Below are 46,196 nucleotides of genomic sequence, written 5' to 3' on the forward strand. Positions count from 1 at the left end.
ACAGGTGATTTGTAAGCATATGGTCGCTTTATACTTTTTCCATTTTCCTCAACAAGCAGAAGCTGTTCTTGCAGAGTGGGTAGAGGAGGAGCGGGAAAAAGAAGAACGCTATCGGGAATGGGAAGCCGACTATTCTGCGTTCCGACAAAAAAAGTTGGAAGAAGTTACAGCTTATGTCTGGAGCTTGAGTGATGACCAAATCAGGGAAGAATTAATAAAGGCTCTTATGAAAGAATTTGATAGCGCCTATTCAGATGATGAGTATTATGACGATGAAGATTATTATTTTTGATTGCCAGTAAAAGAAGAAAGGCTGTAACTGAAAGCAGAAAACTGTTAAGGTTACAGCTTTTTGGGTGTTTCTGTACTAGATACGACGAAATAAAAAATGATATGCTAACAAATATTGGATTTGTTAGCATATTATTTTGTTTATCGTTGATTATTTTAAAACAATATGCTAACATTGTTATAAAGTGTTAGCATATTGTTTAGGAGGTGGCGATATGGATTTGTTAGAGAAACCTGTCTATCATTATATTAAGAAAAATCATGGAGTCATAACTTTCCGTGATATGGAAGAGCTTAACTTTTCTTACCAGCAACTAAATCAATTAGTTGCAGAAGGTAAACTGGAAACAATTGAAAGAGGTATCTATCATCTGCCCGATACCTATATCGATGATTATTTTAGTTTACAATATCGTTTTCCAAAAGGAATTTATTCCTTAGAAACAGCGCTCTGGTTACATGGTCTTTCACTTAGTGTTCCATTTGAACCTGTGATGACTTTTCCTTTTGGGACAAACACGACACTGATGAAAGAAGCAGGTGTTAAACCGATTGTTGCTAGAAATTATCATGAAATTGGTATTATAAAACTGGAGCGGCAGGCTGGGCAGTTTATCTCAGTATATGATATGGAACGAACCTTGGTCGAGTGCTTACGAACAACTTATCGTGTTGATATTCAAGTTATTGCTCCCGCGTTTCAAGCTTACTTCAAAAAAGGAGCTGTAGATTACGCCAAGTTGTATCACTATGCCCAACTATTTAAAGTAACTGAAAAGCTGCAATCTTATGTGGAGGTCTTGTCGTGAAATTTTCAAATGCCAATAGTTTCAAAGCCAAAATCAAGAATATTGCAAGAGAAAAAGGGATACCTGCTCAACAAGTTCAGCAAAACTATTTGATTGAGCAAGTCTTAAAACTCATCTCTGAGAGCAGGTATAAAGATTCGTTCATTGTGAAAGGTGGTTTTCTTATAGGCCAGATGATTGGTTTGGATAAACGGACAACTATGGATTTGGATGTTACCTTGAAAGGTCAACCTCTTAGCGAAGAAAATATTCAAACTATCTTCACAGAAATAGTCAGTCAACCTTCTGAAAGTTTCCAATTTGAAATTGATAGGCTAGAGCCAATTCGACAAGATGACGAATATGGTGGCTTTTCCCTCAAACTAAATGCGAGATTTGACACCTTACGTGAAGTTGTCATTATTGATATAACAACAGGTGACCAGATTACGCCACGAGAAATTTCTTATCAAATGCAGTCCGTTTTCTCAGAGAATAAGCTAGAAGTTTGGACTTATAATTTAGAAACCGTTCTTGCTGAAAAGTTAGAAACGATTATTCGTCGAGGAGCTGCTTCAACTAGGCCTCGTGACCGCTATGATCTCTATACATTGTACCACCTTCGAAAAGATGAGATTGATGTGCCTGTATTAAAAAGTGCTGTGCACAATACTGCTAAGAAAAGAGAAAGTTTAGATATTTTGATAAATTGGGAAGAGCAACTAGAGACATTACGTAGCTCTGACTACCAGAATCAGCTTTGGTCTCGTTATCAAAAATCATTCAGATATGCCAGTGAAATTAGTTTTGAGGAGTCGGTGGAAGTGGTGGCAATTATTTTAAAAAATTTGGAGGCTTAGTATTGTATGTTGACAGGAACTTTACAGATGATGGGCGACCATTATCATCACATGTGGAGATTGTAATTCTACTTGAAAATCGCAAGAAATCATTCTTCATAACACATATTTCATAAAAAGGAGTCATGCCATGCACTATCTGTATTTGATGTCAAATAAGGAAGAATTAACGGAACAACTTGTTAAGGACCATGTTGAGCATTTGAAGGCTTTGGATGCGGACGGTAGGCTTGTTCTGTGTGGGCCATTTTCTGATTATCCAGGCGGTATGGTGGTTTTTAAGGCGGACAGTTATGACCAAGCTATTTTGGTTGCTGAAAGTGATCCCTTTATCGCGTCTGGGCATAAGATTTATTAATTGAGAACCTTGGAAGTTGCTAACAAAGACAATAATTATCTACTCTGATGGAGTATGGATCATTAGATATGAGCAAAAAACCAATCCCAGCAATAAAGTCTTGGGATTGGTTTTCTTATTATGACTTCGAGCCAGCCATTTTCAGTGGTGGTTAGGACTTATTTTTGAGTTCCACTTAGATCTGTGTTATACTGGTCGAAAAATGGTGGAGGTTAGTGATTATGGGTGTCATTGAGTTAGCCAGTCAGAAAAGCTTTTGGCGAGGGATCGATTACTATGAACAGAAAAAGGTCTTAGATTGGGATAAAAAACCAGATAACACTTATTCGGCTCAGGTAAAGGGGAGCGATTCAGTCCTCTATCAGGTTCATTTGGATTTGCCCCACCCCAAAAGGTCGACCTGTACCTGCCCCTTTGCTGCTGGTAGGAGGGTCATCTGCAAGCATATGGTTGCCCTTTATTTTACTGTGCAACCCTTGGCATATGAGGAGATTCTACGACAGATGGAGGATTGGGAAAAGGAAGAAGAGAGGCAAAGAGAAAAAGAGCTGGCTGAGCTTCGCCACTATGTCCAATCATTGACTAAGAAGGAGTTGCAGGAACGATTATTGGATGCCTTACTTGAGATAGAAGAGTTAAGATAGGACACTTGGTCTAGGTAGCCCCCCTTTCCGATGTGACAGCTATTTTGAGGAGACACTGGAATCTTATCTCAAAAATGATATAATGAAATAGTAAGAAGTAGCTGGATGCTGACTTCTGCTAGATTGGAGATATAAAAATGGAAGAAAAGAAAGTAGACATTAGCAAGCAGGTCTATCTGATCTTTGGCTTGGTTCTCTTTGCCTTTGTCAATGTTTTTCTATTTGACAACAAGACAGGCGTTGGATTTTCGGTTTTCTCAACCATTGCCCTTTTGACCATCGGCCTTTTATCCAAACGGACCATTTTGCGGGTTCTTGGGATTGTATCCTATCTGGTCAATGTCATCGTAGCCATCTTTGGTTTCAATTATCTGGGTTGGCTAACAGGAGTTCAGGCTATTGAACTCATCTTTATCGTCTGGTATCTGTATCCAAAAGATACTTTCTTAAAAACTGACACCACTGATAAGTACACCTATCGTTTCCGCTGGCAACAATTTCTTTTGACTGCAGCCATTTCATTTGGTATTTATGCTCTCTTTCATATTGCCAATTCCCTCTGGGAAGGTTCTTTCCTGGAGTATGGGGGCAATACCGCACTGATTTTTGGAATCCAGTATTTCCTCTATACCAGCCTTGAGCGTTCCAGAGCCCATGAGGAAAACTTTGTCAGCACCCTGGAGCTGGCAGCCAAAAATTTAGAACAATACAAAAATCAGGCCAGCCTCAATCCCCTCACTCCAGTTAAGAAATCGAAGTTGCCTAGCCTGGCAACCGATAATTTTGTCAAAATGGCGGCTATCTGGTTGGTGGTCATGGACCTGTCCATCTTAAGCTATATCATCAGACCCAATGACATCGGCTTTGGCATTGGAGCCTTCTTTGTTCTGCTGAGCATCGTCGTTTCTCTCTTTGTCAAAACTGTTGAAAACAAGGAAGATGTCTTTTCCGTCATCTACCATAAGATTCGTCCAATTCAGCCTGTCTTCTTTATCATCCTCTTGATTGCCAATGCCCACAAGTTCAGCTATGGCGCAGCCTATGCCCTGCTTTTTGCAATCGTTTATTTCATCTGGGCTATCAATAAAATCAATATGAAAACTCTCTTGACAGTGACCATTTTGATTTATTTCCTGCCAGTTTTTGGCTACATTTCCAACCCTTTCCGTCTGGGTGCTAAAGATTTGCCAGCAGTCTTCAAGATGATTGTCGATAAGGGATCTGTTGACTATTTTGATTTTGGTTCCTGGCTTGGTTTTCCATATAATAGTTTGGATGATGATTACGAAGAGGAAGATTACTATTCGACTCCAACCTTGGAAGAAAATGTTAGGGATTTTAGTGAAGAACTTTATCTGTATGACAATATGGATACTTTCTCTGGTATCTGGAATGGGGATGACTATGATTTATCCATTACTAGGGATTTGGACGGTATTGTTACAATCGAAGCCTATGGTACCTATGAGGAATTGGCTCTTCAAGATTTATCCAGCACCTTTGCCAGCATGAAGGACCTGACCCCAGGTGACAGCGAGAAGCGGATTGATGATTTTTATCTGGTAGGAGAGATTACCTCACTCTATGGAACCTATTCCGTTTACCTAGAAATGGATGAAGATTGGATTAAGGCCTATGAGGCAGACCCTTCCAGCGTGACTTATCATCTTTACATTGCCGGGTCAGATGCGGACCTAGATGAAATCTCAGCTATCAATATTTAAACCAACTTTTGAAGCCGAAAGGCTTCTTTTTTCTGTGCAAAAATGAGGCTTTGTCCAATTTTATCAGATTTTTTCCTAAAAAAAGAGTATAATAGAGGTAAATGAAAACGTTTTTGTGGTTAGTTATCCAGTTCCGAAATAGCTAGCTGCTTATCCAAGTTTTTCGGAAAAAGGAGTATCAAATGGGATTAATTAAAGCAGCTGCAGGAGCAGTGGGTGGAGTCTTGGCGGATCAATGGAAGGAGTTTTTTTCCTGTGATGCCCTCTCAAACGATGTCCTAGTTGCCAAGGGAAATAAGACGGTCTCAGGCCGTTCATCCAACACCAAGGGCAGTGACAATGTCATCAGCAATGGTTCGGGTATTGTCGTGGCTGATGGTCAATGTATGATGATTGTGGAGCAGGGCAAGGTGGTGGAAGTCTGTGCCGAACCGGGCCAGTTTACCTATGACAATTCTATTGCACCAAGTATCTTTTCAGGCAATTTAGGCGAAACAATCATAGAAACCTTCAAGGAAATCGGCAAGCGGTTTACCTATGGTGGTGAGGCGGTGACAGACCAGCGGGTCTACTATTTCAACACCAAGGAGCTGATGGACAACAAGTTTGGAACACCGAGTCCTATCCTCTTTCGGGTAGTGGACCACAATATCAAGCTAGACTTGGATGTCAGCCTGCGCTGCTCTGGTCTCTATTCTTATCGGATTACAGACCCTCTGCTTTTCTACACCAATGTCTGTGGCAATGTGGAGCGGGAATACCTGCGTGAGGAAATCGACAGCCAGCTCAAAACAGAATTTATCAGCGCCCTCCAGCCGGCCTTGGCTAAAATTTCTGAATTGCAGATACGGCCGAGTGCCCTACCAGCCCATGCTGAAGAGCTTTCAGCAGCCATGAACCAGGTCTTGACCCAAAAGTGGGCTGAGAAACGGGGAATTTCTGTCGTTTCTGTAGCCATGAACCCGATTACTCTGACCGAAGAATACGAAGACATGATTCGTCAGGCTCAGGGTGCGGCTATTTACCGTGATGCCAGCATGGCCGGTGCAGCCATGACCGCGGCCACTGCCGATGCCATGCGGTCTGCTGCTGAAAATCCAAATGGAGCCTTCATGGGCTATATGGGCATGGGTATGGCCCAGCAGGCTGGCGGTGTTGATACTCAGGCCCTCTATGAAATGGGACAAAAACAGAGCCAGCAAGCGGAGCAAAATCAGTCTGATCAGGCAACAACTGGAAGCTGGACTTGCCCAGATTGTCAGACTGCCAACACTGGGAAATTCTGCAGTAACTGTGGCAAGGGAAAACCAGCAACTAGCGCTGCCAAGTTCTGTACCAACTGTGGTTGGAAAGTCACTGACTTGCTTCAGGCACCAAAATTCTGCCCTGAATGTGGAACAGCATTCTAAGAGTATTTGGATTCTAGCCAAAGGGGGGTGAAGCCATGGCAGAAATCATTGAATACAAATGCCCAAATTGTTCGGGAGCCATCAGCTTTGATTCCAGCATTCAGAAGATGAAATGCCCTTACTGCGAATCAGAGTTGGAAATGGACAGTCTCAAGAAACTGGATCAAGCCTTAACAGAGCTACAAGCTTCGGAGGATTTAAGTTGGGAAAAGGGAGCCAGTGACCAGTGGCAGCAAGAAGAAGCAGAGGAGATGCGGGTCTATGCCTGCCAATCCTGCGGCGGTCAGTTGATGACGGATGCAACCACAGCAGCGACTTCCTGTCCCTATTGTGACAATCCAGTTGTCTTAAAGGAGCGGCTCGCGGGTGACTTAAAACCCCATGCGGTTATTCCCTTCAAGCTGGATAAAGAGGCTGCCAAGGCTGCCCTCAATAACCACTTATTGGGGAAACGGCTCTTGCCCAAGGTCTTTAAGGACCAAAATCACATTGATGAAGTAAAGGGAATTTATGTCCCTTTCTGGCTTTTTGATGCAGATGTTGCGGCAGATGGAAAGTATGCGGCGACCATGGTCCGGACCTGGAGCGATGCTAACTATCACTATACCGAAACCAATCATTATTCCCTCTTGCGTTCAGCGACCATGGCCTATGAACGGGTTCCAGTTGATGGTTCCAGCAAGTTAGATGATCGACTCATGCAATCACTTGAACCCTTTGATTATAAGGAGGCAGTGGACTTCCAAACGGCTTATTTGGCTGGTTATCTCGCCGACAGGTATGATCAGTCTGCGGACATCAGTTTGGAGCAAGCCAATCAACGGATTCGTCAGTCAACAGAAAAACGGCTAGCCAACACGGTGCAAGGCTATGGCAGTGTACAGCGGCAGGATGCCAGTATTCGCTTGAAAAACGGCCAGCCAACCTATGTCCTCTATCCCGTCTGGCTACTCAATACCAGCTGGAATGGGAGAAAATACACCTTTGCCATGAATGGTCAAACGGGCAAGTTTGTGGGGGATTTACCTCTGGATAGAAGGGCCTATTGGACCTACTTTCTGTCCATCGCCCTTGCAACAAGCCTTCTTGTCTATGGCCTAGTTTGGCTCGTCTATTGGCTCTAGGAGGTTTGTGATGAAAAAAATCAGTTTACTAATCCTGACCTTCATGTGTAGCTTGTTGATGACTGTGCCGGTCTGGGCTGACGATACGGGTTTTATCCGAGATACGATTGGTTATTTGGAGGCCTATGAGGAAGAAATGTTGGAAGCAGAAGCAGCCAGCATTGCTGAAGCCTATGATTATCAAACCTACTTTGCCATCGTGGACAGCGACCTGGAAAATCTAGACAGTCATGCCCAAAGTCTCTACCAGTCAGTGGCTGGCGATGCAAATGGTGTCCTTCTGATGGTCGATGCCTTTCGGAACCAATGGTCTATCTATTATGGTGGAAGTCAAGGGGAAAGCTTGATGAGGTTTGATAAGGAAGACTTCCTTTGGACTTCCTTTTTCAAAGAGTTGGACTGGTATGCAGGAATCAAATCCTATCTCACCACTGTCAAAACCAAATTTGAAAAACCAGCCCTTGTCGTAGATGAGGCTGGCCTCCTCAATTCCCAAGAAGAAGCGGACCTTTTAGCCAAGCTCAACGAGATAAGCGAGCGTCAGGGGCTGGATGTTGTTGTATTGACAGTTTCTAGTATCTATGGCAATACTCTTCAGGAGTATGCTGATAACTATTTTGATTACAATGGGTATGGACAAGGCTCTAACTATGACGGTGTCCTCCTCCTAATCAATATGGGAGAGCGAGACTGGTATGTTTCGACTACGGGTTATGGTATTTATGCCATTACGGATGCGGGTCTGGACTACATGTCAAATAAGTTTCTGGAACCGCTCAGCGCTGGCGATTATGCCTTAGCCTTTAACACCTACGCAGACTTGGTGGATGAATTTGTAACCCAAGCCAAGACTGACAAGCCTTATGATAGCGATAATTTGCCCAAGGATCCGCCAAGTCTCTTGTGGATTCTGGCTTCAGGGCTGCTTGGACTGGTTCTGGCCTGGCTAGTCACGGCCTATCTAAGGGGCCAATTAACCTCGGTCCAATCACGCTCTGATGCCAAAGAATATATGAAGAGCGGCAGTTTCAAACTGACCAACGCCCAAGACCTCTTCCTTTTCCGCAATGTCAGCAAAGTGCCAAGACCCAAGTCTACCAGCAGTTCCAGTGGATTCAGGGGAGGCGGAGGCTCCAGCAGCCACCGTTCCTTCTCGGGTCGCAGCCATGGTGGCGGCGGTGGAAAATTTTAAAGATGACGACCATGAAAGTGGTCGTTTTTTGGGGCAAAAAACTCCTCCTAGTGGATTAGGAGGAGCTGGTCTTTTACCTAGTAAAATAGAGCAGGGCCAGGAAGAAGAGGTGGATGCCCATGCGGGTGAGATGGTGCTTGAGTTGGGGTGTCTGGCCCATATACTGGGCATTGCGGAGGGCGACAGAGGAGTAGCCAAAGAGACCGGCTGCCACACCAGCAAGAGCGTAGAGGTTGTCCTTGGTGACAAAGACCAGGCCAAAAATGATAATGAAACTAGTCCACACAAGGGTCCAGGCCAAATTTCGGCCACTGATATGTCTGGTCGTATAGCCTAGGATAGCAGCAAAGACTACGAGACTTACATACAGTCCCAATAAAATAAGAGCAACAATCTGCATTTTTTCTTCCCTTTTCTATAAGATAATTCTATTATATGCCTCTAAGCATTCAAATGCAAGAAAATAATATATTAATTTCTTGAAAATAAGGGGAGAGATGGTGAGCCAGCTAGCGCCTGATAATAGCCATGTTGGGTAAATTCTGATATAATACCGTTATGATCTTATTCTTAAAATTTGTCAGTCACCTTCTTTTTATCTATATGGCCCACCAGCTATTGACAAAGGTCGTTGACTGGAATAAGTTCCTCAAAGGAACAGCAGAAAATCAGCGGAAAATCCAATTACTGGTGCTTTTTATCGCCATCGCACTAGGTTATCTGGTTTCTATTTTCTTCTTGGATTTGATGACCATTGGACGCAGTTTTTCTGATTTACTAACCCAATAAGAAACAAAAAGGACAAACAATGGATACAATTATTGTAAGAGGTGGTCAGACTCGCCTGACAGGTGAAGTGACCATCGAAGGAGCAAAAAATGCTGTCTTGCCACTCTTGGCAGCAACTATTTTAGCCAGCGAAGGGCAGACGGTTTTGTACAATGTGCCGATTCTTTCAGATGTGTTTACCATGAACAATGTGGTGCGGGGTCTGGATATTGATGTGGCCTTTGACAAGGTTCAAAAGAAAATCACAGTCGATGCCAGCCATCCGATTGGTAGCAAGGCTCCTTATCGCTATGTCAATAAAATGCGGGCTTCTATTGTGGTTTTAGGTCCTATTTTGGCTCGAAATGGCTATGCCCGAGTTTCCATGCCAGGTGGGTGTACGATCGGTAGCCGGCCTATTGATTTACATCTTCGGGGCTTGGAAGCCATGGGGGCTAAGATTAGCCAGCGGGCTGGTTACATCGAAGCTAGAGCGGAGCGCCTGAAAGGGGCTCATATCTACCTAGATTTTCCAAGCGTTGGTGCAACACAAAACCTGATGATGGCAGCGTCCCTAGCCGACGGTACTACTGTTATTGAAAATGCCGCCCGTGAACCAGAGATTGTTGATTTGGCCATCCTGTTGAACAAGATGGGCGCCAACATCAAGGGAGCTGGTACAGATACCTTGACCATCAAGGGTGTGGAGAAACTGCACGGGGCCAAGCACCAAGTGGTGCAAGACCGGATTGAAGCAGGGACCTTCATGGTGGCTGCGGCTATGACAGGCGGCGATGTCTTAATCAAGGATGCCATCTGGGAGCACAACCGTCCCCTTATTTCCAAGATGATGGAGATGGGAGTAGAAGTGACAGAGGAAGATCGTGGTATCCGCGTGCGTGCTGAAGTGGAAAAACTGAAGCCTGTCATGGTGAAAACCATGCCCCATCCAGGTTTCCCAACGGATATGCAAGCGCAATTTACAGCCTTGATGGCAGTTGCAAAGGGAGAATCCACCATGATTGAAACGGTGTTTGAGAATCGTTTCCAGCACTTAGAAGAATTGCGACGGATGGACCTGCATTCGGAAATTCTACGGGATACGGCCATCATTTCTGGCGGAAATCCACTCCAGGGTGCAGAGGTCCTATCGACCGATCTGCGGGCTAGTGCAGCTCTGATTTTGACAGGTCTCGTGGCAGAAGGAGAGACGGCAGTCGGCAAATTGACCCATTTGGACCGTGGTTACTACCGTTTCCATGAAAAGTTAGCTGCCCTTGGTGCAGATATTGAGCGTGTGAATAGTGAGGATGACGATGAATAGAGATACAATGCTATATGTTGGACGCCAGCTCCTCTTTGTCTTTCTAATGCTAATCCTAGCCCTAGTCATTTTTGCCATTGGTCTAATGGTGGGCTACAGCGTGATTGGGGAAGGAGAGAAGGCAACATCTATCCTGTCCCTCGATAAATGGCAGGAGATTATTAGTAAATTTACTGGAAAGTAGGCTAGACCTACTTTTTTTGGAGAATCATGTCTACAAAGAAAATCAAAAAACAAAGTACAGGTCTCATCAGTCTATTAGTCGCAGGTCTGATGATTGCTGGAAGTTATTATTTCCCTCAACTGACTCAGGAGGGGGGGCAGTCTGGTCAACCTTCCTATTATGTCAATGATTCGAGGATAGACCAAGAAACACCCAGTCAGGAATTGGCGTCCAGTGTTCTGACAGAAGAAGTCCTCTCCCAACTGGGCCAGAACATCGAGTGGAATGAGGCAGGTTCTTTTATCATCAATGGCAACAAGACCAAGCTCAAGGCAGATGTAGCCAGCGCGCCCTATGCCACTAATCAAACCAAGATGGTGAATGGACAAATCGTTCCAATGAGGGCAAATGCCCTGCTGGCTAAATCCACCCGCCAATATCGGGACCGCAATGAAACAGGTCAGGGAAGAACAGATTGGACACCTGCGGGCTGGCATCAGGTCCACAATTTGCCGGGTCCGTATGATCATGCAGTGGACCGGGGCCATCTCTTGGGCTATGCCATCACGGGTGGTTTGTCAGGATTTGATGCCTCGACCAGCAACCCTGAAAATATCGCCGTTCAAACAGCCTGGTCCAATCAGGCAGATGACCAGTGGTCAACAGGACAAAATTTCTACGAAGGTCAAATCAGGAGAGCTTTAGATAGGAACAAACGAGTCCGCTATCGGGTGACCCTCATCTATGCTCATGAAGAGGATTTGATAGCGGTTGGCAGCCATTTGGAGGCCAAATCGGCAGATGGAAGTCTAGAGTTCAATGTTTTTATTCCCAATGTCCAGTCGGGTCTCTCCATCAATTACCGGACTGGGGAGATTCAGGTCAATGAGTAGAAGAAGCGTGGCAGTATATCACTTGTCAGCTTAGCCAAAATCTGTTACAATAAATCTAATTGAATAGAAGTCTGTGAGACTAGTAAACAGATGGAAACTGTCCAGGGAGTTGAGCCGTGACTGCAAGCTCAATCAGTGAAAGTTTGTCGAATTCACTCACATGAAGACAAGGAAAGTAAGGTCTGGCTGGTCCAGATGAAAACGGATGGTACCGCGTGTCAACGCTCCGATTAGAAGATTGGAGTCGTGCATGCGGTTTTTCTTTTACCAGCTATTCAACTAGAAGATAAAAAAGAAAGGAATGTTTGGTTTCAGTCGTGTCCGACTGTGATTAAACAGGAGCCAAAGAGAGCAGGAGATGGTCGTATATCCTCTCTGCCTTTCTCAAGGCTCCTTGTAGCTTACTATGGATTTACAACAACAATTAGAAGACTTGAAGGTCTCCACCCAGGAAAAATTGAAGGAAATGAAGGGGGACCATCAGAAAGAATTGCAGGACTTGCGGGTGGCGGTTCTGGGGAAAAAGGGTTCCTTGACCGAACTGCTGAAAGGTCTGAAAGATTTGTCCAATGACCTTCGTCCTGTTGTCGGCAAACAGGTCAATGAAGTTCGGGATGTCCTGACCAAGGCTTTTGAAGAGCAGGCTGAAATCGTGGAGGCTGCAGTGATTCGGGCCAAACTGGAATCCGAAAGCCTGGATGTGACCCTGCCAGGTCGCAAGGTTTCTTTGGGCAATCGCCATGTCCTGACCCAAACCTCTGAGGAAATTGAAGATATTTTCCTAGGCATGGGCTTTCAGATTGTCGATGGATATGAGGTGGAAAAGGACTACTATAACTTTGAGCGGATGAATCTGCCAAAAGACCACCCTGCGCGTGACATGCAGGACACCTTCTACATCACAGAAGAAATTCTGCTCAGAACCCACACGTCACCAGTCCAGGCCAGAACCCTGGACCAGCATGATTTTTCAAAAGGACCACTCAAGATGATTTCACCGGGCCGGGTCTTCCGTCGGGATACGGACGATGCTACCCACTCTCATCAATTCCATCAGATTGAGGGACTGGTTGTCGGAGAGAACATTTCCATGGCGAACCTCAAGGGAACTCTGGAGATGATTAGCCAGAAGATGTTCGGGGCAGAGCGCAAGATTCGCCTGCGTCCGTCTTACTTCCCATTCACAGAGCCTTCTGTTGAGGTCGATGTTTCCTGCTTCAAGTGTGGCGGTGACGGTTGTAATGTCTGCAAGAAGACGGGCTGGATTGAAATCCTGGGTGCCGGTATGGTTCACCCGAGCGTCCTAGAAATGTCTGGCGTTGATTCGGAAAAATACTCTGGCTTTGCCTTCGGCCTTGGCCAGGAACGGATTGCCATGCTGCGCTATGGTATCAATGACATCCGCGGTTTCTACCAAGGAGATGTCCGTTTTACGGAGCAATTCAAGTAAGGGTTTGTCCAAAAAGAGAAAGCTAGAAAGAGAAAAAATATGCTTGTATCCTATAAATGGTTAAAAGAGTTGGTCGATGTGGATGTGACCACAGCCGAGCTCTCTGAAAAAATGTCAACGACAGGTATCGAAGTGGAAGGAGTTGCCTCACCAGCACAAGGCCTGTCCAATCTAGTGGTGGGCCATGTCCTCTCCTGCGAAGATGTGCTAGATACCCACCTCCACCTCTGTCAGGTGGACACTGGAGATGAGGAGCCTCGTCAGATTGTCTGTGGTGCCCCAAATGTCAAAGCTGGTATCAAGGTTATCGTGGCCCTGCCAGGTGCCCGTATTGCGGATAACTACAAGATTAAAAAAGGGAAAATCCGTGGCATGGAGTCCCTGGGCATGATTTGCTCCTTGCAGGAATTGGGCTTGCCAGACAGCATTATTCCAAAGGAATTTGCGGATGGTATCCAGATTTTGCCTGAGGATGCGGTGCCAGGGGAACCTATCTTCCCTTACTTGGACCTGGATGATGAAATCATCGAGCTCTCCATCACTCCGAACAGAGCGGATGCCCTATCTATGCGGGGTGTGGCCCATGAAGTGGCGGCGATTTATGGCAAAGAAGTCCATTTCTCAGTGAAAAACCTGGCTGAGTCTGACAAGGCTGCTTCAGATGTCATTCAAGTTGCCATTGAGTCTGACAAGGTCTTGACCTACAAGGCCCGTGTGGTTGAAAATGTGACGGTCCAACCAAGTCCGCAGTGGCTACAGAACCGCCTCATGAATGCGGGCATTCGTCCGATAAATAATATTGTCGATATCACCAACTTTGTCCTCCTCCTCTTTGGCCAACCCATGCATGCCTTTGACTTGGACAAGTTTGAAGGGCAGAAGATTGTAGCCCGCCAGGCTCGTGAGGGAGAAAAATTGGTGACGCTTGATGCGGTCGAGCGCGACTTGACATCAGAAGACATCGTCATCACAGTGGCTGACAAGCCAGTTGCTCTCGGTGGAGTCATGGGTGGACAAGATACTGAAATTGATTCCTCTTCTAAGAATGTGGTTCTGGAAGCAGCCGTCTTTGATGGCAAGTCCATTCGCAAAACATCAGGCCGCCTCAACCTTCGCTCCGAGTCGTCAGCCCGTTTTGAAAAAGGAATCAACTACGATACCGTGTCAGAAGCCTTGGATTTTGCGGCCAGCATGCTGCAGGAACTAGGAAAGGGAACCGTCTTGGCTGGTCAAGTTTCTGCAGGTGAATTGCCAACTGAGCCAGTTCAAGTGACCACCACACTGGACTATGTCAATGTCCGTTTGGGAACAGAGTTGACCTTTGCGGATGTTGAGGAAGTCTTTGCCAAACTTGGCTTTGGACTGGAAGGAAATGCTGAAAGTTTCACCGTTTCGGTACCTCGTCGCCGTTGGGATATTCATATTCAGGCCGATTTGGTGGAAGAAATTGCCCGCATCTATGGCTATGATAAACTGCCAACGACTCTGCCAGAAGCAGGAGCAACTGCTGGCGAATTGACCAGTAGCCAGGCCCTGCGCCGTAAGGTTCGCACTTTGGCAGAAGGGTCAGGCCTGTCCGAAATCATTTCTTATGCCCTGACCACTCCAGAAAAAGCCCTTGAGTTTACCATGGAGCCAACCAAGCTGACCGAGCTCATGTGGCCTATGACAGTGGAGCGTTCAGCCCTGCGTCAGAATATCATCTCCGGTATGCTAGACACAGTCGCCTACAATGTCAACCGCAAAAATAGCAATCTGGCCATCTATGAAATCGGAAAAATCTTCCACCAAACAGGGGATGTCCAGACGGATTTGCCTCAGGAAGTAGAAACCTTTGCCTTTGCCCTTTCAGGTCTGGTGGCGGAAAAAGATTTCCAGACCAAGGCAGTCCCAGTTGATTTCTTCTATGCAAAAGGCATTGTGGAAGCTCTAGCGGACAAATTGAATCTCAGCTTTGACTTTGTGGCGGAGAAGGACTTGGACAGCATGCACCCTGGCCGGACGGCAGCCATTCTTCTCGATGGTGAGGTTGTCGGTTTTGTGGGACAGCTCCATCCCCAGACCGCTAAGGACTATGGCATTCCAGAAACCTATGTGGCTGAACTCAATCTGACAGCAGTCGAAGCAGGACTCAAGCCAAACCCAAGCTTCCAGGAAATTACCAAGTTCCCTGCCGTTTCACGGGATATGGCCCTCCTCCTACCAGCTGAAACAAGCCACAAAGAAGTGGTAGCAGCCATCGAATCTGCCGGTGTCAAACGCCTGACCAGCATCAAACTCTTTGATGTCTATGCAGGGGCCAACATTGAAGCAGGCAAGAAATCCATGGCTTATAGCCTGACCTTCCAAAATCCAGAAGCCAGTCTGACGGATGAAGAAGTAGCCAAATTCATGGAAAAAATTAGCAAGGCCTTAGCAGAACAAGTTTCTGCGGAAGTACGTTAAATTTGAACTTTAATCAAGACTACAAATTTAAACCGCATTGGAAACTAAAAATCATCCTAGTTTACTAGGATGATTTTCTATAAAAGGAGCAATCAAAATGTCAAATGGAACGATTAAATCAAATACTATTACTGCAGAAGCAGCCATTAGTAAGTTAATTGGTATTGATACCTCAAATTATCAAAATTATCAAGTTGATTTTTCTTATACAAGCGGCATTGCTGGAATGGAGTCTGCTCGTCAAACAACTAATCAAATGTTAACTGCAATTAGTGATTTTAGTGCAGTAGTCCTGATTCAAGCTGATAAGTTTCCTGAAATTGCACAAAAAATTGAAAAGAGGGATATTGAAGAGGCTGGTAGATGGAGGAATTAGGATGGGAGATAGTAAATATTCTGAAAATAAATTGACTGATTTAAACCATGCAATACGGCAGGTTGAAAGAATAGAGGATGAATTTTCCAATTTAAAACATCAATTTGAGGCTTCTTTAGGTCAGTTTCACTCAAATTTTCGCAGATTATCAGTGCGAAATAAGGAACTTATTGGACTTTCAAGAGGTCAGAACCAGTGGACTGTACATCAGGAGCTCGAGGAACAGTATGTGCTTGATAAACAAGTTGATTAATATGTAAATGATGGTTTTGAACAACTTTCTCAGCTAAGTAATCGAGTAAGAAAAACTATGGATGAGGAAAGAGAGTATCTGATACGAGAAAGGAATAGAATGTTTTGGGAATAAAGTTTAGTAGTTCTGATTCAGAAGCGCTAATTCAGGCTATGAAAAACAATGTTGTTATTGCCAATCAAATTACGGATAGATTATCTAGTGGTTGCGAACATTTAATTGCTAGTCTTGATTCTGGAGAACTTAGTGGTGCAGCTTATACCGCCGGCCGAGGTTTGTTTTCTGATATTATCATTCCTTCTATCAATAAACTGCAATCTGCAGTAGATGATATTGAAGCTGAGTTAGTTTCTTATCAATATGCTCATTCTACGATTGCTGAATTTGGTACTTTGGATATGGACCAATTAAAAGAGCAATTGGACATAAAATATGAGATGTTGGATCAAGTTGAAGAACAAATTCGGATAAACAATGCATTTCTTGCTCAAGCAACTGCTCTTTTGACAGGCAATACCTTCAAACTCTGGGAGAATAACAATGCACTAGATAGATTGAAATCTCACTTGGAAATTGGGATAAGAGAAATTGAAGAAAAAATTGAAAAACTGGACTGGTTTGTATCCGATGTATCAAGGTATTTTTCAGATAGTTTAAATGTACTTAATTTAGCTATGGAGGGTGCTAAATCCCTAAGTCAAATTTTGGTTGATGGAAATGGTAACTATTATACAATCGGGTTAAACATGGGGTGGTTAGCTCAACTAAAAGGAAGTAAGATTTCCACATTTGGTAGAGGAGAAGATATCAAATCTTCTTTGATTCAGCAGAATGCCCAAAATTTTATGCTGTCAGACGAAGGATTTTCTTACTATCGAAATCAGGTGATTGCAATACTAAAAGATAAGCCTCAAGATGAGTGGCCAAGTATTATCCAAGCATACAATAAATCACTACTCTTTGATGAGGATGGGAACATTCTTCATATCTCGGAATTGCAAACTCCGGAAGGCGGGCTCTGGGTAGTGTTAAAAAATGGAAAAGTGGATAATCCGTACACCCAACGTCTCAATCAGGAAATAAACGGCCAATTCTGGGCTAGTTTAGGTGATAACGGACTCAAAATATTGGGTGGAATTGCAAGTATATTAGGTGGTACCACAGTATTTGGAGGGAGTTCGGCCTTATCTGCAGCAGGCTTGGTCTTGTCATTACCAAGTGGTGGTACCGTCACTATCCCTGCAGCTGCACTAGCAAGTTTAGGTTTCGCACTTTCCGGATCGATGGTAACTGGTGGTACCTTGGCTGTATCTGATGGTATTTCAAATATTGCCGCCGCTAATGCTAAATTGACGGTGAGTTTTGCGAAAGGACCTGATGAAAGGGCGCAGAGTTCTAATAATAATTTATCAAATACAAATTATAATATTGAGAATCCAGAGTCATTTAATAACGCAAAAATAACTGATGTTGAACAATTTTTGGATCAATATCTTAAAGGATTTAAAAAATCACCTTTAAAAAGAGGGGATGGAGTTCGCTATTATGATGGACGTGGAAATTCGTGGCAACTCAATAATGGATATTCTAATGCTAGTGACACATTACATGGTGGCCCATATTTAAAAACAACATATAATGGTAAAGTTATAAGAATACCTTTAAGCAAATAGAAAGGAAAATGAATGCAATGAAAGAAGAAGATTTAATCGAATTACTAACCTCCATTTTAGAAGAAGATGCGATTGTATCCCGTTTATATACATATTTTTATAAACACTTGAACTATCCTTTAGAACTGTTGAATTCTATCATCAATTTTGGATTGGAGGAAGGATTTTTTCAAGTTGTCGATACTGAAGACAATGATAAAATCTTTGAAAGTATCAATTGGCAAGCAGAAAACATTGATCAAGAAATTTTGATGTGTGATGAAAATCAATTTATGAATAACTTATTCAACAATAAACCATCAGTTCCAGAAGAGTTTCAACAGTTTATTTTAGATTCTGATTGATGCTAAATTAAGAAGTAAGAATGCTATGACTGCCAAATCTTTGGCAGATCATGTTTCTGCTGAAGTGCGATAAAATAGATGAGAATCATCCTAATTATTATTGGGGTGATTTTCTTTTAAGAAGAAATGGTATGATTGTATTGTCATACTATCAATGCCGTAACCGAAAATAGATTTGCTTTTTCATGATTCAAATACTTAACCCTAAAAACCTTGCTAGGAATATCATCCTAGTAAGGTTTTAGCATGATTTCATAGGCTTATGAGCGAGAACTTCAGTCTTATGTCTGTCATCCCGGTTTTGTTCAGAAAAAGTATGGAAAAATCTTGACAAATTGATTATTTTTGCCAAACTATTAACTGGTTAATTAACTAGTTAATTATATAAACCAGAAAATAAGGAGTAAACATGAAGAAAAAAATTGTTCTTGCTTCTGCGGCAACGATAACTTGTATCGGCTTAGCCAGTGCTTACGTGCTGAGTCAACACAGCAAAACTCAAGAAGCTAAGAAAGACAATCGTATCTCTTATGTAGAGGGTTATAAAAAATCTGCCAAAGACAATAGCAGTGTCAAAAAAGAGGAGCTGACACCAGATCAGGTATCAAAAAAAGAAGGGATTTCGGCAGAGCAGATTGTCATTAAAATTACGGATGATGGCTATGTGACCTTACATGGTGACCACTATCATTACTACAATGGAAGAGTGCCCTTTGATGCGATTATCAGCGAGGAACTCTTGATGAAAGATGCTAGCTATGTTTTCAAGCAAGAAGATGTCGTTAATGAAGTGAAAGATGGCTATATTATCAAAGTGAATGGTCAATACTTTCTGTACTTGAAAGATCCGCAGAAACAAAGCAATGTTAGAAGCAGCTCAATAGTAGCGAAACAACAGCAGGCGGCAGCAAGTCATCATGGTTCCAATGGACATTACCGTACAGATGATGGTTATGTGTTCAATGCTGCGGATATAGTGGATGATACAGGTGATGCTTACATCGTGAAACACAATGGGCATTATCACTATATTCCAAAGACAGCCTTGCCACCACACGATTTGCAGGCAGCTCAAGCCTATTGGAGTAGTTTAACAGCTGGGCAAAGAAAGAGAAAGTCTCAAATTTTGAAACAAGCTCCAGCAGAACCAAAGAAACCAAAAGTACAGGGTATTGGGCATACATCGGACGAAGAAACTCTGGAACAGCTTTTTAAACAACTCTATGCACTTCCTAAAAGTCAGCGTTACCATGAAGGAGATGGGTTGGTCTTTGATCCAAAACAAATTACCAAGATAACGGATTACGGTGTCGTAGTTCCACATGGAGACCATGAACATTTTATTCCTTTTTCTAAGCTTTCACCACTTGAAATCAAAATTTCAAAACTCTGGATGGCGACAAGGAATAAAAATGCTGATCCAAAGAAGCCTGCTGAGCCGAAGAAACCAGCTATACCCAAGGAAAAAAAACCAGAACCAGCACCAAAAGAAGAGCAGCCAAGTCCTGCGTTACAACAACTGATTGATCAACGAGTTGCCCAAATTATGGCACAATATCAGATTCCACGTGAGAAGATTATTGTTGACTGGAAGAATAACATGATTATCTATCCGCATGGGGACCACTATCATACTGAGCCTATTGACACTGGGAAACCCATTGGTGATCCGAAGAAGCAAGATGATGAAGAGGTAAAGACAAAGAAAGCCTACCTGGCAGCACAACTTGGAATTGACGAGACCAGTATTCAAGTCGTGGATACACCATACGGAAAAGCTTTAGTGTATCCACACGGAGACCATCAGCATTCTATTCTGCTTAAGGATATTGATACCTCTAAGCCATTTGACCCACATGGTCCTCAAGGAGATCCTCATGCCCATCAGAAATCTGGTATGGAGACCTTGAAAAAATTAGGGTTCGATGATGATATTATTCAGGATATTTTGCATGCTGTGGCTGATCAAGAATTTCCGGGAAATGAAACAGATCCTGAGAAGATGAAAGCTTGGCTTTTGACTGTGAAGAAGTTAAATATTGGACAAAATCCAGATCCTCTGACACGAAAAGGTCTGGATCTGATGCCAAATATTGAAATTTTGGGAATCGGTTTTACCCCCATTAAGGACCCAACACCCGTTTTGCAATTCAAAAAATTAAAGCAGTTGTGGATGACTAAAACCGGCATCACCAACTATGATTTCTTAAAAGATTTGCCCGAACTGGAAGGAATTGATATCTCACAAAATAATGTTTCTGACCTTTCTTTCTTAAAAGAATTTCCTAAGCTCAAGAGCCTTGCGGCAGCAGGAAATCAGCTGACGGATATTTCTGTCTTGAAAAGTTTACCGCAGTTGGAATCGCTCAATTTGGAACAAAACAATATCACTGATATTTCAGCGCTAAAAGAGTTGCAGCACTTGACTGCTGTCAGTTTGGAACAAAACCAGATAGAAGATGTATCGGCGCTTGCGAACAAACCGCAGTTGACGACTCTCTTCTTGTCAGGCAATCCAACCTTGAATGTTCATACCTTGAAAACAGAAAATGTTCGAGAATTGTACTTGAATAGCAACAATATTAAGAGCCTATCCTTCTTGAAAGATAATCTGGCCCTGACCAATCTGCAAATGGATCATAATCAGCTGACTTCTTTAGCTGGTTTGGAGGCCCTCCCGCAAATTGATAGCTTTTCTGCTAATAGCAATCAGATTTCCAGCTTGACCATTTCAGGAATACAAGGAACTTTGCAAACACTCAAACTGTCAGAAAATGGTCTCAAGAACTTGGAGGGAATCAATGCTTTTAGCAACTTGCAGACCTTGGAAGCAGCTTCTAATCAGTTGACAACTTTGGTCATTAAAGAAAAGAATCATACCCTGAAATACGTGGATGTTCGATATAACTTCCTTCCGCAGCATGAGTTGGAGTTGAATGACAAAGGTGTTCCAAAAGTATTGGCACAATTTTATCCAACTGTTGGAGGTGGGCAACTTGGCGGCCAGAAAACACCGAAAGTAAAGCCTGAAAAGGAACAGCTTACAGAAACTACTACAGTCACTGGGTCAAGTACGACAACTCGTGATATTACAACGATCACTGAGTCAAGGACAAGCACCACAAACTCAATAGGAAGTAGTACAACTACTGTTACTGAACCTGCGACAAGTATGCCTGCCACAACAACCATACCAAGGCTAGTAGAAGTACCAACTACTACGACAACAGTAAGGGAAGCAGGAGAAGCCGAGTCATCAGATAATAGAAGAGACTAGGGAACGGGTTCGCTGAAAAGTTTCCACTAAAGCTAGCTTATTCAAAAAACCAGGGATTTCTCTTAATTAGAAGCAGATTCCTGGTTTTTTATGTTTTTATTTTAAGTAAAAGGTTCCGATGTGAACCTGATCATATTTGTCGCTAACCGCTTCTGCGATATCCTTAAAAAGGCTGTGCAGCAGTTCAACTTTTTCTGGGGTTTCACGGCCGATATAGTCCAGGCTTCCTTCAATTTCCACAAAGAGACTGTGAAAGAGGTCGTTCATTTCTGTCAGCCTTTGGACCAATTCGGCATCATCTGCGAGAAAGTCTGGGACAGCCTGCAAATCAGCGCCATCATCAGAAATCAGGCTAATGGGAAAGGTTCCATATTCCAAACACAATTCATACATAGGATGTGCCCGCTTTCTTTTTTTCTTCATTCTATCATATTTCCCAAGGCCTGAAAAGACAGGCTTTAAGTTTTCTTTAACATTTCTTTCAGCTTCATTTAATTTTTCATAGCTATACTTTGTTTTGTAAATAAGACAAATCCAATCGGATGGGGGAAAACACAATGAAGACACAGAAGATTCAAAAACAGTTCAAGCGCAGAGAAGTCAAATTTATCATTGATAAAGAGACCTTTGCCCTATTTGAACAGGAATTGAGCCAGTATATGGTGGAAGACCAATTTGCCAAATCTACCATCAGTAATGTCTATTTTGATAATGACGATTTTGACATGATTCAGGACGCAATAGCTAAAAAGAATGGCCGCGAGAAGGTTCGGATGCGGGTCTATGATCAGCAGCCTTCCTTCCAAAGTCAGGCCTTCTTGGAAATCAAGAAAAAGATAGGGGGTGTGGGCTACAAGTACAGACTGACTTCGACACCTATTGCCATCGCCAACTATATCGAGCATTTTTCAGATCATTCCAATGTTCTGGATGCTCAGGTCTCAGCTGAACTTCAGTCTTTGATCAAGCGCTACTGCAAACTGAGTCCCAAGATGTACATCTATTATGATCGTTCCTCTTATCGGGGGCGGGATGATAGAAAACTTCGTTTGACCATTGACCAAAATCTCGTCTACCGAGATGTGGAAGTTCCTCTTCTGCACCAGAAATACGGATTCCCCCTCCTGCCCCATCATCTGATGATTATGGAAATCAAGATTCAGGATGCTATGCCCCACTGGTTGCAGGATTTGCTGGATAAATACCATTTGGAGCAGCAATCCTTCTCTAAATACGGTACTGCCTACCGATTGAACCAAGAAATGATGAAAGGAGTAGCCTTTGCAGACAGACTTATTCTCTAGTATTTTAACAACTACAACCAGCAGTATGACAGTCAGTCAAATTGGCTTGATCCTTGCGACCAGTCTGGTCCTTGGAGTAGTCCTGGCCATGGTCTACAAGTACCAAACCTTGCATACAAAGGAATTTGTCATCACCTTGACCCTGATGCCTGCTCTTATTGCCATCATTATTCTGCTGGTAAATGGCAATCTGGGAACCAGTGTGGCCGTTGCAGGAGCCTTTAGTCTCATTCGTTTTCGGTCAGCTGCGGGCAGTTCAAAGGAACTCCTAGCCGTCTTTCTGGCCACAGCCATCGGCTTGGCGACTGGGATGGGGTACTTGCTGCTTGCGGTAGCCTTTACCCTCATCCTGTCCCTCTTGATTTTCCTGCTGGAGCAGTCTCCCTTTGCCAAACCAAGTTCCAAGTACCGCTACTTGATTCTGACAGTTCCCAAGGAATTTGATGTGGACTATTTTTTCCAGACAAAAGGAAAGAATCTCTGTCAAAAGCATGAACTGGTCTCTCTTCAGTACAAAAAGAAAAAAGATGTCTTAGTTCTGGAATCCATCTTGGAAATGAATGACCAGACTTCAGACAAGGAACTGATGGACAAATTGCTCTTGGCAGGACCCATCGATGCCATTATCCACCAACAAATCCCTAAGAAAAAACGCCTATAAAAATGAGAGCGGGACAGAAATCGGTAATTTCGAAGAAATTCGATTTCGTCAACAAGTCTTTATTTCCAGTTGTTGAGCTGAAACAGTCTATCCCAAGACCTTGAACGATGGGAGCTGACTACCGTCAGCTGATATCTCCCACTTCAAAAGGTCTCCCAGACCTTTTGAACTCCCACCTCCGCATATCTCAAACTGTCTGGGAGACAGTTTGAGGTTGGAGATAAAGCGAACAAAGTTCGCATCAATCGTATAGGGCTGTAAAGGCTGATTTATCAGCGCATTTTGACACAAACTCCGTTTGTTATATCTCCAACCTTTAACAGTCCCCCAGACTGTTAAAGCCCACTCAACGACTGCGCTATAAGTATCAAAAACGAAAAAATAGAGTTTGGAACTACTTTTATCCCAACCTCTATTATTTTTTTATTCAGCAAAGAATTTTTCAGCGATTTCTTGGCCTTGTTTGATTTTGGCCCATTGTTGTGGGATGGCCAGCTCATTTCCTGAGTCACAAGAGGCAAAGCCACATTGGTGGGAGAGGAAGAGTCGCTCTTTTGGAATGATCTTGCTGGCTTCCTCCAAGAGTTTGTAGACCCGTTCTTCATCATCAAGGTCCGTTGTTTTTGAAGACAGGAGTCCCAAGACAACTTCTACATCCTTATCCTTGAGCGCTTCAAGAGCTACCAAGTCACCTGCACGCTCATCATCCCATTCCAGGAAGAAGCGGTCGTAGCGTTGGTCTGCCAAGAATTTCTTGGCGATAGCTTCGTAGGTTCCGCCTGCTGCGTGACGGCTTTCGTAGTTGCCGCGGCAGTTGTGGGTCCAAACGGTCAGTCCGATTTCATGGGCATAATCGGCCACTTCATTATTGATGGCAATAAATTCATCTGCCAGTTCAGCAAGTCCTGCATTGCCCTCTGGGAAGAAAGAGTTAGGATTGGTTTCGTCAAAGAGTTCCCAGAGGCAATCATCAAACTGGATAATCTTTCCACCAGCTTCCTTGTACTCATCCAAAAATTCCTTATAGGCCTGGATCAAGCCAGCTTTCAGTTCTTCTCTGGTCTTGTAAACTTGGTCTTCACCAGCAAGACCATTAAAAACAGTTAATTCTGTGTAAGCATGAGCTGGTCCATAAATGGTTTGCTTGGTGTCTTCACCGCCAGCTTCAGCTTTGACCAACTTATAGATATCTAGGAAGTGATGATTTTTACCTGAAAGGGGTTCTGTAATGCGGATACCGATATCCTTACGGGTTTCGTAGGTGCCGCCATCATGGTCTTTAAAGGTGTAACCGTGGTCAGCAATATAGCGCTCGATTCCTTTGAGACCCCAAAGGAAATCAAGATGCCACATGGAGCGACCAAATTCACCATCGGTCAGAATATCGATGCCCTTTTCTTTTTGCTCGGCTACAATCTGCTTGATATCAGCGGTCTCTGTTTCTTGATAGCCTGGAAGAGCATCATAGAAAGGATACTGAATATCATCACGGCTTTCAATTTCATCCTTGAATTTCCGTAGGTCCGCTGGACGTAGGAGTGAGCCAACTAATTGGAATTTTGATTTTGTCATCTGTCATACCTCTTTTTTTTGATGTCCCCATTGTAACCCAGATTTTTCCTTTTGAAAAATAGTTATTTTTAGGGGAAGGGTATAGACGAAAACTATAACAAGGATGTCGGGGGACTATGGAAACACTTTCTTTCCCTGGTAGTTTTTGATACAATAGTAAAAAAGTAATAGTTTGCTAGGAGAGAGACGATGAAAAAAGATACCCTGTTCTATTATTTTAAAAAATACCAATTCATTTTGTTTTTAATCAGCCTGGGGCTTAGTTTATATGGTAGTTATTTGGTTTACCATGGTAAGTATCCGCATCCCCTAAAGGAAGTGATGGTTATCCTCTATTCAACCTTTAAACTCTTCACCTTTTCACCGACCCAGTCTATCACGAGTCAATCTCCTTTGGTCTATGAATTGGCCATTTGGTTAGCACCGACATCGACAGTAATTGGTTTCTTTGCCATGTTTCAAAAGATCTATCTGTCCCTTAAGAATAACCTTTACCACCTCAAAAAATCAGAGATGATCATCATGGGGGACCGGGCCAGCAGCTTTGCCTTTATCAAAAATGTCTATAAGGAAAATCCTAAAATCCGGATTTCCTATCTGGTTGACAGGGCAGAAGAAGTAGATGAAGAGCCGTTTCATGATCTAAAGGTGGAAATTGTTAAACTGGACTTTAATCAGCCAGGTCAAAAAGTGAATGCTGTCACCTTTCGTGACAAGGGTCTGTATCGGGCCACTAAGCTGATCTCCTTTGAGAATGAGCCTAGCAATTATGGACGTTTGTTGGCGTTACATAGTATGTTGAAAAACCAGAAGATTAGCCAAAAGATTCAGGTATATTTGCAGGTCGAGGATCTTCGGATGCGAGAAATGGTTGAGCCAAAGCTGGATCAATTAGAATGCTTCGATATTCATTATTTTAAGATTGAGGATTTGTTGGTCAAATCTCTATTGGAACATTCCGGATTCAATATGGTGCCTCCTCAAACAATAAGGGAAAGCTGGGCTGGTAAGACCTTTAAATCCGCAGAAGAAATCGGTCAGGCAGTTGGGGCTTACCGGTTACTCATTGTAGGGTTCTCCAGTGTCAGCGAGAGCTTTATCGGTCAAGTGACAAATCTATTAACCCTCAATCCTTTTCAGCCATTACAAGTAACGATTGTGGATGAAAAAGTAGCGAAAAAGGTGGCTGATTTTATCGATTACCGGCGTGAAATCGCCAAGGTCGTGGAGCTAAAACTCCTTGAGTTACCAAATGGGTCAAGCCTACTGCAAGCAGAAGTAGCGAAAGAACACAGTCAACATCCCTATTCGGCTGTCCTTTTTGCCCATGAAGATAGCAAGAAGAATATCTTTAATCTAGATCGCCTAGCGGATATCTTAGTTGATGTTCCCTTTGCAGTATACGCTAAGGAAACTTTGGAAATTGTTCCGGTTATTGAGAGCTTATCTATCCGACATTCCAGTATCACCGTTTTTGGAGATAAAGACCGACTCTTGACCAAGGAAATCATCTTGGAAGAAAGTCTTTTGACAAATGCTAAGCGTTTCAACGCTAAGTATAATGCCACCATGTCTGAACTGATGACTTATCCAGCAGATGAACGGAGTCAGTCAGCTCAGTGGGAAAGTCTGTCCAGTGTAAAAAAGGATTCCAGCGCCTACCAGACTGCACATCGACCAACAAAAAAGATGATTTTGGAAAAATTTCTGGAAGTCTTGCCGGAGTTCGCAGATTCGACAGCAATGCTGGAGCAATGGCAGTCAGAGTTGGCTGATAAAACAGTCAGTCAACGTGTGGATTACATTGAAAGTCATCCGTTCCTAAACTATTTGACGGCCTTAGAGCACCAACGCTGGAATAATTTTTATTACATGCGAAATTTTGTTTTTGGACAGGAAAAGGATGAGATAAAGAAGACCCATGATTGCCTGATTGATGACTGGTCAGAATTTCTGGCCAGCAAACAAAGGGATAAGGCCATCTTTGATACAATTTCCACTCTGGACTTGAGGGAGGGTTAGCTATGGCGGAGGATTTTTTTGAAATGGAAGAGGCTGCTCAGGAATACCATGAGGATCAAGAGCAGTATAAGTATATTGCCTTTATCAGTTACCGGCATTTGCCTGTGGACATACGGGTTGCCAAAGCCATTCACACCATGATTGAAACGTTTAAGCTGCCGAAGGAATTTTATGTGGATGGCAAGCAACCTAAGTTTCGTGTCTTTCGTGACCGAGAAGAACTCTCAACCAGCTCTCTCTCTGAGTCCATTCAAGACGCTCTGAAGCATTCCAAGTTTTTGATTGTTGTTTGTTCCAAGCGATTCAATGATTCCGCTTGGTGCCAAATTGAGGTGGAGACCTTTATCAAATTACATGGCATCCACAGGGTCATCCCAGTTCTGATTGAAGGAGAACCTGAAGAATCTTTCCCTAAAGCCCTCCTACCAGATGGCTCAACTAGGCCATCTAGTGAGGAAATGACCAAGGATATCTTGGCTGCTGAATTGCGTAGTCCACAAGTTAAAAGTCCAAATTTTCCTGGTTTTGCCAGTCTAGAGAAGACCGATTCAGACCAGATCAATAAATTGGCTGATTTGGCCATCAAATGTCTCAAGGAAGAAAAATATCGTATTATGGCGGCGATTCTTGGCGTTTCCTATGGCGATTTGAAACAGAGGGACAAGGTCAGAAGGCAGCGACAACTCATACTCTTATCTAGCATTGTCTCCGCTAGTCTTTTGTTCTTCGGTATTTTTATGATTAATGCCTATCGCAGCGAAAATGCTGCTAAGCGCCAAACCATGCAGGACAAGGCCTACTTTATGTTGACGGAGGCCAATAACCTGGTAAAGGAGGGCAATCGCTTTAAGGCCCTGATGCTAGCAGAAAATGCTATGGAGGACATAGATAACAAGATGTCTGCCTATGATGACCTCAAAGAACAGCACCTTCATATCTTAAATGAGACGGTGGCTGGCTCCCAAATGGGCTATAATCGGGTGATCGAGACAGGGAATGAGTTTACCTTTTTGGATATCAATCCAAAGAATCAGACCTTTGTCGCAGGTTTGAATAATGACTCCATCGCCCTTTATGATATCCAGACGGGGAATCTATTGAAAACAGCCAGTGGCCATAGCCAGCAGGTTAAAATACTGACTTTTACCAATAAGGGAGATCAGCTGGTCAGCGGAGGTTTTGATGACGTTATCAATCTCTGGCAGGCAGATAATTTGAAACTCCTGGCATCCAAAAAGGCTCCGGGGAACATCATGCTGGCTGTTTATTCTAATGAGGATAAGAATCTGGAAGTCATCTATGATACATCCGAAGGCTACATCTATCAGCGTTATGACAGCAAAACTTTAGAAGAAGTTGGAGCTTCCATGCCTCTGCGCTCCAATGTTCGACGAATCACATTTGATAAAAAAGGCCGGTTTATGTGGGTTCTTTACGATACGTATGTAGAAAACCAGTCCCTCATCAAATATGACCTGGAAAAAAGAACAGAAGCACTGGCTTTTCAGGACAGAGTGATTGATGGGCAAAGATTTTCTTACGCCGACATGAAAGGCAGTGAGGATCATCGCTATATTTATACCCGGGCAGGGGAAGGTCTTCTTAAGATAGACATGGAAACAGATAAAATCTTGTTTCAAAATGACCATCTTTTCAAAACATCCCTTAACGAAGGGGCCATGGCTTCTTCTGATGATGGGCAGTTCTTATACATTGTGGATAGTTTAAATATTCGTAAGTTAGACTCCAAGACTGGAAAAGATATCTTAGAAATATCAACCGGATCAGTCAGAATCAAGCAAATAGAGGTTTCGAAGGATGGCCAATCCCTGCTAGCTCTCAAAGAGAATGGAGACCTTCTCTTCATTCGAAACGATAAGGTCGTTTCGACCATTCCGAATACTGGTAAGGCTGGTCTGGACTATATTTTCATGACTCCGGATGGCAAGAATGCCTTGGCTCTGTCGCTCCAGAATCAAGAAATCAAACTGCTCAATCTTCAATCCAGTGGAGAAAAGGAAGTAGAGGATGGTCAGCTGGTCACCGCCTCAAACAATGGCCGCTATGGCTTGCTTTATCAGGAAGGACAATTTTTCCTCTTGGATGCCAATCGTAAAAAAATAGTGAAAGAAATCCAGCAGGGAATCTTGTCACAAAATGCTAGCTTTATTCCTAGCTATGCTGGCTATGTCTTATCCAATAACGGCCGCTACCTGACTACCCCTCTTACTAGTGAAGACGCTCAAAATAAGATAGGGATCCTAGATACTGAAAATGATAAAAACCACATGACGATCATCATTGATCGCACATCATATCGAATGGGTTTTAGCCCCGATTCCAGCCAACTGTTTGTCACCACAGCTAATGGACAAATTACCTTTTATGATTTAAAGAAAAAGAAACAAGCAAGCCAGCTGAATATTGACAAGGGTGGTTTAGCCAATATCTTTGTCAGTGCAGATGGTGGCTACTTTGTAGCCCAATATACAGAAGCCATTTCAAAAGTTTACGATTTGAAAACCAGGCAAAAAGTTGCAGACATTCCAGGTGTCATCGTTTCCATGGACAAGGGAGAAGATGGCAAAACGAGGATTTTTTCTCTCTACAACAATATCGGCTCCAGCTATCATGATTTTAAAAAGACGGGTACAGATATCAACTTTTCAAATCAATTGGATCAGTTGGGAGAAAGTGGCAAATTCCAGCATGATTTTCATGTGCAAAAACAACTCCTCTTAACGATTCGCGTCCAAGGAGATGCATATCATGCCTACCTCATCAATTTTACAACAGGCAAGTTGATGCAGCAGTTTGCCTTTCATAGTTCGGCCTATCCTATGAATGGCTTTATTTCCGAAGATGGTCGGCATGTCTACGTGGACAACTATTACGGTCACAATATCAAAGAGTCAGAGCAGTACCAATTTTATTCGACCTATAGGCAGTTCACTCTTCAAGACTACGATGCTTTGTTAAAGAAATCTCAGAATACAACTCGGGAGATTCAGTTGTCGGAGGAGGAAAAAAAGAACTTAAATATGGCTGATTGAGACAGCCGACCAAGCAGTAAATGGACAAGTTTACTGCTTTTCTCTTAAATAAGGTATAATGGAAGAAAGTAGTATTCGAGAAGAAAAAAGGAGAAAACCATGCGCGACAATCATTTACACACCCACCATTCCTACGATTCCGATGCTGATTTTAAGGATTATCTGGAAAACTACGAGGGAGAATTAGTGACCACCGAGCACTTTGACCTGTCCAATCCTTATAGCAAGCAGGATGATGTGCCTGATTATGAGGCCTATTCGGAAGAAATCGCTGCGCTCAATGCCCAGTATGGCAACCGCATCAAGCGGGGTATTGAAATTGGCTATTACCAGCCGCGAGAAGCAGATATTCTCAGCTTTTTGGCCGACAAGGACTATGATTTAAAGCTATTGTCCGTCCATCATAATGGGGTCAATGATTACCTGGATGAAGAAGTGGCGGATATGGACAAGGATGCCATCATGCAGGAATACCTGGACAAGTTAGAATATGCCATCGGGCGTGTGGAAGCAGATGTCTTGGCTCATTTTGACTATGGTTTCAGGCTTTTTGATGTCACTGTGGAAGAGTTAAAGGCATATGAACCCCAGCTCCGCCGCATTTTCCGAAAGATGATTGACCATGATCTGGCCTTTGAGCTCAATAGTAAGTCCATGTACCTCTATAACCACGAGCACCTCTACCTCTATGCCCTTAGCCTGGTCAAGGAACTGGGCTGCCACAAGTACTCCATCGGATCCGACGGCCACAAACTCGAACACTTCCGCCTCCAATTCGACCGCATCCAGCAAATCCTGGAGGAGCATGGGATTGGAGAAGGGGAGTTGCTGTGATGTGAGTAGCGATTCGCTAAGAAAAGGAGAGTCCATTATCATTCAGAACGAACAGTCAAACCGCAACAGCCTTAGAATCCCTATATTTATCCTATTTTTTACTATCTTGTTCTTTTTGGTGGTGCTTTTTCGTAGTACTGTCAGAGATAGTGCGGCCAGACAGCTGGAAGATAGGGTCTACGTTTTGAGCCGGTCGGGTAAAAATTCCAATTTTGTAGTGGTTGAGAGCAATGGTAAATTTGGATTGATTGATGCCGGCAGTGCCAATTTTTCAAAAGAAGTTGAAACAGATAAGGCTTTTCTCAAAGCTCTTGGGATCAAGCGTTTTGAATGGGTTTTCTTAAGCCATTTGGATGGTGACCACACAAACTATATTGATGAGAACATACCTGATTTACAGGGCGAGAGAAATGCCTGGATTTTAAGTCAGTATGAAATTGGCAGAGTCATTCTAAAGAATCAAGATCGTTCCTATGGGGTCAATGTTAAAAACACTTATTTGAATCTGGTTTCTACCTTGAATTCTAAGGACATTCCCCATGGTTTTGAAGAATCATTTCAGTTAGGGGACTTTGCATTTCAGGTATATAATCAGGACCCACCTTCTGACAATGAGTTGAACATTTATAAAAAACAAATGGCTTCAGGTCAATCTATTTCCATCGATCAAAATTTAGAAAGTTTGGGCCTGGTTGCTGAGAAAGATGGTTATAAAATGTACTTTGCAGGGGATATTATCCTCTGGGATGAAGTTAAAACCTCTAAAGAAGTAGGTGCTGTTGATGTTCTGCTAGTCGGACATCATGGCAATGTGGATGGTTATAGCCAAGAAGGGCTGTCCTATCTCCAACCAGAGGTGGCTATTGTCAGCGGAAGCCAAGAAGAGTTAAACAGAAAAGTGACCTACCAGGACGAAACCTTTATTGTTAAAAATCGTTTGTTTCGCTATCTAGGTTCGAGCGATGTTTATATTTCAGGAATAGATGGTACAACAACAGTGGATTTTACCCAAACTGAAAAGGGAATCCAGGTGTTTACAACTCAGAGAATATCCAACATTGTACATGAAGATAATCAGGTGGTAACGTCCATTCAGGAGTAAGATACAAATAAAGGGAGAAATAGATGACTACCAAGCATTTGTAGCAGTATGAACTACCAAAAATTATCGAGAAAATTCTGGAGGAGAGTTTGGCTCTTGGCTTTGATATGTCTTCGGAGCCTTTGACGGGCTCTCTCTTGAAAACCTTGTCTGCCAGCAAACCAGGTGGAAACTTTTTAGAATTAGGTTCTGGGACTGGGCTTTCAACCTCGTGGATTTTGTCGGGTATGGATCAGGCTTCCAGCTTAGTGACGGTTGATTACGAACAGGACCTGCTGGGCATTTTAAAGCGTCATTTGGGACAGGACCAGCGCTTGGAGGTCATCTGTCAGGATGGGGATGACTTCATCGCCTCCCTTGAGGGACGCCAATTTGACTTTATTTTTGCAGATACCTGGAGTGGCAAATACCGCCTTCTGGATGAAACATTGGCGATGGTCAAAAAAGGTGGTTTCTATATCATTGACGACACGTTACCTCAGGACAACTGGCCAGAAGGTCATGAGGAAAAGGACAAAGATCTCATCGTCTACCTAGAAGGGCACCCGGATTTTCGTGTGACCCAATTATTCTGGGCTAGTGGCCTGATGATTTTGGTGAAAAAATAAGAACAAAATGGAGGTCAAGCATGCTGATTCGGCAAATGAAGGAGGAAGAATATCCCCTCTTGCAAGATTTTCTCTATCAGGCCATATTTGTACCTGAAGGGGCTGAAATGCCAGACAGAAGTATTCTCCAATTACCTGAATTGCGGCATTATTGGGAGCAGTTTGGTCAAAAGGCTGGCGATTTGGCTTTTGTGGCAGAAGTTGAGGGTCAAGTTGTCGGGGCTGCCTGGGTACGGCATATCCGTGATTATGGCTATGTAGAGGATGAGATGCCTTCGCTGACCATCTCTCTCTTGGATGCCTACCGTGGTCAGGGGATTGGCAGTCAGCTTTTGGATGCCCTCCTTGCTGCTCTGAGAAAGAAAAAAGTGAAGGGCGTCTCCCTGTCCGTCTCAAAAGCCAATCCTGCTTATTTTCTCTACCATAAACTTGGTTTTCGTACCCTTCGTGAAAACCAGGAGGATTTTGTCATGGTCTTGGAACTTTCCAAAAAATAGGGAAAAAACAGATGGTTTGCTTCCTGTCCTCTTGCTTTGACTTTTCAAAGAGCTTATAATAGTTTTGAAAATATGAAATGGAGCAGGAAATGCAGTTCTTGAAAATCGTAAAAGCCTTGCCCCTGATTTTGATTGCAGGGGCCTTTATTTATTTGTCTATCTATATTTGCTTGGACAATGGGGCCTGGGCTTATTTGGCGGCTCGTTTGATGGGATTTGATGAAAAGTATGCCAGTAATATGGAGTGGCTTGTCATTGCAGTCCAGTCACTCATTTTTACCTCTGACTGGTTTTATGGTCGGATTAGGGCCTTTCTTAACAGGCGTTTGGAAAAATCAAGCGGCCTCAATCACCAAATCTATTTAGGCTACAAGGTGGGGATTGAGTGCCTGATGGCCTTGCCCAAGCGGACCATCTTATTTGCCTTTTACCTCTTGCTCATCATCGCAGAAAATCTCGGCCTGATTGCCAGTGCCAAGGATTACACAGCTGTCATCGTCTTTATCATTGCCGTGGATCGGGTGACCAAGATCTGGCCGGAGGAAAAAAGGCGCTTTAAGGAATTCAGCCAGAAAATCAGAAGGCGTATTAAGAGCGTGAATACTTAGGCTGGGATTTTTCTCAGCTTTTTTAGCAAGTTGATTGCATACATACAGAATGTATGCTAAAATAAAGAAAAACACATACAGGATGTATGTATTGAGGAGGAAGAAGATGTTAAAAAGTCTATACCCTGTTATCATGACTCAGAATGTGGCTGTTTTACAGGCCTTTTTCATAGATTATTTTGGTTTTGAAGAGACCTTTGTATCGGATTGGTATGTCAGTCTTCGCTTGAAAGAACATGAAATCGCCTTTCTGGCTTCAGACCATGAAACCATCCCGCAGGGGTTTAGGCAGGCTGCCCAAGGCATTTTGGTCAATGTTGAAGTAGAGGATATCACAGACATTCATGAGAGAATCCAGCAAGACAGACCGGATTCCATTGTGTTAAGTTTGCGGGATGAGGAGTTTGGCCAGCGTCATTTTATCGTGGCTATTGATGGTTTGCTTATTGATGTGATTCAAGAAATTGAGCCATCTGACAGTTTCAAGGAGCATTTTCAGGAGGCTTTTTACCATGAATAAGAAAATGGAAGCCAGTCAAGCGACCATTGGTCAGCTGATAGCAGTGTCCAGAACCTTGTTTGCCCAAAAAGGCTACAATCAGACATCTCTGGAAGAAATTGTGGACCAACTTGGCATGACCAGAGGGGCCCTCTACCATCACTTTAAAAACAAAAAAGATTTGTTCAGGGCTGTTCTCCTGCAGATTCAGGAAGAAATCGGCCAAAAGGTAGCAGAGGAAGCAGACAAAACAGACGACTTGTGGGAACAGTTGCTTATCGGCTCTGTGACCTTTGTTAAAGAGGCCTGCAAGCCTGATATCAAGCAGATTTTGCTGCTTGATGGCCCCAGTGTCATCGGTTGGCAGGATTGGCGTGAAATGGATGAAGCCAATTCCCAGTACCATTTGCAGCAGCAGATTGAGCTTTTACAAGAAAAGGAAATCTTGCAAAGTTATGACTGCCGGGCCATGACGGCACTTATTTCCGGCGGGCTAAATGAACTGGCCCTTTATTTGGCGGAGCAGGAAGTTGTCGGTTTAGATTTGGACGACCTGATCAGAAGGCAATTAGAAGGGTTCAAAAAGCATGGCTAAAAAATTAAAAGATTATTATGATGAGGCCTTTTTGGATGACTTGACGGGGAAAATTGCCTCAGCCTATCCAGACTTTGATAAGGTAGTCTTTAAAAAGACGGTCATGGATCAGCTGGAAAGTCTGGACTTCAGTCCTAGGCAGGTCTTGATTGCGGAGGCACTTAAAGCCCATATTCCTCTGTCCTATCGGGAAAGTTTGGGCATTTTTGAACAGATTTTAGGTCCAGAGTTGGAGACCAGTGTCGGCATGTTTACGGAAGGTTACTGGCTCTGGCCCATTGGCAAGTATGTGGAACTTTACGGACTGGATGATTTTGAAGCCAGCACGGCCTTTCTTAAGGAACTGACCAAGCAGCATACAGGTGAATTTGGAATGAGGCAGCTCCTGCTGCGCTATCCTGAAAAAACGGTGGCCCTAGCCAAGATCTGGTGTCAGGATGAGGACAATAAGGTGAGGCGCTTGGCCTGCGAGTGTCTGAGAATTGCCCTGCCCTGGGCTAAAAAGACGACCATTGCTCTGGACTATTTTGACGATTATGTCTGGATTCTGACCAGCCTCAAGGATGACGAGGACAAATCCATCCAAAAAAGTGTCGCCAACAATCTCAATGATTTGTCAAAAGCAGACATGGACAAATTCAAGGATATTATTGATTCCTGGACAAAAAACAAGGCCGTCAGTCCAGCCTGCCAGTGGATTATCAGGCACGGGTCCAGGAGCATTCGAAAAAAGCAGAGCCAGGCATAATATGATAAAATGAGAAAAAGGAGCATACCATGTCTATTGAAATTCGCAAGGAAAGGCCAGCTGAATACCATGCTGTTGAAAATCTGGTGCGGGAGGCTTTTTGGAATGTTTATCGGACAGGGTGTTCGGAACACCTGATTCTGCACCAGTTGCGCCAGCACCCCAATTATCTGGAAGACCTGTCCAGGATTCTCTTGCTGGACGGTCAAATTGTGGGGCACATCCTCTTTAGCAAGGCCCAGCTTCGCCATGAAAAAACGGGAGAAGTCAAAGAAATCGCCATTTTTGGCCCCTTTGCCATTCACCCAGATTTTCAAAAACAGGGGCTGGGAGAAGTTTTGGCGCAGACAGCCATTGACCAAGCCAGAGAAGCGGGGATTTCCCATTTGGTCATCTTTGGCCATCCTGCCTACTATCCAAAATATGGTTTTGTCACAGCCAGTCAGCTGGGTATTTATCTGGAGGGGCAGGATAAGGAAGAGGTTCTGGACTTTGTCCTGGCCTTAGACCTGCAGGGAGATGGCTCTATCTCACTGGAAAATGGCCCTTGGCTTTATACGGATCCCGATGGCTATCAAGTGGATGAAGCCACCCTCGAAGACTTTGATAAAAACTTTCCGTCCAAGCAGAAAGAAAAGCGGCCAGGGCAGTTAGAGTAGGGGATGAAATGAAGGGAGGTGACCCTGTGCAGAAAAGGATGGAACAGGAGGAGACTCATTTCAAAAAAACACTTTGAAACATTCAATCATTTACTCCTTGGCAAAACTTATGCTATACTAGATTTATGAAAAATAAAATAAATAACAAACAAACCTTCTTTTTAATAGTTGGAATCATGATGATGGGGACCGTTATGCGGGTCCCATTTACTGCGATTCCAGCAGTTTTGACGGATATCGCAGCAGGGCTGGGAGTCTCCGTCAGTGACTTGGGGATTTTAACCTCTCTGCCCCTGATGATGTTTGCCCTCTGCTCTTCCTTGGCTCCTGGTTGGGCGGCTCGTTTGGGTCTGGAAAAACTCTTGGGCTTGGCCCTAATCGTCATGACCTTTGGCTCCCTGGTCCGCATTGTCGGAGTACCGGGCCTTTATCTGGGAACCCTGCTAATCGGCATCGCGGTGGCTACCATCAATGTCCTCTTGCCTAGTTTGGTATCCGTGCATTTCCCACTTAAGGTTGGGCTCTATACCACTATCTATATCACCATGATGGGGCTGGCAGGAACGGTTGGTTCAATGGTAGCCGTACCGATTGTGGAAGCCAGCTCCTGGCAGACCTTTATCATCCTCTTGACCCTCTTTGTTGGCCTGGCGGCCCTCATCTGGTTGCCCAACTGGCGCTACAATCATCGTTTTGAACAAAGTTCCAAAGCGACCAAGCAAGGATCCCTTTTGAAAAACAAGGCGGCCCTTATCTTCCTACTCTTTGGAGGTTTGCAATCCCTGCTTTTCTATACTGAGATGACCTGGTTGCCAACCATCGCCCAGTCTGCTGGTCTGTCAAAAGCAGAAGGGGGACTTTTGGCGGGAATCTTCAATCTGATTAGCATCCCCGTTTCTATGGTCATCCCCTCTCTTATTTCACGGTTGACCAATCGTCAACGGGCCTGGTTTATGTCTGGCCTCTCCCTGCTGACTGTCCTTGGTCTGGTCTTGATGGCCTTTGCTCCAGCAAATTTTGCCCTTTGGATGGTCATCAGTCTTCTCTTGGGCCTATCAGTTAGTTCACTTTTCCCTTACATGATGCTGAGCTTTACTCTAAAGACCAGCGATGGTCAAGCAACTGCCCGCCTGTCAGGCATGGTGCAGTCAGGGGGCTATCTCCTGGCCTCAGTTGGTCCTGTCCTGCTAGGGTACAGCTTCCCCATTTTTGGGACATGGCAGCCTCTGATTTATGCCCTCCTGGCAGTAACCATCGTCATGATTGCCTGCATTTTTTCCATTGAGAAGCACGATACAATCTTGTAAAAGCCAATTTTGGCTTTTTTTAATACCTTTCTTGAAGGAAGGATGAAAAAGCGATAAAATAGAGCTAGAAAGGGGTGTTTATATGAACTGTTCAAGATTTGAAAAAAACATTATTGCCAGTCCTATTTTAGTTAATTTAGGCCTATCCTTTGCCTTGATGCAGCTTGATATTTATCTCCAATCCAGTACCCTCAACGTCTTACTGGCCCTTCTGGCCATGACCTTTTATCCCATTTTTGCAGGCCTGGTTCTCCGGTCTAAAGCAGCTTTGGGGCTCTTTCTTATCTCCCACATCATCACAGCCTTGCTGGCTATTTTTACCATTTACAATGACTCAGCCCTTATTTATCTCTGTGTCTCCCTGGGACTTTTTGCGGTAACAGTGTGCATTTCTAGGATTCTTAGGAAAAAGTCCCCATCAGTACAATGATGGGGAGCTTTGTAACAATCACGGTCACTGTCCGTGATAAATGCTAAGAACCTTATGAAATTTCAAAAAAATCCCTGACTCATCTGAATCAGGGATTTTCTTAATCTTAGTGGGCGATGCGGCGGCGGGCAGCCTTCTTGCGGTTTTCTTCAATGAAGGCTTCCTTCTTTTCTTCCGGTTCAATGATGATTTTTTGAATCGCGTAAATTGCACCAGCAGTAGCAGCAACAGTTGAGAGAACTCCGGTCAGGAATCCTTTTCCAAATCCTTTAGCCATAGTCGTTTTCCTTTCTTTCCTAAATGTGGGCAAAAAGCCAAATCAAGGTTCAATGCTTCCAAGGGCCAGAAAATCAGTCTGAAGATCGGAATCATTTTTCTTATGTTATAATAATACTAGCGAAAAAATCAGAAATTTTCAAGGAAAAACGATGAAAACTAAAATAATTGTCCTGGTTGGTCCAACGGCCGTTGGAAAATCTGCCCTGGGCATTGAATTGGCCCAGCGCTTCAAAGGTGAAATCATCTCTGGAGATAGCCAGCAGGTCTATCAGGAACTCTCCATCGGTACCGCCAAGGTTAATGAGATGGAACAGGCCCAGGCTCCCCATCATCTCATTGATGTTCGCTCTGTTGACCAGGGCTATTCGGCCTTTGATTTTGTCCAAGAGGCCCAGCAAAAAATCAAGGAAATTGCGGACCGCCATCACCTGCCCATCCTGGTCGGGGGGACTGGCCTCTATCTGCAGAGTCTCTTGGAGGGCTATCATTTGGGTGGTCAAGTGGACCAAGAAGCCCTTCTGGCCTACCGGGCCCAACTAGAGACCTGGACAGATGACCAGCTCTTTGCGGCTGTGGCAGAAGCGAATGTGGACATTCCCCAGCTCAACAGACGGCGGGCCATCCGGGCTCTTGAGCTAGCCAAGTTTGGTCAGGATTTGACCAATCAAGACCAGCCCTTTGAAGTATTGCTGCTGGGACTGACCGATGAGAGAGAAGTCCTCTATGACCGCATCAACAAGCGGGTCGATGCCATGATGGAGGCGGGTCTTCTGGCAGAAGTGGACTGGCTTTACCAGAACTATCCAGATTCCCAGGCTAGCAGAGGCATTGGTTACAAGGAGTTTTTCCCTTATTTTTCAGGTGAGATAACTTTGGATGATGCAGTGGACAAGGTCAAACAAAACACCCGCCGCTTTGCCAAAAGGCAGCTAACCTGGTTTCGCAACCGCATGGATGTTGAGTTTTATAGTATTTCTGAATCTGATTTTAAGGAGAAGATTTTTGCACGAGTGGAGGGATTTTTAAATGATTGAAACCAAAAAACAAGAAGAAAAAGTCCTTCTGGTTGGTGTTGAATTGCAAGGAACAGATAACTTTGCCATGTCCATGGAAGAGTTGGCCAGTCTGGCCAAGACTGCTGGGGCCATTGTCAAGGGGACCTATACCCAAAAAAGGGAAAAATACGATAGCAAGACCTTTGTCGGTTCAGGAAAGCTGGAAGAAATTGGCCTCATGGTGGAGGCGGATGAGATTGACACCGTAATCGTTAATAATCGGTTGACCTCTCGGCAAAATGCCAATCTGGAAGCGGCTTTGGGTATCAAGGTTATTGACCGCATGCAGCTGATTTTGGATATTTTTGCCATGCGGGCCTGTAGTCACGAAGGCAAGCTCCAAGTCCACCTGGCCCAGCTCAAATATATGCTGCCCCGCTTAGTTGGTCAGGGAATCATGCTCAGTCGTCAAGCCGGTGGAATTGGCTCCCGCGGTCCAGGTGAAAGCCAGCTGGAACTCAACCGCCGCAGTATCCGCAACCAGATTCACGATATTGAGCGCCAGCTGAAGACTGTTGAGAAAAATCGGGCTACCATTCGGGAGCGCCGTGTCCAATCAGGAATTTTCAAGATTGGTCTGATTGGCTATACCAACGCTGGCAAGTCCACCATTATGAATGCCATGACCGACAAGGAGCAGTATGAGGCCGATGAACTCTTCGCTACTCTGGATGCCACCACCAAGCAGATTCATCTGGCAGACAAGTTTCAGGTAACCTTGACGGATACGGTTGGTTTTATCCAAGACCTGCCGACGGAGCTGATTTCAGCCTTTAAGTCTACCCTTGAAGAATCCATGAATGTGGACCTTCTTCTCCATGTTATCGATGCCTCCGACCCCAACCACGCTGAACAAGAAGAGGTCGTTTTAGATATCCTCAAGGACTTGGACATGTTGGACATTCCGCGCCTGGCCCTCTATAACAAGCTGGATATGGTGGGCGATGATTTCCATCCCACCCAGTTTCCCCATGTCATGATTTCAGCCAAGGACCCGGATGCGCGTGCCCATATCCAGATGATGATGTTGGCAAAAATCAAAACCATGTTCGTTCCTTTTGAGGTAAAAGTGCCCCTGTCTGAGTCCTATCGTCTGCATGACTTGGCCAAAATTTCTCTGATTGAAAAAAGGGAATGCAGCGATGACAAGGAAATTGTCTCTGGTTATATCGCAGAAAATATGAAATGGAAGTTGGATGAATTCTTATGAGTGACATGCTAACATTGGCCCTGGACTACGGCGGCTTCACCAGTTTGGACAAAGTCTATTTGGAGGGGCTCCTATCCACCCTGACTCCTGAGCAGCAGCTGGCCTATATCACCCCGCCGCCTTCGGTCATCAATGCCTATTTTGCAGAAATCTATCAAAAGCAGAATCCGCAGGCTGCAACGGCCTATTTTCTGGACCTATCCAAGTCCTTAAAGCTTATTCAGACTGAACCCAGTTTTGCAGAGAAGAAGCCCTTTATCCGCCTCAATCTTTCGGGTAAATCCTTTGGCTTTGCCTATGTCAATAAAGCTGGACTGGCCCAGATTTTCCCAGAAAAAGGGGAGGAATGGGACAGCAGTCTTCTCTTTGAGCTGGCTCAGATTTTCCCCCATTTGCTCACCTATCAAAAGGATGAGAAGATTTTTGCAGAACAAGTGAGCTTGGAACATCAAGACTGGCAAGAGAAGGAGCAGGAAAGATTTTTACTGACCCAGCTGGCAGAAAGTGCGGATTGGATTAGGATTGCAGGCCTCAATCAGGATGAAGTTTTGGAAGCAGCAGAGGCCTATCCTGGCCAAGTCTACTATGCCTGGTCTGGCCGTCAGGCCATCCTTTATATTAGAAAGTAAGAGATTATGTTTATTCAATTTTTAGGGACGGGGGCTGGTCAGCCCTCCAAGTCCCGCAATGTATCCAGTTTGGCCCTCAAGCTGCTGGACGAACTCAATGAAATCTGGCTTTTTGACTGTGGCGAAGGAACACAGAATCGAATTTTGGAAACGACTATTCGACCCCGCAAGATTTCAAAGATTTTCATCACCCATTTGCATGGGGACCATATTTTTGGTTTGCCAGGTTTTTTGGCTAGCCGCTCTTTTCAGTCCAACGATGAGCAGACCGACATTACCATCTATGGCCCGGTTGGCATCAAGACCTTTGTTTTGACCAGTCTCAAGGTATCAGGGTCCCGCCTGCCTTACCGCATTCATTTCCAGGAGTTTGATGAAAAGTCCTTGGGCCTGATTTTTGAGAATGACAAGTTTTCTGTCTATGCAGACAAGCTGGACCATACGACCTTCTGTGTTGGTTTTCGGGTGATGCAAAAAGACTTAGAAGGCACGCTGGATGCCGATAAATTGAAAGCAGCTGGTGTTCCCTTTGGTCCCCTCTTTGGAAAAATCAAGAATGGGGAAAACGTGGTCTTGGAAGATGGAACGGAAATCATGGCCAGCGACTATCTCTCTCCGCCGCGTCCCGGAAAGGTGGTCACCATCCTAGGCGATAGCCGCAAGTGCCATGCCAGCGTCCGTCTAGGGGTCAATGCAGACATCCTGGTCCACGAGTCCACCTATGGCAAGGGAGATGAGGTCATGGCCCGCAAGCACGGGCATTCGACCAACATGGAAGCGGCTCAAGTGGCCAAGGAGGCCAATGCCAAGCGCCTTCTTCTCAACCATATCAGTCCCCGCTTTTTAGCCAAGGATGTTAGCCAGCTCCGTCGGGATGCGGCTGGTATTTTTGAAGCGGTCCATGTGGTCAAGGACTTGGAAGAGGTAGAAGTATGAGACATATCCTCATTACAGGAGCTTCGGGCGGGATTGCTCAGGCCATGGTTCCCCTGCTAAAAGATGATTTTTTGATTTTATTGGGCCGTGACGCTCAGAAAATCGAAAAACTCTATGCCAGCCATCCCAAGAAGGCCATCTACGAAATCGACATTAGCAAGGCTGCTGACCTGGCAGCTTTGGTGGAAAAAATCTATCAGGACTATGGCAAGATTGATATCCTGGTCAACAATGCAGGCTATGCCATCTATGATGATTTTGAGAAATTCTCAGAGGAACAGGTGCGGGCCATGTTCGATGTCAATCTCTTTGCCCTCATGGCTTTTTGCCGCCTGGTTGGTAAGGAGATGAAAGCTGCCAAAGCAGGCCATATCATCAATATCGTCAGCATGTCTGGTAAAATCGCGTCAGCCAAGTCTTCCATCTATTCGGCCACTAAGTTTGCGGCCTTGGGTTTTTCCAATACCATTCGTCTCGAGTTGGCGCCCTACAATGTGGCGGTCACGACTGTCAATCCAGGCCCAGTTGACACAGGCTTTTTTGACCTGGCAGACCCAGATGGGACTTACCAAAAGAGCGTTCAAGCCTTTATGATTTCGCCTGAAAAAGTGGCCAGCAAGATTGTCCAGGCCATGGGGACCAAGAAGCGAGAAATCAACCTTCCCTGGCTCCTCGAAGCCACCAACAAGTTCTACACCCTCTTCCCCAATCTGGCTGATTTTTTAGCTAGAAAGGTCTTTAATTTTAAGTAGAGAAGTTTGGATTTTCCAGGCTTTTCTTTATTTTTTGTAGGAACTTAGTCTATTTTTTGATATAATCATACCTGTAAAGTTTTCAAATCAATCAAGGAGGATTTCCATGTCTAATCTTAAGCAGCAGGTTGGCGTTAAGGCCGCAGAATTTGTCAAGGATGGGATGATTGTTGGTCTGGGTACAGGCTCAACTGCCTATTACTTTGTGGAAGAAATTGGCCGACGTATCAAGGAAGAGGGCCTCAAGATCACTGGCGTTACCACCTCCAGTGGAACAACTGCCCAGGCTCAATCTCTGGGAATCCCCCTAAAATCTATCGATGAAGTTGACTTTGTGGACCTGACCGTCGATGGTGCTGATGAGGTGGATGGAAACTTCAATGGCATCAAGGGTGGGGGCGGGGCCCTGCTCATGGAAAAGGTAGTGGCTTCAAATAGTAAGGACTGCATCTGGATTGTGGATGAGTCCAAGTTAGTTCATCAGCTGGGCGCCTTCAAACTGCCGGTCGAGGTAGTCCAGTATGGGGCTCAGAATCTCTTTCGCAAGTTTGAGGCCAAGGGCTACAAGCCAAGTTTTCGGATGAAGGATGGGGAAGTCTTTGTTACAGACCAGGTCAATTACATCATCGATTTGGATTTGAAAGCCATCGAGGATGCGGAAAAATTGGCTGAGGAACTGGATCGCACAGTCGGCGTAGTGGAGCATGGCCTCTTTATGGGTCTCATTTCCAAGGTCATTGTCGGCAGACCAGAAGGTCCTGAAATCATTGAGAAATAAGGTTTTAGCACTGCAGATTTGCAGTGTTTTCTTTACCTATTTTCTTCAAAAGTGCTATAATGGGAACTGTTTGAAGAAAGAAGGTATGATGATGACTGATGACTATTTGCATGAAATCAAGGTGTTTGAAAACTATGAGATGGCCCTCTTTGAACAGGGGCATGTGGTGGTTTCCTCCAAGGTAGTGGAGTCTTCCCTTAATTACTATGGAAATGCCCACGGCGGCTATCTCTTTACCATGTGCGATCAGGTTGCAGGTTTGACAGCCATCTCAACGGGTTTTGATGCAGTGACCATGCAGTCCAGTATCAATTACATGCGGGCAGGTCGCTTGGAGGATGCTTTAACCATCGAAGGTATCTGTGTTCACGATGGACGGACCACCAAGATTATCGAAGTGACCATCAGCAACCAGCGACAAGAAGCGGTGGCCAAGGCCATTTTCACCATGTATGTGACAGGTGAACATCAAACTACAAAGAAAGAATCATAAGATTTTTGGATTGACTTAACTATCATTACGTAGTAAGATGAGACGAGCAAGGATACTTTGCTTGAAATTCAGAGAAAGATAAGGAAAAAACATGTTTTCAAAAAATTTAGGCGTTATGCTTTATGTAGATGATGTGGCGGCTGAGAAAGTTTTCTGGGAGGCTGTCGGTTTTGACATTGTTGCAGAATCAGAAGTGATGGGATTTGAAACCTTTGACATGAAGTCTCATGCGGACAGCACTGCAACCTTTACCGTTTATGCAAAGGAATTTATTCGCCAAGTGTCACCACAAGTCATCGACATGCAGCCAAGTGTCCTCTTTGAAACAGAAGACATTGAGGGACTCCATGCCCGTGTAGCAGCTGAAACTGATACAGTAAGTGCTATTCAAGACCAACCGTTCAAAAACTTTAATTTTGCCTCACCAAGCGGTCAATATTATGCTGTCAAGGGAAATTAAGGATCGGCTTCTAACTAGCTTTTACCAGGCCAGGGATGGGGAGCGGGCTCCGCAGATGGAAGCCTATATGCGCAACCAATTTCCCTTTTTAGGGATTCCCAGCCCTCAAAGAAAGCTGCTGCAGAAGGACTTTATTCGGCTTTCCAAGGCCGACAAATCCATCGATTGGGACTTTGTCTTTGAGCTTTGGGACCTGCCTGAGCGGGAATTTCAGATTTTTGCCACCGATTATCTGCGGGCCCTGCAAAAGTACCTGACATTGGAGGACCTTCCCAAGCTTCGCCAGTTGGTTGTCACCAAGTCCTGGTGGGATACGGTGGATAGTCTGGACAAAACCATTGGAAACATAGCATTTCCAAGCTCGGACCTAGATCAAATCATGCTAGACTGGTCCACAGATGAAAATCTTTGGCTGCGTCGTGTGGCCATTGACCACCAACTCCTTCGCAAAGAAAAGACCAAGACAGATTTGCTGGAGAAAATCCTAGTCAACAACCTCCACCAGACGGAATTTTTCATCAATAAGGCCATGGGCTGGAGTTTGCGGGATTATTCCAAAACCAATCCGGACTGGGTTCGGGATTTTATTGAGCGAAATCGTGAGGGTCTGTCTAAACTTGACCATCCGTGAAGCTTCAAAATATATATAAAAGTCGCAAGATTTCCTGTGGCTTTTTCTGTTTCAAAAAAAGCCCTTACGGGCTTGGTTTTACTTATGATACAGTTTTTTGTGCTGGTAAACGGGGTCAACGGTCACGTGGATGCCCAGTTTACGGAAGACATTTTTAACTTCTTCTGGCAAGATGACGGTGGAATGGACTTCGCTGCCCTTGAGCTTGCCAAGTTGTTTCATGGCTAGGTCAGCCTCCTGATTGTTCATGGCGGTGATGGCTAGTGCAATCAGCAATTCATTGGAATGGAGGCGGGGGTTTTTGTTGCCTAAGTGATTGATTTTCAGGCTTTGGATAGGTTTGACGTACTCTGGCTCAATCAATAGGGTTTCCTTGTCAATCCCTGCCAGGGCCTTGATGGCGTTGACCACTACCGCAGCGGACGGCCCAAAGAGTTCGGAAGTCTTACCGGTTACGATTTGGCCAGTTGGCAATTCCAGGGCCAGGGCAGGATTGCCTGTGTCTTCAGACTTCTGACGGGCAACCAGAGTCACTTTTCGGTCCTGTGGTGAGATACCCAAGTCATTCATCAGGAGTTCAATTTTCTTGATAGCAGAAGCAGCAACCCGTTCCGCTTTAAACTCGACCAGTGTTTGGTAATAGCGGCGGATGATTTCCTGCTTGGAGGCTTCGATGGCGGCCTCGTTATCCACAATGGCAAAGCCAACCATATTGACCCCCATATCCGTTGGTGATTCGTAAGGGGACTTGCCTAGGATGCGCTCCAGCATCCGTTTGAGAACAGGGAAAATCTCAATATCACGGTTGTAATTGACGGTTGTTTTGCCGTAGGCTTCTAGGTGGAAGGGGTCAATCATATTGACATCATCCAAATCAGCAGTAGCAGCCTCATAAGCCAGGTTTACAGGGTGGTGAAGGGGCAGATTCCAAACAGGGAAGGTTTCAAACTTGGCATAGCCAGATGTGACCCCATTAATTTGGTCATGGTAGAGGTTGGACATACAGGTTGCTAACTTACCGGAACCAGGCCCAGGCGCTGTTACCACTACTAAGTTGCGACTGGTCTGGATATAGTCATTTTTCCCCATACCTTCTGGAGAGATGATGCGGTCAATGG

At 44.3% G+C, this 46,196-nt stretch carries 47 protein-coding genes and 2 pseudogenes; 44 read left to right on the plus strand and 5 right to left on the minus strand.

Annotation, left to right across the window (positions count from 1 at the left end):
- The 9 genes and pseudogenes from ACEYCN_RS04655 to ACEYCN_RS04695 all read left to right on the plus strand — a co-directional run.
- A pseudogene (locus ACEYCN_RS04655) lies at positions 1 to 292 on the plus strand (hypothetical protein); the annotation flags it as partial.
- A 214-nt stretch (positions 293 to 506) separates the two neighbouring features.
- On the plus strand, positions 507 to 1,100 hold the full coding sequence (locus ACEYCN_RS04660) for a type IV toxin-antitoxin system AbiEi family antitoxin domain-containing protein (protein WP_373713134.1): 594 nt from the start codon (positions 507 to 509) through the stop codon (positions 1,098 to 1,100).
- Positions 1,097 to 1,939 carry a nucleotidyl transferase AbiEii/AbiGii toxin family protein gene (locus ACEYCN_RS04665; protein WP_373713135.1) on the plus strand — a complete coding sequence of 281 codons (843 nt, stop codon included), beginning with the start codon at positions 1,097 to 1,099 and terminating at the stop codon, positions 1,937 to 1,939. The genes ACEYCN_RS04660 and ACEYCN_RS04665 overlap by 4 nt, the downstream gene beginning before the upstream one ends.
- 130 nt (positions 1,940 to 2,069) lie before the next feature.
- Positions 2,070 to 2,297: a YciI family protein gene (locus ACEYCN_RS04670; RefSeq protein ID WP_373713136.1), complete on the plus strand. Its 228-nt coding sequence runs from the start codon at positions 2,070 to 2,072 to the stop codon at positions 2,295 to 2,297.
- Between the two features lie 221 nt (positions 2,298 to 2,518).
- Positions 2,519 to 2,941 carry an SWIM zinc finger domain-containing protein gene (locus tag ACEYCN_RS04675; protein WP_373713137.1) on the plus strand — a complete coding sequence of 141 codons (423 nt, stop codon included), beginning with the start codon at positions 2,519 to 2,521 and terminating at the stop codon, positions 2,939 to 2,941.
- Between the two features lie 137 nt (positions 2,942 to 3,078).
- The gene (locus tag ACEYCN_RS04680; protein ID WP_373713138.1) at positions 3,079 to 4,665 is read left to right on the plus strand and encodes a hypothetical protein; all 1,587 of its coding nucleotides are present in this window, start codon (positions 3,079 to 3,081) and stop codon (positions 4,663 to 4,665) included.
- Positions 4,666 to 4,847: 182 nt separating this feature from the next.
- The gene (locus ACEYCN_RS04685; protein WP_373713139.1) at positions 4,848 to 6,074 is read left to right on the plus strand and encodes an SPFH domain-containing protein; all 1,227 of its coding nucleotides are present in this window, start codon (positions 4,848 to 4,850) and stop codon (positions 6,072 to 6,074) included.
- 35 nt (positions 6,075 to 6,109) lie between these two features.
- The gene (locus ACEYCN_RS04690) at positions 6,110 to 7,198 is read left to right on the plus strand and encodes a hypothetical protein (RefSeq protein WP_373713140.1); all 1,089 of its coding nucleotides are present in this window, start codon (positions 6,110 to 6,112) and stop codon (positions 7,196 to 7,198) included.
- Between the two features lie 10 nt (positions 7,199 to 7,208).
- Positions 7,209 to 8,390, plus strand: a complete 1,182-nt coding sequence (locus ACEYCN_RS04695) for a TPM domain-containing protein (RefSeq protein WP_373713141.1) — start codon at positions 7,209 to 7,211, stop codon at positions 8,388 to 8,390.
- 73 nt (positions 8,391 to 8,463) lie between these two features.
- Here the strand turns inward: ACEYCN_RS04695 and ACEYCN_RS04700 are convergent, their stop codons facing one another.
- Positions 8,464 to 8,790 (minus strand): hypothetical protein, encoded by a 327-nt coding sequence (locus ACEYCN_RS04700; RefSeq protein ID WP_373713142.1) that lies wholly within the window; start codon positions 8,788 to 8,790, stop codon positions 8,464 to 8,466.
- A 158-nt stretch (positions 8,791 to 8,948) separates the two neighbouring features.
- Here ACEYCN_RS04700 and ACEYCN_RS04705 point away from each other — a divergent pair, with 158 nt between their 5' ends.
- From ACEYCN_RS04705 to ACEYCN_RS04755, 11 genes are all read left to right on the plus strand, one after another.
- Positions 8,949 to 9,179: a DUF1146 family protein gene (locus tag ACEYCN_RS04705; RefSeq protein WP_373713143.1), complete on the plus strand. Its 231-nt coding sequence runs from the start codon at positions 8,949 to 8,951 to the stop codon at positions 9,177 to 9,179.
- A 19-nt stretch (positions 9,180 to 9,198) separates the two neighbouring features.
- Positions 9,199 to 10,482 carry a UDP-N-acetylglucosamine 1-carboxyvinyltransferase gene (murA, locus tag ACEYCN_RS04710; protein WP_373713144.1) on the plus strand — a complete coding sequence of 428 codons (1,284 nt, stop codon included), beginning with the start codon at positions 9,199 to 9,201 and terminating at the stop codon, positions 10,480 to 10,482.
- Positions 10,475 to 10,666, plus strand: a complete 192-nt coding sequence (locus ACEYCN_RS04715) for a DNA-directed RNA polymerase subunit beta (protein ID WP_373713145.1) — start codon at positions 10,475 to 10,477, stop codon at positions 10,664 to 10,666. Before murA ends, ACEYCN_RS04715 begins: the two co-directional genes overlap by 8 nt.
- An 89-nt stretch (positions 10,667 to 10,755) precedes the next feature.
- A complete protein-coding gene (locus ACEYCN_RS04720; protein WP_373713178.1) occupies positions 10,756 to 11,538 on the plus strand; it encodes a DNA/RNA non-specific endonuclease in 783 nt (260 codons plus the stop codon).
- 406 nt (positions 11,539 to 11,944) lie between these two features.
- The gene (gene pheS / locus ACEYCN_RS04725) at positions 11,945 to 12,988 is read left to right on the plus strand and encodes a phenylalanine--tRNA ligase subunit alpha (RefSeq protein WP_373713146.1); all 1,044 of its coding nucleotides are present in this window, start codon (positions 11,945 to 11,947) and stop codon (positions 12,986 to 12,988) included.
- A 39-nt stretch (positions 12,989 to 13,027) separates the two neighbouring features.
- A complete protein-coding gene (gene pheT, locus ACEYCN_RS04730; protein WP_373713147.1) occupies positions 13,028 to 15,433 on the plus strand; it encodes a phenylalanine--tRNA ligase subunit beta in 2,406 nt (801 codons plus the stop codon).
- 97 nt (positions 15,434 to 15,530) lie between these two features.
- Complete coding sequence (locus ACEYCN_RS04735) at positions 15,531 to 15,809, plus strand: TIGR04197 family type VII secretion effector (RefSeq protein ID WP_373713148.1); 279 nt, start codon at positions 15,531 to 15,533, stop codon at positions 15,807 to 15,809.
- Position 15,810: 1 nt separating this feature from the next.
- Positions 15,811 to 16,062: a hypothetical protein gene (locus tag ACEYCN_RS04740; protein WP_373713149.1), complete on the plus strand. Its 252-nt coding sequence runs from the start codon at positions 15,811 to 15,813 to the stop codon at positions 16,060 to 16,062.
- A 104-nt stretch (positions 16,063 to 16,166) separates the two neighbouring features.
- On the plus strand, positions 16,167 to 17,735 hold the full coding sequence (locus ACEYCN_RS04745; protein WP_373713150.1) for a virulence protein: 1,569 nt from the start codon (positions 16,167 to 16,169) through the stop codon (positions 17,733 to 17,735).
- A gap of 17 nt (positions 17,736 to 17,752) precedes the next feature.
- A complete protein-coding gene (locus tag ACEYCN_RS04750; protein ID WP_373713151.1) occupies positions 17,753 to 18,079 on the plus strand; it encodes a hypothetical protein in 327 nt (108 codons plus the stop codon).
- Positions 18,080 to 18,488: 409 nt separating this feature from the next.
- Positions 18,489 to 21,356, plus strand: a complete 2,868-nt coding sequence (locus ACEYCN_RS04755; RefSeq protein WP_373713152.1) for a pneumococcal-type histidine triad protein — start codon at positions 18,489 to 18,491, stop codon at positions 21,354 to 21,356.
- 96 nt (positions 21,357 to 21,452) lie between these two features.
- Here the strand turns inward: ACEYCN_RS04755 and ACEYCN_RS04760 are convergent, their stop codons facing one another.
- On the minus strand, positions 21,453 to 21,779 hold the full coding sequence (locus ACEYCN_RS04760; RefSeq protein ID WP_373713153.1) for a hypothetical protein: 327 nt from the start codon (positions 21,777 to 21,779) through the stop codon (positions 21,453 to 21,455).
- A 134-nt stretch (positions 21,780 to 21,913) separates the two neighbouring features.
- Between ACEYCN_RS04760 and ACEYCN_RS04765 the strand changes: the two genes are divergently transcribed.
- Both ACEYCN_RS04765 and ACEYCN_RS04770 read left to right on the plus strand, forming a co-directional pair.
- Positions 21,914 to 22,660: a polyphosphate polymerase domain-containing protein gene (locus ACEYCN_RS04765; RefSeq protein ID WP_373713154.1), complete on the plus strand. Its 747-nt coding sequence runs from the start codon at positions 21,914 to 21,916 to the stop codon at positions 22,658 to 22,660.
- A gap of 25 nt (positions 22,661 to 22,685) precedes the next feature.
- On the plus strand, positions 22,686 to 23,321 hold the full coding sequence (locus ACEYCN_RS04770; protein WP_373713179.1) for a DUF4956 domain-containing protein: 636 nt from the start codon (positions 22,686 to 22,688) through the stop codon (positions 23,319 to 23,321).
- Between the two features lie 423 nt (positions 23,322 to 23,744).
- Here ACEYCN_RS04770 and ACEYCN_RS04775 read toward each other — a convergent pair whose 3' ends face one another.
- Entirely contained in the window at positions 23,745 to 24,893 is a 1,149-nt protein-coding gene (locus tag ACEYCN_RS04775; RefSeq protein WP_373713155.1) for a cobalamin-independent methionine synthase II family protein, read from the minus strand.
- A 189-nt stretch (positions 24,894 to 25,082) separates the two neighbouring features.
- On the opposite strand from ACEYCN_RS04775, the gene ACEYCN_RS04780 reads away from it, so the two are divergent.
- From ACEYCN_RS04780 to ACEYCN_RS04840, 13 genes are all read left to right on the plus strand, one after another.
- Positions 25,083 to 26,915, plus strand: coding sequence for a hypothetical protein (locus ACEYCN_RS04780; RefSeq protein ID WP_373713156.1), 1,833 nt, complete (start codon positions 25,083 to 25,085; stop codon positions 26,913 to 26,915).
- A gap of 2 nt (positions 26,916 to 26,917) precedes the next feature.
- Positions 26,918 to 29,968, plus strand: a complete 3,051-nt coding sequence (locus tag ACEYCN_RS04785) for a TIR domain-containing protein (RefSeq protein ID WP_373713157.1) — start codon at positions 26,918 to 26,920, stop codon at positions 29,966 to 29,968.
- A gap of 99 nt (positions 29,969 to 30,067) precedes the next feature.
- On the plus strand, positions 30,068 to 30,802 hold the full coding sequence (locus ACEYCN_RS04790; protein ID WP_373713158.1) for a hypothetical protein: 735 nt from the start codon (positions 30,068 to 30,070) through the stop codon (positions 30,800 to 30,802).
- Between the two features lie 121 nt (positions 30,803 to 30,923).
- Entirely contained in the window at positions 30,924 to 31,904 is a 981-nt protein-coding gene (locus tag ACEYCN_RS04795; RefSeq protein WP_373713159.1) for a ComEC/Rec2 family competence protein, read from the plus strand.
- 89 nt (positions 31,905 to 31,993) lie between these two features.
- Positions 31,994 to 32,512 carry an O-methyltransferase gene (locus ACEYCN_RS04800; protein ID WP_373713160.1) on the plus strand — a complete coding sequence of 173 codons (519 nt, stop codon included), beginning with the start codon at positions 31,994 to 31,996 and terminating at the stop codon, positions 32,510 to 32,512.
- 20 nt (positions 32,513 to 32,532) lie between these two features.
- Positions 32,533 to 33,009 carry an N-acetyltransferase family protein gene (locus tag ACEYCN_RS04805; RefSeq protein ID WP_373713161.1) on the plus strand — a complete coding sequence of 159 codons (477 nt, stop codon included), beginning with the start codon at positions 32,533 to 32,535 and terminating at the stop codon, positions 33,007 to 33,009.
- A gap of 89 nt (positions 33,010 to 33,098) precedes the next feature.
- Positions 33,099 to 33,617 carry a hypothetical protein gene (locus ACEYCN_RS04810; RefSeq protein ID WP_373713162.1) on the plus strand — a complete coding sequence of 173 codons (519 nt, stop codon included), beginning with the start codon at positions 33,099 to 33,101 and terminating at the stop codon, positions 33,615 to 33,617.
- Positions 33,618 to 33,723: 106 nt separating this feature from the next.
- On the plus strand, positions 33,724 to 34,137 hold the full coding sequence (locus tag ACEYCN_RS04815; RefSeq protein WP_373713163.1) for a glyoxalase: 414 nt from the start codon (positions 33,724 to 33,726) through the stop codon (positions 34,135 to 34,137).
- The gene (locus ACEYCN_RS04820) at positions 34,130 to 34,711 is read left to right on the plus strand and encodes a TetR/AcrR family transcriptional regulator (RefSeq protein WP_373713164.1); all 582 of its coding nucleotides are present in this window, start codon (positions 34,130 to 34,132) and stop codon (positions 34,709 to 34,711) included. Before ACEYCN_RS04815 ends, ACEYCN_RS04820 begins: the two co-directional genes overlap by 8 nt.
- Complete coding sequence (locus ACEYCN_RS04825; protein WP_373713165.1) at positions 34,704 to 35,459, plus strand: DNA alkylation repair protein; 756 nt, start codon at positions 34,704 to 34,706, stop codon at positions 35,457 to 35,459. Before ACEYCN_RS04820 ends, ACEYCN_RS04825 begins: the two co-directional genes overlap by 8 nt.
- A gap of 29 nt (positions 35,460 to 35,488) precedes the next feature.
- Positions 35,489 to 36,118, plus strand: a complete 630-nt coding sequence (locus tag ACEYCN_RS04830; RefSeq protein ID WP_373713166.1) for a GNAT family N-acetyltransferase — start codon at positions 35,489 to 35,491, stop codon at positions 36,116 to 36,118.
- A 125-nt stretch (positions 36,119 to 36,243) separates the two neighbouring features.
- Positions 36,244 to 37,425 carry an MFS transporter gene (locus ACEYCN_RS04835; protein ID WP_373713167.1) on the plus strand — a complete coding sequence of 394 codons (1,182 nt, stop codon included), beginning with the start codon at positions 36,244 to 36,246 and terminating at the stop codon, positions 37,423 to 37,425.
- An 82-nt stretch (positions 37,426 to 37,507) separates the two neighbouring features.
- The gene (locus ACEYCN_RS04840) at positions 37,508 to 37,855 is read left to right on the plus strand and encodes a hypothetical protein (protein WP_373713168.1); all 348 of its coding nucleotides are present in this window, start codon (positions 37,508 to 37,510) and stop codon (positions 37,853 to 37,855) included.
- Between the two features lie 106 nt (positions 37,856 to 37,961).
- Here ACEYCN_RS04840 and ACEYCN_RS04845 read toward each other — a convergent pair whose 3' ends face one another.
- Positions 37,962 to 38,132 (minus strand): DUF3042 family protein, encoded by a 171-nt coding sequence (locus ACEYCN_RS04845; RefSeq protein WP_373713169.1) that lies wholly within the window; start codon positions 38,130 to 38,132, stop codon positions 37,962 to 37,964.
- Positions 38,133 to 38,283: 151 nt separating this feature from the next.
- Between ACEYCN_RS04845 and miaA the strand changes: the two genes are divergently transcribed.
- From miaA to ACEYCN_RS04890, 9 genes and pseudogenes are all read left to right on the plus strand, one after another.
- Complete coding sequence (gene miaA, locus ACEYCN_RS04850; RefSeq protein WP_373713170.1) at positions 38,284 to 39,168, plus strand: tRNA (adenosine(37)-N6)-dimethylallyltransferase MiaA; 885 nt, start codon at positions 38,284 to 38,286, stop codon at positions 39,166 to 39,168.
- Positions 39,161 to 40,399 (plus strand): GTPase HflX, encoded by a 1,239-nt coding sequence (gene hflX / locus ACEYCN_RS04855; RefSeq protein ID WP_373713171.1) that lies wholly within the window; start codon positions 39,161 to 39,163, stop codon positions 40,397 to 40,399. The genes miaA and hflX overlap by 8 nt, the downstream gene beginning before the upstream one ends.
- On the plus strand, positions 40,396 to 41,028 hold the full coding sequence (locus tag ACEYCN_RS04860; protein ID WP_373713172.1) for a cystathionine beta-lyase: 633 nt from the start codon (positions 40,396 to 40,398) through the stop codon (positions 41,026 to 41,028). Before hflX ends, ACEYCN_RS04860 begins: the two co-directional genes overlap by 4 nt.
- Before the next feature lie 6 nt (positions 41,029 to 41,034).
- Complete coding sequence (gene rnz / locus ACEYCN_RS04865; protein ID WP_373713173.1) at positions 41,035 to 41,964, plus strand: ribonuclease Z; 930 nt, start codon at positions 41,035 to 41,037, stop codon at positions 41,962 to 41,964.
- Positions 41,961 to 42,716 (plus strand): SDR family NAD(P)-dependent oxidoreductase, encoded by a 756-nt coding sequence (locus tag ACEYCN_RS04870; RefSeq protein WP_373713174.1) that lies wholly within the window; start codon positions 41,961 to 41,963, stop codon positions 42,714 to 42,716. Before rnz ends, ACEYCN_RS04870 begins: the two co-directional genes overlap by 4 nt.
- Positions 42,717 to 42,822: 106 nt before the next feature.
- A complete protein-coding gene (rpiA, locus tag ACEYCN_RS04875; RefSeq protein WP_373713175.1) occupies positions 42,823 to 43,494 on the plus strand; it encodes a ribose-5-phosphate isomerase RpiA in 672 nt (223 codons plus the stop codon).
- A gap of 91 nt (positions 43,495 to 43,585) precedes the next feature.
- Positions 43,586 to 43,987 (plus strand): PaaI family thioesterase, encoded by a 402-nt coding sequence (locus ACEYCN_RS04880; RefSeq protein WP_373713180.1) that lies wholly within the window; start codon positions 43,586 to 43,588, stop codon positions 43,985 to 43,987.
- A gap of 91 nt (positions 43,988 to 44,078) precedes the next feature.
- Positions 44,079 to 44,447, plus strand: a complete 369-nt coding sequence (locus ACEYCN_RS04885) for a glyoxalase (protein WP_373713176.1) — start codon at positions 44,079 to 44,081, stop codon at positions 44,445 to 44,447.
- A pseudogene (locus ACEYCN_RS04890) lies at positions 44,428 to 45,097 on the plus strand (DNA alkylation repair protein). The gene ACEYCN_RS04885 and the pseudogene ACEYCN_RS04890 overlap by 20 nt, the downstream one beginning before the upstream one ends.
- Before the next feature lie 59 nt (positions 45,098 to 45,156).
- Here the strand turns inward: ACEYCN_RS04890 and ACEYCN_RS04895 are convergent.
- On the minus strand, positions 45,157 to 46,196 hold a 1,040-nt coding region (locus ACEYCN_RS04895; protein ID WP_373713177.1), incomplete at its 5' end, for a DUF1846 domain-containing protein.

The organism is Streptococcus sp., assembly GCF_041802885.1.
In the GTDB taxonomy this organism is placed as follows: domain Bacteria; phylum Bacillota; class Bacilli; order Lactobacillales; family Streptococcaceae; genus Streptococcus.

What these genes read in the sequence shown, in the direction of transcription:
- ACEYCN_RS04880 (WP_373713180.1), top strand. Translation starts at nt 43,586, where the DNA reads ATGACTGATGACTATTTGCATGAAATCAAGGTGTTTGAAAACTATGAG.
- rpiA (WP_373713175.1), top strand. Translation starts at nt 42,823, where the DNA reads ATGTCTAATCTTAAGCAGCAGGTTGGCGTTAAGGCCGCAGAATTTGTC.
- ACEYCN_RS04775 (WP_373713155.1), bottom strand. Translation starts at nt 24,893, where the DNA reads ATGACAAAATCAAAATTCCAATTAGTTGGCTCACTCCTACGTCCAGCG.
- miaA (WP_373713170.1), top strand. Translation starts at nt 38,284, where the DNA reads ATGAAAACTAAAATAATTGTCCTGGTTGGTCCAACGGCCGTTGGAAAA.
- ACEYCN_RS04860 (WP_373713172.1), top strand. Translation starts at nt 40,396, where the DNA reads ATGAGTGACATGCTAACATTGGCCCTGGACTACGGCGGCTTCACCAGT.
- ACEYCN_RS04680 (WP_373713138.1), top strand. Translation starts at nt 3,079, where the DNA reads ATGGAAGAAAAGAAAGTAGACATTAGCAAGCAGGTCTATCTGATCTTT.
- hflX (WP_373713171.1), top strand. Translation starts at nt 39,161, where the DNA reads ATGATTGAAACCAAAAAACAAGAAGAAAAAGTCCTTCTGGTTGGTGTT.
- ACEYCN_RS04840 (WP_373713168.1), top strand. Translation starts at nt 37,508, where the DNA reads ATGAACTGTTCAAGATTTGAAAAAAACATTATTGCCAGTCCTATTTTA.
- ACEYCN_RS04720 (WP_373713178.1), top strand. Translation starts at nt 10,756, where the DNA reads ATGATTGCTGGAAGTTATTATTTCCCTCAACTGACTCAGGAGGGGGGG.
- ACEYCN_RS04760 (WP_373713153.1), bottom strand. Translation starts at nt 21,779, where the DNA reads ATGAAGAAAAAAAGAAAGCGGGCACATCCTATGTATGAATTGTGTTTG.
- ACEYCN_RS04690 (WP_373713140.1), top strand. Translation starts at nt 6,110, where the DNA reads ATGGCAGAAATCATTGAATACAAATGCCCAAATTGTTCGGGAGCCATC.
- ACEYCN_RS04815 (WP_373713163.1), top strand. Translation starts at nt 33,724, where the DNA reads ATGTTAAAAAGTCTATACCCTGTTATCATGACTCAGAATGTGGCTGTT.
- ACEYCN_RS04820 (WP_373713164.1), top strand. Translation starts at nt 34,130, where the DNA reads ATGAATAAGAAAATGGAAGCCAGTCAAGCGACCATTGGTCAGCTGATA.
- ACEYCN_RS04835 (WP_373713167.1), top strand. Translation starts at nt 36,244, where the DNA reads ATGAAAAATAAAATAAATAACAAACAAACCTTCTTTTTAATAGTTGGA.
- ACEYCN_RS04765 (WP_373713154.1), top strand. Translation starts at nt 21,914, where the DNA reads ATGAAGACACAGAAGATTCAAAAACAGTTCAAGCGCAGAGAAGTCAAA.
- ACEYCN_RS04715 (WP_373713145.1), top strand. Translation starts at nt 10,475, where the DNA reads ATGAATAGAGATACAATGCTATATGTTGGACGCCAGCTCCTCTTTGTC.
- ACEYCN_RS04660 (WP_373713134.1), top strand. Translation starts at nt 507, where the DNA reads ATGGATTTGTTAGAGAAACCTGTCTATCATTATATTAAGAAAAATCAT.
- rnz (WP_373713173.1), top strand. Translation starts at nt 41,035, where the DNA reads ATGTTTATTCAATTTTTAGGGACGGGGGCTGGTCAGCCCTCCAAGTCC.
- ACEYCN_RS04780 (WP_373713156.1), top strand. Translation starts at nt 25,083, where the DNA reads ATGAAAAAAGATACCCTGTTCTATTATTTTAAAAAATACCAATTCATT.
- ACEYCN_RS04810 (WP_373713162.1), top strand. Translation starts at nt 33,099, where the DNA reads ATGCAGTTCTTGAAAATCGTAAAAGCCTTGCCCCTGATTTTGATTGCA.
- ACEYCN_RS04785 (WP_373713157.1), top strand. Translation starts at nt 26,918, where the DNA reads ATGGCGGAGGATTTTTTTGAAATGGAAGAGGCTGCTCAGGAATACCAT.
- ACEYCN_RS04685 (WP_373713139.1), top strand. Translation starts at nt 4,848, where the DNA reads ATGGGATTAATTAAAGCAGCTGCAGGAGCAGTGGGTGGAGTCTTGGCG.
- ACEYCN_RS04740 (WP_373713149.1), top strand. Translation starts at nt 15,811, where the DNA reads ATGGGAGATAGTAAATATTCTGAAAATAAATTGACTGATTTAAACCAT.
- ACEYCN_RS04885 (WP_373713176.1), top strand. Translation starts at nt 44,079, where the DNA reads ATGTTTTCAAAAAATTTAGGCGTTATGCTTTATGTAGATGATGTGGCG.
- ACEYCN_RS04805 (WP_373713161.1), top strand. Translation starts at nt 32,533, where the DNA reads ATGCTGATTCGGCAAATGAAGGAGGAAGAATATCCCCTCTTGCAAGAT.
- pheT (WP_373713147.1), top strand. Translation starts at nt 13,028, where the DNA reads ATGCTTGTATCCTATAAATGGTTAAAAGAGTTGGTCGATGTGGATGTG.
- ACEYCN_RS04830 (WP_373713166.1), top strand. Translation starts at nt 35,489, where the DNA reads ATGTCTATTGAAATTCGCAAGGAAAGGCCAGCTGAATACCATGCTGTT.
- ACEYCN_RS04870 (WP_373713174.1), top strand. Translation starts at nt 41,961, where the DNA reads ATGAGACATATCCTCATTACAGGAGCTTCGGGCGGGATTGCTCAGGCC.
- ACEYCN_RS04845 (WP_373713169.1), bottom strand. Translation starts at nt 38,132, where the DNA reads ATGGCTAAAGGATTTGGAAAAGGATTCCTGACCGGAGTTCTCTCAACT.
- ACEYCN_RS04735 (WP_373713148.1), top strand. Translation starts at nt 15,531, where the DNA reads ATGTCAAATGGAACGATTAAATCAAATACTATTACTGCAGAAGCAGCC.
- ACEYCN_RS04695 (WP_373713141.1), top strand. Translation starts at nt 7,209, where the DNA reads ATGAAAAAAATCAGTTTACTAATCCTGACCTTCATGTGTAGCTTGTTG.
- ACEYCN_RS04670 (WP_373713136.1), top strand. Translation starts at nt 2,070, where the DNA reads ATGCACTATCTGTATTTGATGTCAAATAAGGAAGAATTAACGGAACAA.
- ACEYCN_RS04700 (WP_373713142.1), bottom strand. Translation starts at nt 8,790, where the DNA reads ATGCAGATTGTTGCTCTTATTTTATTGGGACTGTATGTAAGTCTCGTA.
- murA (WP_373713144.1), top strand. Translation starts at nt 9,199, where the DNA reads ATGGATACAATTATTGTAAGAGGTGGTCAGACTCGCCTGACAGGTGAA.
- ACEYCN_RS04755 (WP_373713152.1), top strand. Translation starts at nt 18,489, where the DNA reads ATGAAGAAAAAAATTGTTCTTGCTTCTGCGGCAACGATAACTTGTATC.
- ACEYCN_RS04750 (WP_373713151.1), top strand. Translation starts at nt 17,753, where the DNA reads ATGAAAGAAGAAGATTTAATCGAATTACTAACCTCCATTTTAGAAGAA.
- ACEYCN_RS04675 (WP_373713137.1), top strand. Translation starts at nt 2,519, where the DNA reads ATGGGTGTCATTGAGTTAGCCAGTCAGAAAAGCTTTTGGCGAGGGATC.
- ACEYCN_RS04825 (WP_373713165.1), top strand. Translation starts at nt 34,704, where the DNA reads ATGGCTAAAAAATTAAAAGATTATTATGATGAGGCCTTTTTGGATGAC.
- ACEYCN_RS04790 (WP_373713158.1), top strand. Translation starts at nt 30,068, where the DNA reads ATGCGCGACAATCATTTACACACCCACCATTCCTACGATTCCGATGCT.
- pheS (WP_373713146.1), top strand. Translation starts at nt 11,945, where the DNA reads ATGGATTTACAACAACAATTAGAAGACTTGAAGGTCTCCACCCAGGAA.
- ACEYCN_RS04770 (WP_373713179.1), top strand. Translation starts at nt 22,686, where the DNA reads ATGACAGTCAGTCAAATTGGCTTGATCCTTGCGACCAGTCTGGTCCTT.
- ACEYCN_RS04705 (WP_373713143.1), top strand. Translation starts at nt 8,949, where the DNA reads ATGATCTTATTCTTAAAATTTGTCAGTCACCTTCTTTTTATCTATATG.